Origin of the sequence: Actinokineospora diospyrosa (assembly GCF_024171925.1) — a bacterium.
GTDB lineage: Bacteria > Actinomycetota > Actinomycetes > Mycobacteriales > Pseudonocardiaceae > Actinokineospora > Actinokineospora diospyrosa.
In genome coordinates, this window is the sequence record NZ_JAMTCO010000008.1 from 343,585 (window position 1) to 401,255 (window position 57,671).

Consider the following 57,671-nt stretch of genomic DNA (forward strand, 5'->3'; position numbering starts at 1 on the left):
ACGAACCCGATCCGGTCCCGGCGCAGGTCGGTCAGCTCGTCGTCGGACAGCCCGGTGATCTTCGTGTCGCCGACCCAGATGGTGCCGCCGGTCGGCGCGTCGAGCCCGGCGAGGCAGTGCAGGAGAGTGGACTTGCCCGACCCGGACGGGCCCATGATCGCGGTGAACGCCCCACGCCGGACCCGCACCTCGATGCCGTCCAGCGCGATCACCCGGGCGGCGCCCGAGCCGTACACCTTGCTCAGCCCGGTGGCCCGGATGGCGGCGGTGGTTGTTGTCATGGCACCGAATCGTGGCCCGCGAGCACCTCGGTCGCGTCGGCCGAAGGGCGTCGCGCGCCCGCTACTTAAGTGACAACGGGCGCCGACTTTAGTGCAATTCACCTGCCGCGGGCCGCCGATAGGCTGGCGGCGTGCCGGAACAATCGCGGGCGCCCGGCACACGACCGCCGTGGCCGGGCAGCCTGGAATCGTGGGTCGTGGGCGCCGTCCTGGTGGCGGGTTCGTTCCTGCCCATTCGACGGGGCCTGCCGATGTGGTTCTCGCAACGGTGGCTGGATCTCACCGGCGCGCCGCCCGCCCTGCACGGCGCGGTGTGCGCGGCATCGTCCCTGGTGGCCGTCGCACTGGTGCCGCGGCGGGTGTGGCCGTTGCTGGCGGTGGCGGCGCTGGCGTGGTTGTCGCGCGGGGTGTGGACGCCCCTGGGGGTGGCGTCCTACTTGATCGCGACGCGCCCGCGCCGCCCGGCGGTGTTGGCCGCGTACGGGGGTGGCGCCTCGGTGTTGGTCGTGCTGCCGGACTTCGCCACCGCCGCGGCGGGCGCCCTGCCCTGGTCGGACGCGGTGGGCGCGGTCGGCGGCGCGGCGCTGTTCGTGTGGCTGCCGTTCGCGGTCGGGCTGTGGGTCGGCGCGCGGAGGCAGGTGCTCGACGGCCTGCGCGACAGCGCCCGGGAACGGGACCGCCGCGAGCGGGCGCGCGCCGAGGAGGTGCGGGTCAAGGAGCGGGCCCGCATCGCCCGCGACATGCACGACGTGGTGGCGCACCGGGTGTCGCTGATGGTGCTGCACGCGGGCGCGCTGGAGGTCAACACCACCGACGAGAAGGCGGCGGCCGCCGCCGCGCTCATCCGCACCACGGGCCGGGAGGCGCTGGCCCAACTGCGGGACGTGCTGGGCGTGTTGCGCTCGGGCGAGCAGGTCGCGCTCGAGCAGTTGCGGCCGTCGGCGACCCTCGCCGGGATCGACGCGCTGCTCGAGCAGTCCAGGGCCGCGGGCATCCCGGTCCGCCGCGTGGACGAGGGCGACCCGCGTGACCTGCCGGTCCTCGTCCAGCACGCCGCGTACCGGGTGGTCCAGGAGGCGTTGACCAACGTGCACAAGCACGCGGGCCAGGTGCCGACCGAGGTCGTCGTGCGCTACCTGCCCGCCGCGCTCGAGGTGATCGTGTCCAACGAGGTCATCGGCCGGCCGCCGCCGCGGTTGCCCGGCGGCGGGCTCGGCCTGGTCGGCCTGCGGGAGCGGGTCGAGGTCCTCGGTGGCCGCTTCACCGCCCGGCGCGGGCCCGCGGGTTTCTCGGTGAACGCCCTGCTCCCGTCGACAAGCCCCGGGGAGCGGCCGTGATCCGGGTCCTGATCGTCGACGACGAGGCGCTCGTGCGCACCGGCCTGGCCATGATCCTCGCACCGGCCACCGACCTGGAGGTCGTCGCCGAGGCCGTCGACGGCGCGGGTGCCCTCGACGCGGTGACCCGGCACCGGGTCGACGTGGTGCTGATGGACGTGCGGATGCCGGGCGTGGACGGGCTGAGCGCGCTCGAGCGGATCGCCGAGCGGCCGGACCCGCCGAAGGTCATCATGCTCACCACGTTCGACCTCGACGACTACGTCCACCGCGCCCTGCGCGCGGGCGCGTCGGGTTTCCTGCTCAAGGACACCCCGCCCCGAGACCTGGTGACCGCGGTCCGCCTCGTCGCGGGTGGCGACGCGATGCTCGCCCCGAGCGTCACCAAGCGGCTGATCACCGCCTTCGCCGAGCGGCGACCCGCGCGGGCCGCGGCGGCGCGCGAGCGGCTGCAGGTGCTCACCACGCGTGAACAGGACGTCGTCAAGGCTGTGGCCCGCGGGTTGTCCAATGCCGACATCGGTCGCGAACTCGCGATGAGCGAAGCGACCGTCAAAGCGCACGTGAGCCGCGCACTGGCCAAACTCGGACTCACCAACCGCGTCCAGGCCGCGATTCTCGTGCACGACACCGGGTTGGCCACCTGATCAGCTCGAATCCATTCTCTCGCCGGTCGAAATAACGCAGCGGAAATACCGGGAATCACAGGTACCGAACCTGAGAATCCGGTAAATCTACGTCGGCGTCCGATAACCGCGAGCATCGGACAAGTGGCGGATTGCGCGCGACTCTGTTCCCTGGATAGCTTGCCGCACCATCGGCCGGGGGATTTCCGTGGCGGCCGGTGGGAATTCAGGAGATGGGAGCGGGAAATGCGAAAACGGACCGTAGTTGCGGTTTTACTGCTCGCGGCGGGCCTTCCGGTGGCGACCGCCGAGTCGGCGGTGGCCGACACCGGCGGCGACCACGCGCGAACGGTCACGCTGATCACCGGGGACCGGGTGCTGGTGCCCGAGGGCGGCCGCCCGCCCACCATCCTGCCCGCTGCGGGTCGCGAGGGCATCGCCGTGCACACCCACACCGTGGACGGCCACGTGCACGTGATCCCGGTGGACGCGCTCCCGCTGGTCACCGCGAAACGCCTGGACCCGCGGCTGTTCGACATCACCGGGCTCCTCGCGGCCGGCTACGACGACCGGCGAGGCGACCTGCCCCTGATCCACTCCGGACCGGCCACCCGCGCGCCGGGGACCCGGGTGGTCCGCGACCTGCCCGCCCTGCACGCGCGGGCGCTGCAAGCCGACAAGGCGACCCTGCCCACCTCGTGGCGGGCCCTCACCGCCGCGGGCGCGACAGTCTGGCTCGACGGGCGGCGCCAACTGACGCTGGACCGCAGCACCGCGCAGATCGGGGCGCCCGAGGCCTGGCGCAGCGGGCTGACCGGCGCGGGCGTCACCGTGGCGGTCCTCGACACCGGCGTCGACCAGACCCACCCCGACCTCGCGGGCCGCGAGGTCGCCGAACGCAACTTCACCCCCGCCCCGGACGCGGTGGACCGGATCGGGCACGGCACGCACGTCGCCTCGATCATCGCCGGGGGCGGCGGGAAGTACCGGGGCGTGGCCAACGGCGCGCGGCTGCTCGACGCCAAGGTGCTCGACGACACCGGCTTCGGCCAGGACTCCTGGATCATCGCCGGGATGGAGTGGGCGATCGGGCAGGGCGCCACCATCGTCAACCTGAGCCTGGGCGGGCAGGACACCCCGCTGCTGGACCCGCTGGAAGAGGCGGTGAACCGGCTCTCCGCCGAGCACGGGACCCTCTTCGTGGTCGCCGCGGGCAACAACGGCATCCCGGGCACGATCGGCTCGCCCGCCAGCGCGGACGCCGCGCTCGCCGTGGGCGCGGTCGAGCGCGACGACTCGATCGCGCAGTTCTCCAGCCGCGGCCCCCGGGTCGGCGACGGGGCGATCAAACCGGACATCACCGGACCCGGGGTGGGCATCATCGCCGCGAAGGCTGCCGAGGGCCGCATCGGCGACCCTGCCGAGCCCGGCTACGTGCGGCTCTCGGGCACCTCGATGGCCACCCCGCACGTCGCGGGCGCCGCGGCGCTGCTGGCCCAACTGCACCCGAGGTGGACCGGGGCGCAACTCAAGGCCGCGCTCACCTCCTCGGCCAAGGCGACGCCCGGGGAGAACGTGTTCGCCCAGGGCTCGGGCCGCGTCGACGTGGCCGCGGCGATCGCGCTGACGGTGACCAGCGATCCCGTCTCGGTCAACCTCGGCACCCAGTTGTGGCCGCACGGCGACGACGTGCCGGTCACCAAGGAGATCACCTACCGCAACAACAGCACCGAGCCCGCCACGCTCGACCTCGCCGCGGAGGCCATCGGCCCGGACGGCAAACCCGCCCCACCCGGCCTGATCACGGTGGCGCCCGCGCGGGTCGTGCTGCCCGGCGGCGGGTCGGCGACGGCGCGGATCACCGCCGACACCCGGATCGGCACGCTGGACGGGCAGTACACCGGCGCCGTCGTGGCCCGCGGCGGCGGGCAGTCGGTGCGCACCACCCTGCTGCTCGACCGCGAGGTGGAGAGCTACGACGTGACCGTGCGCTACCTCGGCCTGGACGGCAAGCCCACGCCGAACTTCACCGCGTTCATCCTCGCACTGACCCCCGGCGCGACCTCCTTCCGGTTCGACGGCAGCCCGGAGGGGATGCTCGAGGCCCGGCTGGCCAAGGGCCGCTACGTCGTCGGCCACACCTACATCGAGCAGGACACCGGGCAGTCCAGGCTGCTGACCCAGCCCGGCTTCGACGTCACCCGGGCGACCGAGTTGGTGGTGGACGCCAGGAAGGCCAAGCCGGTCAAGGTGGCGGTGCCCGATCCCGCGGTCCCGCTGCTGTTCTCCTACACCGGCGTGGAGTTCACCCTCAACGGCGGCCCGTTCGGGTTCGGCCTGGTCACCCGCGACCTCGACCGGCTGGGCATCGGGCAGGTCGGCCCGACCCCGACCGACGGTGACCTCACCTGGTCGCTGAACGCCACCTTCCTGAACCAGAAGGACATCTACAGCCTCGCCTGGTACCGGCAACGGTCGGTGCCCGACGGCTTCGTCCGAACGCTCGGCAAGCGCGACCTCGCGACGATCCGGACCGACATCGCGACGGTGCTGCCCGACACCCGGCTGACCCGCACGCTGTACCCCTCGCCGCCGTGGGGCAGCAGCGGAATCACCCTCGTGGTCGGCAAACCCGTCCAAGCGGCGGCGACCGAGTACGTCAGCACCGAGAACGTGGTGTGGTACTCCAGGACCGACATCGCCGCGGAAAGCCCACTCACCACGCAGTTCATCAGCGAACCGTTCACCCCCAAGGCCGGGCAGACCTACCGGCAGCGGGTGAACGTCGGCGCGTTCGGGCCCGCGCTCCCCCGCGCCATCGTGCCGTGGATGGAACGCCTCAAGGGCAACCGCATCCGCTTCGACCTTCCACTGTGGAGCGACCAGGTCGGCAACGCGGGCTACTCGGAGACGACCAGCGGCCGGACCCGCATCTACATCAACGGCGAACTGTTCCAGGACAACGAACTCCCCGCCGGCGGCAACGTCCCCGTCCCCGCGACCGCCGCCGACCTCAAGTTCATCGCCGAGAGCACCCGCGACGCCCGGTTCGGCCTGGCCACCAAGGTCACCGCGACCTGGACCACCCGGTCCGAGCCGGGGCAGCGCTACGTGCCGCTCGCCGCGGTCCGCTTCTTCCCGCTGCTCGACGCCGCGAACTCCGCACCCAAGGGCCCCGCCATCGTGCCGGTCTCGCTGCAACTGGAGGACGGAACCCTCACCCAAGCCCGCGAGCTCACCATCGACGTCTCCTACGACGAGGGCGCGACCTGGCGCCGGGCCCCGCTGCTGGCCCGGTCGCTGCTCTTGCTCAACCACCCGCAGGGCGCGACGTCGGTGTCCCTGAGGGCAGCCGCGAAGGACTCCCGAGGGATCACTGTGGACCAGACGGTCATCCGCGCGTACAAGCTGCGCTGACCGACGGGGAGGGTCGCTGCACAGCGGCCCTCCCCGGCATCACCCGCGCCAGAGGCGTTCCGCACGGCGCGCCGGTGGGGTGACCCAGATCGGCGATCTGGAGGCCGCTGTTGATGACGGCGCGTCTCCGACAGCCCGGCAGGCGGCCACGATGTCACCCCGGGCGCACTCCAACGGGTGGACTCGTTGACGCTGTGTTGCCGAGTTCGCGGGTGGTCGGCAGGCTGGGGTCGTTCGATGGCGAACCGATCACCGCCCCGGGTAGTCGGGGCCGAGGAGAATTGTGATCACCGGAGTGGGCCTGTGGGTGTGCGGGACGAGACCCGCCAGACCTGGAGCCTCGTCGTCGACGTCGTGATCGCGCGGGGGATAGCTCGACGCGGGTGAACTCTTGGAGTCACGGGCATCGTGCCGCCCCCCTGTTCCTCCCACAGCGGCAGCACGGGTAGCCATCTGCGGCTCGCATCTGGCCGGGATCCGCCACTGGTCCGCACTGGAATCGAAGGAGATCTGTCATGCGGCAAACCTGGAAGCACCGATTCCGGCGAATCGGACTCGTGGCGGGCTGCGTGCTCGTGCTGCCAGGGGTGATCGCCCCGGCCAGCCAGGCGAGTACCTCAGCCGGGGAATGCCGCACCCGCGCCGCGTTCCCCGCGGACCGGCCCGCGCGCGGCAACGGCGCACTCCCGGCGGCCGAAGCGGCCGCGCGGGAACACGACTTCCAGGAGCGCCTGGCCGCCCGCGGGTCGGCCCCTCGTGGCCGGGCCACCGATCCCATCAAGGTCTACGTCCACGTCATCTCGCAGGACGAGACCCCGGGCGGCGGCAACGTCTCCGACGAGCAGATCGGCAAGCAACTCGAGGTGCTCAACGCCGATTTCGGCAACACGGGTTTCAGCTTCCAGTTGGCGAACACCACCCGCACCGTCAACGAGGACTGGTTCACCGGCGCGAGCGGCGCGAACCGGGAGAAGTTCACCCGAGAGCTGCGTGAAGGCGGCGCCGCCGATCTCAACCTCTACACCGCGAGCACCATCCCTTCCCCCGAGGGCGGGGTGGCCCTGGGCTGGTCCACCGCGCCGCACGAGGAAGCGGACAACCCCACGGCGGACGGGGTCGGGGTGAAGTTCTCCACGTTGCCCGGCGGCACCGAGGCTCCTTTCAACTTGGGTCGGACGGCCACCCACGGGGTCGGGGCGTGGATGGGGCTGTACAACACCTTCCAGGGCGGCTGCGACGCTCCCGGCGACTACGTCGACGACACCCCCTACGAGGCATCAGCGGCCTATGGCTGCCCAGAAGCCCGGGACACCTGCCCCGCGCCGGGAACAGACCCGATCCACAACTTCATGGACCACGGGGACGATGCCTGCATGAGCGAGTTCACCGCAGGCCAGGCCGAGCGGATGCGTCAGCAGGTGTCGACCTACCGCGGCATCAACTAGCGGGATCGGTGGCGACGGCGGTGGGGGTTGGGGTCCGGAACGCCCCAACCCCCACCTGTCGGGCTAGTAGCGCGACCCAGAACGTCGACCGTGTCTCGACCCGCCCACGACGTGCCTGGCGGCGTTGCCGGAAGTGCCCAAGTACATCCAGTACGAGGACGTTTCGGCGCCTTGCCGGCCACGCCGTGGACCCGCCGATACACGGCCAACGCCCTGAGTCGAGCCACTAGGACACCGTCGCCCGTTTCCAGTCCCAGCTGCCCGCGGCGCTGAACCACACGCGGTAGGGCAGCTCACCCCCGGCTATCGCGCTCGGGAAGGTCCAGAGCCCGGTCGTGGCGCTTCCGTAGTCGTACAGGGCCAGGATGTCGGCCTTGCGGTCCCCGGTGAAGTCACCCGCGGTGATCTTCGTGTTGGACCAGGTGAAGCCGCCGGTGCCGCTGATCCAGCTGCGGCGCGGCACGCTCGCCGAGTCGCCCGCGGCACCGGTTCCCGTGGCGATGAACAGGCCCGATGTCGAGGCGCCGTAGTCGTAGAAGAGGGCCACGTCCGACCTGTTGTCCCCGGTGAAGTCACCCGCCGAGATCTTCGTGTTGGACCAGGTGAACCCGCCCGCGCCGCTGATCCACACCCGGTAGGGGATGGAGGCCGTGTCACCGCTCGCGGTGGTGCCGGGGGCGATGAACAGCCCTGATGTGGAGGACCCGTAGTCGTAGAGCGCGGCCACGTCGGCTTTGCCGTCACCGGTGAAGTCGCCGGTCGCGATCTTCGTGTTGGACCAGGTGAAAGCACCCGGGGCGCTGAGCCAGGTGCGGCGCGGCACACTCGCGGAGTCGCCTACGGCCGCGGTTCCGGGGAACACGATCAAGCCGGTCGTCGAGGAGCCGTAGTCGTAGAACGCGGTCACGTCGGCCCTGCCGTCGCCGGTGTAGTCACCCGCCGAGATCTTGGTGTTGGACCAGGTGAACCCGCCCGTTCCGCTGACCCACGCGCGGTAGGGCACCGAGGCCGAATCGCCGCGCGCGGCGGTGCCGGGGAACACGAACAGGCCGGTGGTGGAGTTGCCGTAGTCGTAGAGGGCGAGGACGTCGGTTCTGCCGTCCCCGGTGAAGTCACCCGCGGTGATCTTGGTGCGGGACGCCGTCCACGCGCCCGCCCCGCTGAGCCACACCCGGTACGGGGCAGTGGCCGCGTCGCCACTAGCCGTGGTGCCGGGGAACACCCACAGCGCGGTCGTGGAGTTGCCGTAGTCGTAGAGCGACAGCACGTCGGCCTTGCCGTCGCCGGTGAAATCGCCCGTGACGCTGCTGTCGCCGGTGGTGGGCGGCTGGGGCGGGGTGTCGACCACGAGGGTCAGCCCGTAGCGCTGGAGGATCTCGTTGACCGGCTGGAAGTAGGTGATGCCACCAGTGGTGCAGTTGCCCGACCCGCCGGAGGTGACACCCTGGGCCTGGTCGCCCGCCAACCACGAGCCGCCCGAGTCACCCAGGTCGGCGCAGGCGTTGGTCCTGGTGAGGCCGTCGACCTTGCCGAGTGCGCCGTAGTTGACCGTCTCGTTCTTGGACAGGATGGTCCCGCACCGCCAGCCCGTGGTGGAGCCCGAGCGGCACACCGACGCGCCGATCGCCGCCTCGGTGGACCCGCGAACGGGGACCGTGCCGCCCACGTAGTTGTTCACCACCGGTTGGGGCGTCCAGTTCGCGTTGGTGCGCACCCAGGCCATGTCGTCGACCGGGAAGTTCGACCGTTCGAAGGTCCCCTGCGCGACCCCGTTGCCACCGGTGGTCGTCCACCCGGCCGTGCCGCAGTGACCGGCGCTGACGAACCCGCCCTGCACCGCGAACCCGATGGAGCAACGCCCGTTGTCGAAGTTGTTGTAGTACGCGTCACCGCCGCGCACGTCGTGCAAGACCCGCGGCCGCTGCGCCGCCCGCACGACCCGGACCTGCGGCGCCGTCCCGGCGAACGCGCGCACGCTCGCGGCCCCAGGGTCGGTCGCGGTCACCACGACGCTGTTGCTCGGCTCGTCCACGTACCACCCGGTGACCGCGTCCGGCACCGAGGGCTTCGCGTCCAGCTCGCGTTTGGCCCCCGCCAGGCGGTCGGCACCCCACCGCACAACCGACGCCTTCGCCCCGGCCTGCCGCGCGGTGCGCGCCGCGGCCTCGTCGGTGACCGCGACCACCAGCTCCGCGCCCGCGTCGAGCCAGGCACCGGCGAACGCCGCCCCCGTCTCCACCCGCACGCGGTGCTCGAGCCTGCCCCCGGCGGCCTCTTTCGCCCACCGCGGCGCCACCTGCTCCGGCGAGAGGCCCAGGTCGCGCACCATGGCCGCGACCACGGGATCGGGCACCACCGGCGCACCGTCCGTGGCGGCCACCGCGGGCACCCCAGCGGCGACCGTGCCCAGGACCACCAGCACCGGCATGATTCTTCGCAGTCTCACAGAGGATTCCTCCCAGAATTCTCCAGGCGACACAGAAGGGATCGCCGTTCGCCGCCCCGCGGGCGAACAACTCGCCAATTGTCAACACCGCCCGCCCCCGGCAACAGCGCTATCCAGGCCCCTACGACCGGGTCGGGCCACCCAGCCCAGGTCGCCTGTCCTTACCCACACAGCGCAACCGTGGACTCCCGTGTCCGAAGTGGACTTAGTGTGGGAGGGCGGCGCGGCTGGCGTTGAGGTGCTCGAGGGCCAGGGCCGGGTCCACGGAGAGGTGGGTCCTGGTGTCGGCCAGGTCGGAGATCGGGGCCGCCGCGCTACCGCGGAGAGCGGTGATGAGCCGGGGCAGGTTGTCGGTGAAGGCCCGCAGGAGGGTCGCGGTGTAGTGCAGGTACACCGAGGTCTGCTGGGCCAGGTGGAGCAGGTCGTCGTGGTGGGGGTTGGCCGGGTCCGGCAGGGGGACCGCGTTGGCGTGGGTGGTGAGGGCGGCCGGGGTGCGGTCGACGGTGAGGGCGCGGGAGAGCCACTGCACCAACGCGCCGGTGCCCGGGTCGACGCGGCCGCTGACGCGGGTGAGCTGGCCGCGGACGACCGTGCGCAGGTCGAGGTCCACCAGGGCGGTCGCCAGGTGCGGCAACTGGTCCTGGTTCGCGGTCGACCGCAGGTCGTAGAGCTGGCGGACCGTGCGGTTGAGGTCTCGCGGGAGGCCACCGGAGAGGGCGTGGCACAACCAAACGTAGGGCTCCGGCAGGCGCAGGACCCGTTGCACGAGAAGACGTCTGGTGAAGTCCAGGGTGAACCGGTCGACGCGGATCACGGTCTCGAACGCCGAGTCGAACGTGGTGCGCACCGCGAGGGCACGGCGGTCGAACGAGGCCAGGGCGTCCTCGGAGACAGCCACCAGGAAGAAGCAGCCGTGCACTCCGAACACTGTCTTGAGGTCGTTGATGAACCGCTCCGCGTCGACAGCGGTCGCGATCTTGTCGAGTTCGTCCACACAGATCACGATGCGGCTGTCCGCGCCATCCGGGCCACTGCGCAAGCGCAGACCGACGTCGCCGAGGAACAAGCGGAAGTCCGCGACCAACTCCGGGTAGGTCTTGGCCTGCGCAGCACGCTGGCGGGTGTTCGCGCGACTCATCTCGACCCACGCGGGCGGCTTGACCGCCGCGGTGCGCGCGGTCGACTTGGTTTCCAGGTAACGCAAGCCTTCCAAGTGCTCCCGCGCCCGCTCCACAACGTCAAGTGGCCGCTTCGCGCGCACCCACCGCCTACGCACCACAGCGAGATACACCAGCGGCGCCAACGCGACCACAGCCCCCGCAGCGATCACCAGGATCCGCAAGTTACTGCCGACGAACAGGACCCAGTCCACCGGCTTCGGCCACAACACGGCGCCAGCGATCACCGCCCCACCGAGCAGAACCACCGCCAACGCCCACAACACCTGCCGCCGCCCAGGCCGAGGCCGCGGCTTGTCGCGGTCGGACTTGATCACCTCCTCACAGACCCGGGTGAACAGGTGCACCAGGAAGTCACGGCTCTGATAGCTGGTCGGGGCATCCACCCACACCGACAACGCGAGTGGATCGGTCAGCCTGCGCTCCCCCAACATCCGCAGCAGCGTGCTCTTCCCGACACCGCGAGCACCACTGATGCCGATGGCACCACTGGACATCGACGCCAGCATCCGCTCCAGCCGCGCACTGGTCTCGGTCGGCACGAACTGCGTGCGCTCGGTGAGGTCGCCGAGGTTGGCCACGGAGGCAGGCGGAAGCGTGCTGTCGTAGGACGGTTCGGACAGTTGCGCCAGCCGGGTCTTCATCAGCGGCAACACGCCCTGATCGATCAGCGCCCGCTGCCACTCCTCATACGCCAACACAGCGTCCCGCCGCGCCTGCGCACTCGACTGCGACGTGCTTTCCGCCGGCCAGTCGGCAGGCAAATCCGAGCGCAGCGCGAACCACCGCGCCCGCTGCGACCACGTCGCCCACCAACCTGACGCGGCCAGCACAGCGACTCCGCCCGCGATCAGAGCCGTCTGCCGCCACATAGCCGTGAACATCGCGGGCCACAACGCCAACACAGCACTAGACGCCAACAGCACGAGGCTGGCGAGCAGCACCGCCACTGCGGTCCACCCCACCGGACTCAATCGGGGATAGTGTGGCAACTCCCGTAGCCCACGTAGCGACGACATCACCTGCCGCGGCACCGGCGATCGGTGGACCAACGCGGCGAACACCCTGCCCACGGCGGTGGACCGCCTCCCCAGCCGCGTGATCCCGACCAGTCGTTCGCCCAACAAGGCAAGCGTGCCGAGCACAAGCCCCCACGAGCCGACCTGTGCGAACGGGTACTCCACGCCCAGCCACGGTGTCAACAGCGCCACCGTCGCCACGGCGAGACCGATAGGCACAAGAATCGAGAGCAAACCAGAGAGGGCGACCGCGGTGGGGTGCACGACCTGCTCCACGTAGCGCCGCTTCGCCTCGGTGAACCTGGCACGAGGCGCGGCCGCCGAGGACGCGATGGTGTCGCGGTAGGTGGTGACGAGTGCCACCACCTCCTCTTCCAACGCCGCGACACCAGCGGTGTCCACCACTGCACGCACACCGGCACGCTCGAAGGCCTGCGCGGTCAACTGTTTCGTTTGGTCAGCGATGACATCCAAGACCGCGGTGTCCGTACGTCGGGCGGGCAACGGACTGTCCGCGTGTTGCGCTGCCGCACGTTCCCGCAGTTCCGGGTAGCGGAACCAGTAGCGAGCGCCGCGGCGGCGGAGCAGCCCTCGCTCGGCGAGGTCGTCGAGGAACTCGACGGGGTTCCACGGCAACGCGCTGCGCAACCCCAGCACGAATCCAGCGACCGAGTAGCGAAATACTGCGGTGCCCGCGGAAGCAGCCATCGCGATGGTCAGGAACAGCACCAACCAGACCCATCTCTCTACGTGTTCGCCCCACAACACGTAGACGACCGATGACGACGCCGCAGTAGCTGCCATGACGCGCGTGAACGTGTAGTCACCATCGCGCTGCATCACCTCAGCCGCATCGCTATCGACTGGGACATGGGGCTTGAACAAGCTGGCGCCCCACATGAGCGCGAGTACCAGAACGCCCGTAGCCGGGATGACGTAGTCCAGGTACGCCGTGGATCCCTCGGCGTCGAAGACGTACAGGTATCCGCAGCACACCAACTGCACGATGCCGAGCAGCTCGATGGCTTTCGAGAGCCCGTCGTGCCCGTCCACCGGTCGTGTCACGGGTTTCCAGGACCGTGCCGCGGTCGCCATGGCGCCGCCCATCGCTGCGGCGGCCACCACCGCGAGCAGGACACGACCGGCCCCGCCTGCCCCCGTGGTCGAGAAGGTGATGACGGAACCAACGATCGCCGCCAAGACCACGGCGATCACGTCGAACACCCAATGGGAGATCGCCTCCGGGAGACGCCACCAGGTCAGTTCTCGATGTCCCCGCGCGGCCAACCACCTGACCCAGCGCAGCGCGAACTCATCGGGTACCAACGGGTTGTCCGGTTGCCCGGGTGTCGCGGCGAGGATGGTCTCGTCGAGCAGGTGCCGCAGCACCGCGGCCGAAGTGGGGAACCGCGTGGTGTCGAGCAACTCCGCGGGCAAGGTGCCCGGTGTCGAATAGTGGTCGATTGCCAGGTCCATGCCGATCGGGGTGCGCAACACCGCCCCAGCCGGGGCAAACTCCAGGGCCGCGCGCACCTCGTGCCACCGCGGGTCTTCTGATGTGCGCTTGGCGATGTACCAGTCAGCGGTCGAGGCGGGGGCGGGAACCAGGAGCAGCGCGTGCGTTTCCGCCTGGTCAACGGTGGTCGGGTACTCGGCGGGCCCCGCGGTCACGACGGCGCGGAAGGAGCCGTGGCTCAACGCCAAGGCCAGCGCGGCATGGTGCTCGACCGGCACGTCATACAGCAGGGGGAGCACCTCGTTCTCGAAGACGAGTCGGCGCGCCATCGAGTTCGTCAGCCCGGGCACGGCCTCGGTGAGTTCTCCCTGCAGCCAGGTCCACAGGCCGCTGCGGTCGGGCACCCACCCGTCGGCGGAGACCGGGAAGGGCACCGGGTCGGTGTCCGCGCGCGACCGCACCAAGGCGTCGGCGATGCGGTCCGCCGCCGAGGTCGCCTCCAGGCGTGAGGAGGTGGACACGACCACCAGCCGGTAGGTCGGGTCCGCCAGCACCTCGGCGAGCAGCTTCGTGCGGGGCACCTCGTTGTCGTGGTCGACGTAGTGCTGGAGGAACGCGTTCTCAGGCAGGCGCCCGCGCAGCGACTCGGCCACCAGTTCCCTCGCGGCCTCGAGGGTGATGTCAGGTGACTCGTCTGCCGCTGTGGCCCGAGTGCGCAGGCGCCGCAGCAGGACGGCCGCGGCGGTGATCGCCACCACGGCGAGCAGCACGCCGAGCGCAGGTGTGCCGCCGCGCATGAGCACGGGCATGGTGAGGCCGCCGCCGAGTAGGAGCAGGCCACCGATTACTACCGCCGTCACCGTTACGGCGAAAAGCCAGACTCGCATCCTGCCGGGGGTTCCTCTCGCTGGTCTCCCGAGTCGTATCCGATCTTCGGGTCCCGGCGTTTCAGGTGGCGGGCGGTCAGCGGTTCGGGGCGACCAGGTCCAGGCGGGACAGTCGGGTGGGGTCGGCGAGGATGTCGAGCCGGACGATCCGCCCGCCGGTGGTGGTGAAGCTCATGATCGAGATGAGGTCGCCGCCCGCGCGGTTGACCAGGCCCGCGGTGCCGTTGACCAGGGCGGGGTGGCTGGTCGTGGTGGTGGCCATGCGGTGGAAGGTGGCGAGCTGCCCGGCGACGGCGTCGGCTCCACGCAGGACCTTGAGGCCCGCTCCGGCGTCGGCGCGCAGGGTGACGTCGGGGTCGAGGATGGCGATGAGCGCCGTGAGGTCGCCACCGCGGGCGGCGGTCAGAAAGGCGTCGACGACGCGGCGTTGGGTGGTCGGGTCGGTGGCGGTGGTGGCCGCGCCCTGGACGCGGTGGCGGGCGCGGCTGGCGAGTTTCCTGGCCGTGGCCGGGGTGCGGTCCATGATCGGGGCGATCTGCTCGAACGGCAGGCGGAACAGGTCGTGCAGCACGAAGGCCAGCCGCTCGGCCGGGGTCAACGACTCCAGCACCACCAACAGCGCCAGCCCGACCGAGTCGGCCACCAGCGCGTGGTGTTCGGGATCGCTGACGACCGGGTCCGGCAGGTGGGTGTCGAGCGGGTCCTCCCGGCGCCGCTTGCGGGAGCGCAGCATGTCCAGGCACACCCGGCCGACGACGGTGGTCAACCAGCCGCCGAGGTTGTCGACACCAGCGGTCTCGGTGCGGGCCAGCCGCAACCATGCCTCCTGGACAGCGTCGTCGGCGTCGGTCAGCGAGCCGAGCAACCGGTAGGCCACCGCTGTGAGGTGCGCGCGGTGGTCCTCGAACCGGCGGGCCAGGACGTCGTGCTCGGTCATCGGGCTGTCCTTCGCTGCGGGGATCGAACCCTTGACGACACCGACGTCCGCGATGTGACGGCCAGCGGTCACATCCACCGCGCGCGACACGTCAGGGCAGTAACCATCGAGAGAGGAAGCCTTCGTGAGTACCACTCCCCCGCGGGCCGAGCCGCGCCTGCCCGACCCCGCCACGCTCGTTCCCGAGTTGGGGCAGGTCGTCGGGGCCCTGTTCAAGGCCACCGGGAACGGCTCCATCCCCCGGACCACCATCAGCCTGGTGCAGCTGCGCGCCGGGCAGATCGTCGACAACGCCTACCTGACCACCATGCACACCGACAACCTCCGCAAAGCCGGAGTGCAGCAGGAGCACATCACCGCTGTGGCGTCCTGGCAGGACTCCCCCGATTTCACGGCCGCCGAACGGGCCGCGCTCGCGCTCGTGGAAGCCGTCCTCACCCCGAACCCCCACGGCGAGCGAGTCCCCGACCAGCTCTACACCGAGGCGTCCGCCCACTACGGGGACAAGGCGCTCACGACCCTCGCCACCGCGATCGGCCAGGTCTGCTTCTTCATCCCCCTCGCCCTCATCGGCAAACCGGTCCCCGGGGTGTCCCCCGCGCGGCAGTGGAGGGACTGACCGGTCACTACGACGAGCGGCAGCAGGCACGGTCGCCTGGCCGGACGATCCACCGGGCTCCGTCCGAGATCAGTGGCCCGGCTCGGTCAAGGCGCGATCGAGCGCGGCTCGGCCTGCCGGTTCCCAGGTTGGCTTGCCCCCGGGCAGGCCGAGCCTGCCGTTGCGGCCGATGCTGATCAGGTGCAGGGCGCGCAGGACGGCCCACCCGCGGGCGCGCGCGATGGTGGCCTCGTCCGCGTCCCCGTAGCTGTCGAAGAACCGGTCGGCAGTGCCCGGGGGCAGCAGGATCCAGGCCGCGGACAGGTCGGTCGCGGGGTCGCCCGCGCACATGTCACCGAAGTCGATCACGCCCGCCAAGGTTCCGTCCCGCACGACCACGTTGGCGGGGTGCAGGTCGCCGTGCAGCCACGTCGGCGGCCCGTGCCACGCGGGCGCCGCGACGGCCCGCTCCCAGGTCTCCCGGGCGGCATCGGCGTTCTCGTCGTCGGCGATGCCCGTCAACGCGCTGGTGAACCCGTTGCGCAGCCCGGCCAGCGCGACGCCGCGGTCCGGACTGGCCGGGGCTTGGGTGGGCGCCGGCTGGTGCAGCGCGCGGAGGAAACCCGCGAGGGTCTCGGCCGCGTCGAGACGGGTGATCGGCGCGCGGTCCGCGGGTTCGCCCTCGACCCAGCGCGTGATCGTCCAGGTGTGGTCGAACAGGGTGGACGGTTCGCCGACGCGCACCGGGACCGGGGTCGGCAGCGGGAGGCGCTCGGCGAGGACGGGCAGCCACCTCTGCTCGGTGCGCAGCAGGTGGGGGGCGCGTTCGGTGCGGGGCAACCGCACCGCCCACTCCGCCCCGAGGCGCCACATCTGGTTGTCCCACCCGCCCGCGACCGCGCGGAGTTCGAGGTCGGCGAGGTCCGGGTGCTGTTCTCGCACCAGCGCCCGCACCACGTCCTGCTCGAACCTCAACCCACCCTCCGACCACTGGCGTCCACGGCAAGCTAGCACCGGCCCTAGGTCGCGAGCGGGGCCCGCCTGCCGCTGCGGAAGACGTACACGGCGGTGACCAGGAACCAGACCTGGACCGTCGCGCTGCCCACGCTGATCAGCGCGCCCGCGTCCACACCGAGCAACTCGACCAGCGGCAGGGCGAGGGCGGCGGCGGTGAGGGCGGTGAAACCCTTGAGCCACACCGGGATGTCCGCGATCTTGGCCAGGCACAGCAGCCAGCCCGCGGCGAACAGCGACACCCCGAGCAGCTCACCCACGCCGCCCGCGAACGAGTTCAGCGCGTCGTACTGCACCTCGACCGCCTCCCGGTGCACGCCCGACTGCCAGTCCTGCGCGAGGTCGGGCATGGTGGTGAGCCACCGGACGATGCCGACGCAGCGCGCCAGCGTGGACAGGGCGGCGAACGCCATGCCGAGCCGGGCCAGCCTGGAGTCCTGCCGGTCGGGTGCGAGGGTCGCCGTGGTCCACAGCGCCACGGGCAGGAACAACGCCGAGTAGGCGAGGTACAGGACGTACCCGAGCCGCAGGGCCGTCTCGTTCTCGGCCACCTGCGGCAGCACGGTCGCGGCGGGTTCGCCCAGGCTGGCGGGCCAGTCCACGGCGGCCCCGAGCACCACCAGCGGGACGAACAGCAGGAGCCCCTCCACCAGCAACAACACCGCGGCCGCCGAGACGCGTCCACCACTTGCTTTGCGATCAATAACTGCACTGCGATCAGTGTTCACACTTTGACGGTAGCGTACTGCGAACACCGATCGCAACGCGCTACCCTCACGCACCATGGCGACCAGGCGGGAACGACTCCGGGAGCAGACCTCAGCCGAGATCAAGGCGGCCGCACTCGCCCACCTGCGCGAAGGCGGCGGCGCCGCGCTGTCCCTGCGCGCGGTGGCGGTATCCATCGGGATGAGCCCCGCAGGCCTCTACCGCTACTACCCGAACCGCGACGCCCTCTTGACCGACCTGATCACCGACGGCTTCGCGGCGCTGGCACACGAGGTGGCGCAGGCACGGGACGCGGCACAGGGCGACGCCTTCGTGGCCGCCGCCCTCGCCTACCGGCAGTGGGCCCTAGCCCACCCACACGAGTTCGCCCTGCTGTACGGGACACCGATCCCCGACTACCAAGCCCCAGAAGCCGGCCCCACATCCTCCGCCAGCCGCCAAGTAGGCGCCGCCTTCGTCCCCCCCATCGCCGCCGCCTGGCACCGCGGAACCCTGAAACCCCAAGAGGTCCCACCACACCTCACCGCCCTGAACACCTTCGCCGCAGCCTTCGACCTCCCCCCAGCCGTAGCCGCCCTCGCCTTCACCGCCTGGACCACAATCCACGGCCTGGTCGTCCTGGAAACCTTCGGCCACCTGGCCTGGCTAGGCGAAAACCCGGCCCCCCTCGCCGAAACCCGCTTCCGCGCCCTTTCCCGAGACCTCGGCATCGCCCCCTGACGCCGTCCTCACCTGCGCGATTTCCCCGAGCGAGGCCGCCGAACACGTTCGGGTGGTAGACGCGGGCCGAGTTGGCACGTGAATGGAACTCAGGTCGAATGACGAGGACGGTGACAGATCGCCACGTTCCGTGGCAGGGCTCACCGAGGCGATGGAAGGTGCCCGGTGGATCCCATCGATGAGCGCGGGTTGCGCGAGCTGCTGGTCGAGTCCGATGACCTCCAGTCCGACGCGATGCGCACCGCTACGAGGGGCCTCGACGACTACGTCGAGGCCGTGCTGGACACCCGGGAGCGCAGCGGCTCACGCGATCCGGGCGGGCAGTGGCCGGGCTGGAGCCGGGTCGCGGCCGTCACCGGGCTGGCGGGCGCGGGCGCGGTACTCGCCGCCTGGCCCGCCGCCGCCGACCCCGCCCGAGACGTCCAAGCGCTGCAGACCGCGGCAAGCTTGGAGAACCTGGCGGTCGCGACCTACAAGACCGCGTTGACGCTGCCGTTCATCGGGGGCGCGGACGCCAACGCCGTGGTGAAGGCGTTCGCCGAGAAGACGATGGCGCAGCACATCGAGCACGGGCAGGCCTTCAACGGCGCGGTGGCCAAGCTCGGCGGCAAGGCGCAGAACGACCCGAACGCCAAGTACGCCGCCGTGGTGAAGCAGACCGTGCCGACGATCAAGGGCGCGGGTGACGTCGTCGCCCTGGCCATCGCGCTGGAGGACGTGGCAGCGCAGACCTACACCAAGAACGTCAGCCAGGTCTCCACCCCGGAACTGCGCCAGCTCTTCGCCAGCGTCGCCGGGGTCGAGTCCCAGCACAAGGCGATCCTGCTCGCGGTCAAGGCCCTGATCGACGGCGGCGCGCCGCAGCTGATCGCCCTGCCCCCGGACGCGGCGAAACTCCCGGACGCCGCGGGCGGTGTCGGGTTCCCGGACGCGTTCTTCCCCACCGAGAAGGCCTCGCCCGTCGAGGAAGGAGCGGTCAAGTGAGCACCGACAAGCGCCCCGAGATGCAGATCAGCGAACGCGAACTGACCGCGATGACCCGCGACCTCGACGAGTTGCACGAGTCCACCTTCCCGGGCGTGCGCACGCTGCTCGACGAGTTCTCAGCCAACCTCGCCCACATCACCCGCGGCCACCCGACCGGCCGCCGCGGCTTCCTGCTCGGCGTCGGCGGCGTCACCACACTGGGCATGGCAGCGGCCTGCTCCAGCAACGACACCGGCTCCTCCACCACCGCCGCCCCCGCCGCCCCCGCGAGCACCACCGCCGCGGCGACCTACGAGGGCGACCTCAAGGTCGTCGCGCTGGCCGCGGCCCTGGAGAACCTCGCCGTGACCGCCTACACCGGCGCGCTCGACGCCGCGGGCAAGGGCACCCTCGGCACCGTCCCACCCGCAATCGGCGTCTTCGTGCAGACGGCGATGAAGCAACACCAAGACCACGCGGCCGCCTGGAACGCCGTGCTGTCCAAAGCGGGCAAACCCACCATCAGCGACGCGCCGCTGTCCATCACCGCCGACCAGGTCAAGGCCCTCGGCGCGGCCAAGTCCGTGCCCGACGTGGCCAAGCTGGCACTGGACCTGGAGAACGCCGCCGCCCAGACCTACACCTTCGCCGCGGCCAACGTGACCGACACCGGCGGCATCATGACCGCCGCGACCATCCAACCGGTGGAAGCCATGCACGCCGCGATCCTCAACTTCGTCCTCGGCCAGTACCCGGTCCCGGACGCCTTCATCGGCGTCGACAAGGCCGTCAAGCCCGACGCCCTCCTGCCGAAGTAGATGCGCGTCCCCCTCATCACCGCCGCCGTGCTGCTGGCGCTGACGGGGTGCGGCACGGACTCCACGTCCACCGCAACCTCGTCAGCGCCTGCCACGACCGGCCCGGTCGCGGCAGGCGGGACGACCGTCGAGATCAAGAACTTCACCTTCACCCCGCAACAGCTCACCGTCGCCGTCGGCACCACCGTCACCTGGACATTCGCCGACACCGCCAAACACAACGTCAAAGCCACCGACAGATCCTTCAGCTCCAACGACCTCAGCGACGGCGCCACCTTCACCCACACCTTCGACAAGCCGGGCGAGTTCCCCTACATCTGCTCCCTCCACCAGTACATGACCGGCACCATCACCGTGCGGTAACCCGCAACCCGCTCCACAGCGAACGCCCCCCTGACCCGGTTCGACTACACGCGGACCAGGACTTGGTCGAGATCCTTGCGAACAAGGTCGGGCACCGTGGCGTCGGCGGCGGGGTAGCCGATCGGGATGACGGCGAACGCCTTCTCGTTAGACGCGGGTGAGCGTCGCGTCCACGGTCTTGAGGCTGACGTAGAGGCGCAGCGCGATCTCGCGATTCGCCGTCTCGTTCAGGTCTGGAGGAAGCCGCGATCCATCGCAAGCACGGTGATCGCGGTTGCGGCGATGCGATCGAAGACGGCGACATCGTGGTGGGCCCTGGCCACGAAGATGGCGCCTTCGAGGGTGGCGAGGAAGGTGGCGGCGAGGTCTTCGGGGGTTTGCCCCGGGGTCTCCCGGTTGCCGATGAGGGCGGCCAACCAGATCCGGTTGACGCGGAAGAACTCCGCCACACCGGCGGCGACCGCGGCAGGCACGGCGGCGATCTCGGCGGCGATCACCCCGCACAGGCACGCCTCACCGTCGGTCAGACCCTCGCGGTAGAGCGCCGCATACCGCTCAAGCGCGTCGACCGGGCCCGTCGCGAGCGTGTCGATCTCGGCGAGCCGGGCCTGGAACCGGTCGGTGTAGCGGGCCACCAGTTCGACGCCGAGCTGCTCCTTGGTCGCGAAGTGGTGGTGGACGCTGGCCTTGCGGATACCGACGGCCGTCGCGAGGTCGGCGTAGCTGAACGCGGAATACCCCCGGGTGCGGACCAGCCGCGTCGCATGGTCGAGCAAGGCGCCTCGGGTGTCCACACGGTCCATGACGACCACCCTACCTGTCGATAGGTAGGCGTGACGACGATCTCGGCGGCTTGACGACCGCCACCGGGATCGACAGCCTATCTACTAGTAGGTAGAGCGACTCAAGGAGCACCCATGGCCCGCCCCCAGCGGATCCTCATCACCCTGTCCTCGCACGCCGACCTCGGTGTCAGCGGCAAGAAGACCGGCACCTGGTTCGAGGAGGTCGCCACCCCGTACTACGCCTTCACCGAAGCGGGCCACCAGGTCGTCTTCGCCTCACCCCGCGGCGGGGAGGCACCCCTGGACCACCTCAGCCTGCGCGCACCGTTCACCACGGCCAACACCGACCGCTTCCTCGAGGACCCGGCCGGGATGCGCGCCGTCCAGGACACCGCCCGGCTGGCCGACGTCGACCACCGCGACTTCGACGCCCTGTTCTTCCCCGGCGGCTACGGCCTGCTGTGGGACCTGGCCGCCGACTCCCGGGTGATCCGCATGGTCGAACGGGCCCTGGCCGCGAACACCCCCGTGGCCATGATCTGCCACGCCCCCGCCATCCTCCGCGACGTCAAGTCCCCCAACGGAACCCCGTACGTGTCCGGCCGCACCGTCACCGGCTTCGCCAACACCGAGGACGACGAACTGGACCTGTCCCGCCACCTGCTCTTCTCGCTGGAGAACGACCTCATCCTGCGCGGCGCGAACTTCACCAAGGCCGCCACCAACTGGCAGCCCAACGTCGTGCAGGACGGCCCGCTCATCACCGGCCAGAACCCCGCCAGCGCCCCCGTGATCGCCAAGGCCCTCATCGACCTCCTCGCCTGACCCGACACCCACGGCAGTACCCCCTCAACGCGCTGACCTGGAGAAACCAGCAACTCTCCAGGTCAGCGCGAGTACGACCAGACCACAGGACCCGATCCAGCGCGGCGCACCACTCCCCCGCCAGCGTCGCCGAGCATCCCCAGTCGTGGCGGCTTTTGTTCTTGGTTTGTCGACTGAGACCATTATTGAATAACTTGATAGTGAATAGTGGATAATGAGTTCATGGGGGATGCGGGCGGGCAGCCGGGGCCGACCACCGGCCTATTTGGACAGTCGGAGGCGGGTGCGACCTGGGCCGGAGAGGGCCGCCAGGCCAGCGGGGCGACCGGTGGCCAGCAGGAGGAGGTCGCTGATGGGGCCGCGGATCTCGGTGCCGGGAGGCGGGTTGGGGGTCGAGGTCCAGTCCCGGTCGGTGGCGGTGAGAGTGGCGCCGTTGAGGCGATGACGGGCGCCGTAGAAGGGGCTGGACAGGACGCGGGCTAGGGCGGTTTCGGCTTGGGGGCCGGGCATCGCGCGGGGGCGCCCCAAGGGACGGGCGATGTCTTGGCCATGGACCAAGGCGTCGACGAGGGGATCTTGGGGAGCCGATAGCGGAGATCGGCGTGGGGAGTGGGCGGTCTCGCGGAGTTGGGCGATCAGTTCCGCGGGGGTGAAGCGGGCCGCGCGGGCGCGGGCGGCGTCGGCTTCCATGCGGTCGAAGTTGCCGCGGGCGCGGAGAATCCCCTTGAGGAACCCGGAAAGGCTGGTGCGGGTGGACAGCGTGAGGTGGGCTGCCAGGTCGTGCATGGTCCAGGCCGGGCATAGCGAGCGCGTTCGCCATTCGGCTTCGGACAGGTCTTCCAGCAGGTCGGCGAGGCTGAGGCGTTCGGCGGCGGTCCAGGACAGCAACGTGGCTTTGGAGACGGTGGGCATGTCAGTCCTTGAGGGCGTTCAGGCGAGCCCGCAGCAGGGCGCGGTCGGGGTCGGTGGCCGCGTGGGTGAGGGCCGATTCGTAGGCCGCGATGGCTTCGGGGGTCCGGCCCAGGCGGGCCAGGAGGTCGGCTCGCGCAGCCAGATACGGGTGGTGGTGGCGCAGGCGGGGGTCGTTGGCGAGGCCCTCGAGGAGGGCCAAGCCTTCGGCGGGACCGTCGCGCATGGCTATAGCCGCGGCGCGGTTCATGGCGACGATCGGGGACGGGGTGAGGGCTTGGAGCACGTCGTACAAGGCGACGATCTGCGGCCAGTCGGTGGTGGTGATGTCGGCTGCTTCGTCGTGGAGGGCGGCGATTGCGGCTTGGACGGCGTAAGGGCCGGGTGGGCCGGACAGCGCGGCCCGCACCAGCGGGAGACCCTCTTCGATCATGGCGCGGTCCCACGCACCCCGGTCCTGTTGGTCGAGCAGCACCGGCAGGCCGTCGGGGTCGGTGCGGGCGGCCCGCCTGGCGTGCACCAGGAGCATCAACGCCCGGAGACCAACCACCTCCCGCTCCCCCGGCAGCAGGCGGGCCAGGATCGTGGTCAGCCGGATGGCCTCTTCGGCCAAGTCCAGCCGCTGCAGGTGTGGGCCGGAGCTGGCGGCGTAGCCCTCGGTGAAGATCGAGTACAGCACCTGCAGGACGCCGGGTAGCCGTTGCGGCAGCTCGTGGGCCTCGGGTACCCGGAACGGGATGCGGGCGTCGCGGATCTTGCGCTTGGCGCGGGTGATCCGCTTGGCCATCGTCTCCACCGGCACCAGGTACGCCCGCGCCACCTCCGGCGTGGTCAGCCCGGCCAGGCAGCGCAGCGTCAGCGCACCCCGGTCCTCCTCCGCGAGCGCGGGGTGCGCGCAGGTGAAGAACAGCTGCAGCCGGTCATCGGGCAACCCGCCGTCGGCCGCGGCCGAGTACGGCTCGGCGCGTTCGGCCTCGACCCGCAGCTCGGCCAGCCGGGCGGTGTAGGTGCGGTCGCGGCGCAACCGGTCGACCGCCTTGCGCCTGGCGGTGGTCATCAGCCACGCACCCGGGTTCGGCGGCACCCCGTCGGTCGGCCAGTGCGCCAGCGCCGCCTCGACGGCCTCGGACGCGGCCTCCTCGGCCAGGTCCAGGTCTCCGAAGCGGCGGGCGAGCGCGGCGAGCAGGCGGCCGTGCTCCTCGCGGAACACGGCCGCCACCTGCCCCTTCTCGTCGACCACCTCAGAAGTCGGCGATCGGGCGGACCACCACCGAGCCGCTGCCCAGCGCCCCGGGGCACCGCGCGGCCCAGTCCAGCGCCACGTCCAGGTCGGGCACGTCGATGACGTAGAACCCGCCCAGGACCTCCCGGGTCTCGGCGAACGGGCCGTCGGTGACCGTGCGAGCGCCGTCCGCGGCGACCCGCACCGTGGTCGCGGTGACGAGATCGGCCAGCGACTCCCCCGACACGAAGATGCCCGCGTCCTTGACCTGCTTGTCGTAGGCCATCCAGTCCTCGACCGTGCACTCGGCGGCCCCGCCGTTCGCACCGACCGCGCCCGCGTTGATCAGCAGCATGTACTTCACCTGAGCACTCCTCGTCCCACCGTGTTCCCACCCGGCAGTATCGCCGGATGACACCACTACGAGCGGGACGCCGCCAGATGGACAGCCGGGCCGAACTTTTCTCAATCCACTTCCACGACGTCGTCACCGACCCGCGGCCCGGGTCGTCCGCGCTCGCGGAGACAAGAAGTGCTGTGGTGGCAAGTGGTTGCACGCGAAGATGGGCCAGAAGTCGACCGTGTCGCGGTCGAGCTCGTCGAGGTAGAGCGGGCGCACCGAGGCGGACAACCCGCTAGATGTGTCTGCCGAGGAGGAAGATGGCACCCGGTCGCAGCATCGGCTGCGACCATCCGGCGACCTTCCGCCGGAGTGGACCTTGCCATCTCCGCGTGGCGCCCCTCGCCCAGTTGGCCACTCAATGCCTAGCGGATTCAAGGCGCTGCGCAGCCCCACTAGGACGCGACGACGACCACGACCTTGCCGCGGACCAGGCCGTCCTGCATGTACTGCACCGCGTCGGCCGCGTGTTCCAGTGGGAAGGTGCGGTCGACCGGGGCGTCGATCGTGCCCGCTGCGGCGAGGGCGGCGAGTTCGAGCAGGTCGGCTTGCTTCTCGGCGCTGATCAGGCCGGAGAACTTCTGGCTGCCGAACAGCGACATCAGCGGTGCCCACAGCGCGCGTTGGAACCCGCCCAGCACCCGGCCGCCGGTCTCGCTGCCGACGATCACGGCGTGGCCGCGCGGGGTCAGTGCCCGGCGCAGGTGGCGCAGCGAGCGGTGGCCGCCCGTGTCGATGATCGCGTCGTAGCGGTGCCCGCCCTCGGTGATGTCCTGCTTGGTGTAGTCGAGGACCTCGTCGGCGCCGAGGTCGCGGACGAAGTCGACCTTGCCGGTGCCGCACACGCCGGTCACCTGGGCACCGCGGGCCTTGGCGATCTGCACCGCGTAGCTGCCCACACCGCCGGACGCCCCGATGACCAGGACGTCCTGCCCCGGCTGGACCGCCGCGCTGTCGCGGACGGCCTGCAGCGCGGTCAGCGCCGAGATCGAGATCGCGGCCGCCCGCACCGGGGTCAGGTTCTCCGGTCGGGGCACGAGCTTCGACGCCTTGGCGCGGGCGAACTCGGCGAAGGAGCCCTCGCAGATGCCGAACACCTCGTCCCCCGGGCTCAGCGCGGACACCTGCGCGCCGACCGCCTCGACCCGGCCGGACACCTCGCGCCCGCGCACCGGGGTTTTCGGCTTGCCCAGCCCGGTCGCCATCCGGACCGGGTAGGGCACCCCCGCCATCAGGTGCCAGGCGCCGCGCTCCACCCCGGCCGCGTGCACCCGGAGCAGCACCTCGTCGGCGGCGATGGTGGGCGGTTCGATCTCGGCGACCCGCAGGACGTCGTGGGCCTCGCCGTACTCGTCCTGGACGACCGCGCGCATGACTGCTCCCTCTCCTTGTAAACTTACGTTGTAAGAGTCTGACTTACGACGTAAGGATGTCAAGTCGTGGCTGAGAAGCGCATCAGGATCACCCGCGACCAGGTGCTCGCCGCGGCCATCGGGCTGGCCGACACCGACGGTATCGAGGGCCTCACCATGCGCAAGCTCGGCCGCGCGATCGGCGTCGAGGCGATGTCGCTCTACCACCACGTGGCCAACAAGGACCGACTCCTCGACGCCATGACCGACCTGGTGTTCGCCGAGATCGACCTGCCGACCGACACCGACTGGCGCACCTGCATGCGGACCAGGGCCTACTCGGTGCGCGCCGTCATGGGCCGCCACCCCTGGGCGCTGCGGCTGGTGGGCTCGCGCACCTCCCCCGGCCTGGCCACCGTCGCCCACCACGACGCCGTCCTGGGCGTCCTGCGCCGGGACGGCTTCTCCGTGGCGCTGGCCGCGCACGCGTTCTCGGTGCTCGACGCCTTCATCTACGGGTTCGCCGTGCAGGAGCAGAGCCTGCCGTTCGACACCGAGGAGCCGCCGACCGAGTTGGCCCAGGAGATCCTCAGCCAGTTCCCCACCGACCAGTTCCCCCACCTCGCTGAGATGACCGCCCGCTACCTCGAGGACAACGAGTACAACTACGCCCAAGAGTTCACCTACGGCCTCGACCTCATCCTCGACGGCCTCGAACGCGCCCTGGCTGTCGGTGGGCCTACCTATACTCCCGAGCGCGGAGCAAGGGAGTAGGCATGTCGGTGCAGAGCAAGGACTTCTTCAAATTCGTGGGTGGACTCCCCGACGTGACGCGGGGCGAGGGGTCCACCTACAGCTCGTTCAGCGTGGCCGGGCGCAAGTTCGGCTACCACTGGCCGCAGACGCAGACGGTCGGCCTCAAGCAGACTCTGTCCGAGCAGCTGGCACTGGTCGCCGAGCGGCCGGAGGTGTTCGAGGTCCAGTTCACCGCAGGTGGGTTCGGCTGGGTCGTGGTCGACCTCGCCGGGATCGAGTTGGCCGAGCTGAAGGAGCTGGTGTTCGAGGCGTGGCGGCTCAGCGCCCCGGAGGACCTGGTCGCGACCACGCCCGATCCGGCGACCCGGCGCGGCCGAACGCCATCTCGCGGGTGATCGGCGTGCGGCGCATCGTGATCGTGTCCAGCACGTAGTTCATCGTCGGCCGCCACGGCAGCCGCGATCCCTGCCGGGGCAGCTCGTCGAGTCCCCGGCGGACGTACCCGGCGGTCAGGTTGTCGAACGGCTCCTCCGTCACCCCGGGCGGCGGCGCGGACGGGGTCGCGGTGGCGTAACCGTTGTCCGACATGTGCCGCAGCAACCGGACCAGGTAGTTGGCGACGAGGTCGAGCTTCAACGTCCAGGTGGCGTTGGTGTAGCCGAGGACGTAGACCATGTTCGGCACCCCGGCCAACATCATGCCCAGGTAGGTCATCGTCTCGGTGGTTCGGATGGGCCTGCCGTCGACAGATAGCTCTGCCCCGCCGAACAGGCCCAGGTTGAAACCGGTGGCGGTGACGAGGATGTCGGCGCGGACAGTGTCGCCGGAGGACAGCTGGATCTCGTCGCCGTCGAACCCGGTGATCGTGTCGGTCACGACCTCGGCGGTGCCCGAGCGCAGCGCCGCGAAGAAGTCCCCGTCGGGCACCATGCACATCCGCTGGTCCCACGGCCCGTAGCTCGGGTTGAAGTGCGTGTCGACCGGGTAGCCCGGCGGCAACGCGGCCACGGTCATCTTCCGCAAGACACGCCGCATGAGCCGCGGCTTGCGCTGGCTGAGCTGGTACAGCGCCATCGCCATCGCGATGTTGCGCCAGCGCACGACCCGGTGCCCCAAGTCACCGGGTAGCAACCGCGCCAGCCGGGGCGCAAGACGGTCCGCCGACGGCAACGAGATGACGTAGCTGGGCGAGCGCTGCACCATCGTGACCCGCTCCGCATCACGCGCCAGAGCGGGCACCAGGGTCACCGCCGTCGCACCGCTGCCGAGCACCACGACCCGCTTGCCCGTGTGGTCGAGGTCGCGCGGCCAGTCCTGCGGGTGCACGACCCGCCCGCTGAACTCCCCCAACCCCGGCAGCTCCGGCCGGTGACCGCCGTCGTAGCGGTAGTAGCCGCCGCACATCAGCAGGAACGCGCACTCCAGCTCGACCTCGGTGCCGTCGTGGTCCACCCGCAGCGCCCACCGGGCCCGCTCGGAATCCCAGTCCGCCGCGACCAGCCGGTGCCGCGGCCGCACCCGGTCGAGCACCCCGTACTCGGCGGCGGTCTCCCGCACGTACGCCAGGATCTCCGCGCCGCCCGGCATCGTCTCCGCCCTGGTCCAGGGCCGGAACCGGTACCCCAGGGTGTGCATGTCCGAATCCGAGCGCACCCCCGGGTAGCGGAACTGGCTCCAGGTGCCGCCGACCTCGTCGCGCGCCTCCAACACCGCGTACCGGGTCCCCGGCCGCTCCCGCTCCAGGTGGCAGGCCATCCCGATCCCGGACAGCCCTGCCCCGACGACCACCACATCCAGCTGCTCCACGGCGCAGTAGCTTGCCCGCGTCACCGGCCCGGGGCCAGTCGGGGTCGGCGGGCGGTGAGTTGCTCGCCAGTGCACCCTTCTTGTTCGGCGCGGCACGACGCGAGCGGGAGCGTTCACCGCGCGCGCGGCCGAGCCGAAACTGACCGGGAGTGGCGCCGCAGGGGTCGCCCGTCCGCGAGGTCACCGGGAGTGAGCGCGCCTTGACTGCTGATCTGATCCTCACCAACGCCACCGTCCACACCGTCGACGGCGCGCGGCCCACCGCGACCTCGTTGGCGATCAGCGGTGGCCGGGTCGTCGCGCTCGACGCCGAGGGGCAGGTCGGGCCGGGGACCGAGGTGCGGGACCTGGGCGGCGCGTTCGTCATGCCCGGGCTGATCGACGTGCACAACCACCACGCGCTGGCCGGTCGCGCCGAGCTGTTCGAGCTGACCTTCGGCGGCGAGCTCGGGTTCGACGGCGTCCTCGACGCGGTCCGCCGCTGGGCGCGCGGGCTGGGCCCTGACGAGTGGGTCGTGGGCGGGGCCTGGGCCTCGACGCTGGTGGACGCCCTGTCGCGGGAGTCGGCGCGGGCGGCGCTGGACGAGGCCGCAGGCGGGCGACCGGTGGCGCTGTCGGATGACAGCAGGCACAACAAGTGGGTCAACACCCGCGCGCTGGAGCTGGCCGGGGTGACCGCGGCGACGCCGGACCCGGCCGGGGGCGTGATCGTGCGGGACCCGGCGACCGGCGAGCCGACCGGGGTGCTGCTGGAGGCCGCCGGGGTGCTGGTCGAGCACGCCATGCGCGAGACCCGGACGCTCACCGGTGAGCAGCACGCGCGCGCGTCGCGGCACGGCATCGGGATCCTGCACTCCTACGGCATCACCGCGTTCCAGGACGCCGGGGTGTCGGTCGACATCCTCACCGCACTCAAGACCCTCGATGACACCGGGCAGCTCGACGCCTGGGTCGTGTCGTCACTGCTGATCAACGACCCGATCTTCGGGTTCGACCCGATCGGGCTGCCGCTGATCGAGCTCGGCGAGCGCTACCGCACCGAGCACCACCGCCCGGACTTCGTGAAGATCTTCCTCGACGGCGTGCCGCCCACCAGGACCGCGGCGTTCCTCGAGCCGTACCTGCCCGACGAGGCGCACGGCGCCTGCTTCCACGGCAAGACCACCATGCCGCCGGACGAGCTGGAGGGCTGGCTGCGCCGCGCCGCCGAGGCGGGCCTGTCCGCCAAGATCCACTGCACCGGGGACGCCGCCGTGCGCGCCACCCTGGACGCGGTCGCCGCGCTGCGCGCCGCCGGGTTCGCCGACACGAAGTTCCAGGTCGCGCACGGGCAGTTCGTGCACCCCGACGACCTGGCCCGCTTCGCCGCGCTCGGCGTGTCCGCCGACATCTCGCCGTTCCTGTGGGTGCCCGGGGTCATCCCGACCGCGATCGCCAACGTGCTGCCCGCCGAGCGCGCCGCCCGGATGCAGCCCAACCGGGCACTGCTCGACAGCGGCGCCCTGGTCGCGGGCGGTTCGGACTGGCCGGTCAGCGAGTCGCCGAACGCGTGGGAGGGCATCCAGGGCCTGATCACCCGCCAGGACCCGACCGGCGCGTTCCCCGGTGAGCTGTGGCCGGAGCAGGCCATCACCCTCACCGAGGCGATCGCCGCGTTCACCCTCTCCAGCGCCCGCGCCATGGGCCTCGACGACGTCACCGGCTCCCTCACCCCGGGCAAGTCGGCCGACTTCATCATCCTCGACCGAGACCCGTTCCAGTCCGCACACACCGACCTCGCCGCCACCACAGTCACCGAAACCTGGTTCGCCGGACGGCAGGTCTACGCCAAGTAGCACCTACCCCGCTGCCGCCGTGCTGGTGCTGGCCGGGCCGCGCGCGGCGAGCCCGACCAGGACCAGCACGGCCCCGCCGAGGGAGACCCAGTCCCCCGCCCGAGCCCGGTGCCCGGGCAGGCCGTTCGTCCGCCAGCCCCGCTGCCTTGGCATTCACGCGCCTGCCCCGGTACTCACGCGCTGGCCTTGGTGCTCGCGCGCCGGCTTTGGCGTTCAGGCGCTGGCCTCGGAGTTCCTGCGCCAGCCCCGCTGTCTTGGCGTTCGTGCGCCTGCCCTGGTGCTCACACACGCTGGTCTCGGCGTTCCGGCGCGGGTCTCGTTCGCGCACGGGCCTTGACGTTCGCGCACACCGGTCTTGGCGTTCCTGCGCCGATCTCGGCGTTCTGACGCGAGCCTTGGCGTTCGCGCGGGCCTTGCGGTTCACGCTTCTGGGCGACAGAAGTTATCCACATGTGGATCTTCGCGGGAGTGCTTTCAAGATCCTTTGTCAGTGGGGCCTAGTAGACTGGCCCTGGGGCCGCCCCCCGGAGAGGGTGGGGGCTGCGCCCCCGACCCGCGCGTGTGGGGAGCGGGCTGGAGGCGGCTCTTGGGCTACCGAGATGGTGGCGGGGGTCGTTCTGGGGTGTGCCCGCCCGGTGGATCGGTGTCGTCCGGGCTGAGTTGATCACTCGCCGGGGATGTTGCTCGCCAGCGCCGTCCACCGACGGCCACTCATGCGTTCCCGCAGGTCGAGACCGTCAGGCCGCCGAGATGTTCACCCGGTCCAGCTACAGAAGTTATCCACATGTCGATCTTCGGCGCCGTCTGTGAAGATCGACTGTCGGTGGGGGCCGGTAGACTGGCACCGGGGCCGCCCCCCGGAGAGGGTGGGGGCTGCGCCCCGGACCTGCGCGTGGGGGAGCTTTGTGGGGCTGGGGGCGCGGAGCGGGGTTGGGGTGGTTCTTGGGCTGCCGGAGAGGTTAGCGAGCCGGGGCGCACCTATGGGGCAGGCGCCTGTTGGGTCTATCAGACGGCGTCAAGGTACTAAGTCGAGCGCGGCGGTTATAACGACCGTTGCCACCCCATGGCGTGGGGTGGCAACGGCTCAGGTGTCCAAACCCTGGCTAGTGGTTGCGGGTCGGTGGGGGTATCGGCGGCCCGATCAGTTGTCGCCCTGCTTGGGCTCCGGCTTGGTGTCGTCCTGCTGAGAGGTGTCCTGCTGGGTGCCGCCGCGCTGGCCGCGCCTGCTCTGGGGGCCGCCGCCCTGGGGTGCGGTGTCCGGGCGGGCGTCGTCCTGGTCGGGCAGGCCCTGGCCACCCGGGCCCCGCTGGCCATCGGGACCCTGCTGGTCACCGGGGGCCTGCTGGTGCTGGCCGTTGGCCACCCGGGGGCCGTCCGCGGTGCCGTGGCCGAGGGCGAATCCGGCGACTCCGCCGAGGGCGAGCATTCCGGCGGCGACCGCGGAGACGACGACCCGGCGGGCGCGGTACCACGGGGTGGTCGCGGGCACCGGGGTCGACACGTACTGGGCGGGGGCCTGCGGGGTCGGGGTCTCGGGGGTCTGCGACATGGGTGGTCCTTCCGGCTCGGGGTGACACCCGGACTGTCGGCGCCGAGCCGGGGGCGAACAGAAGAGGGACCTGGGCGTTGGCTGTGCGTTCGCTGTGCCGCTTACCCGGTGCAGCGCACGTAGTCCGGCACCAGCCGAGCCACCACGCGGCTGCCTTCGGCCGGGTCGTGCGGGTAGGTGTCCTCGTCGAGGTACTTGCGGGCCAGCGCGTCGACCAGTTCGTGGCCGGTGTCGGGCGAGAACTCGACGTGGCCGCGGAACTCGATGTAGCGGTAGGGGTTCTCGCCGTCCAGCACGCAGGCGGCCACCCGCGGTTCGCGGACCAGGTTGCGGTACTTCTGCCGTTGATCGGTGAGGCTGATCAGCAGGTGCCCGCGTTCCTCGTCCCACAGGTACCAGGTCGGGCTCACGTTGGGCTGCCGGTCGCGGACCGTGGCGAGGAACGCGAGGCCCTTCGCCTGGAGCAGGTCGGCGTGGCTGTCGGGCACCCGGGCGGTCACGACGTCCTCCCGCTCGGCGTGGGCAGCCGGTCGAGGGTGATGCCGAAGTGCTCGGCGTAGGCGGCGGTGATCTGGGCGTCGGTGTCGAACACGACCGCCTCCCGCTGTTCGCCGTCGGTCCAGGTCAGCCGGTCGCCGCGCAGGGTGACCCGGCCGTCGTCGGTGAGCCGGGTGCAGAACAGGTTCTGCCGGAACGGGGAGTCCGGCGAGGTCTCGAACCACCACAGCGCGGGCCGGAAGTCCTCGAGGGTGCGCGGACGCGGGTCGAGGCGCAGCAGCGGTTGGCCGTCGCGCAGCAGGTCGGTGTCGCCGTGCGGGCCGTCGACGAACTCGTAGACGCCGTTCGGGTCGGCCTGCGGACCGCGCACGTCCAGCCGCAGCGGGAACCGGGGCGCGTCGCGGCCGAAGCCGACGTCGACCAGCCACGGGTCGGGGCAGTGCACCCTGATCACGGTGTGCGCCAGCGGGAAGCCGAACGCGCCGTCGAGGAAGACCTGGCTGCCCAGCAGGGTCACGTGGTAGCCGAGGGCGGCCAGCAGCGCGGGCATCGCCGACCCGTTGAGCTCGCGGCAGGTGCCGCCCCGGTTGCCGTGCACGACCTTGGCCACCGCAGCCGAGCCGACCCGGATCGGCACCCCCAGGTGCACGTCGATGTTCTCGAACGGGACCGAGAGCAGGTGCTGCTCCTGCAACTCGTGCAGGAACGCCGCGTCCGGCGCTCGCTCGGCGGCCACCCCGATCCGCCGCAGGTAGGCCGCGACGGTCTCGGCGTCCAGCAGATCGTCCACTGTAGAATCCCTGGATCCCATGCCCATCCCCCAGTGTTCCGTGGTGCGACCACGCAGGTTAGCACGGTGTCCACCAGGTGAACTCGGGAGAACACCGGAAGTTCCGCATGGTCCACTGTGGATTCCGATACGGTGGTCCGAGGTGAATTCCCCCCGAGAGGAACGGGTTGTGCGGTATGTGATCATCGGCGCGGGAGCGGTCGGCTGCGCCATCGGCGGCACGCTGCACGCGGCGGGGCACGACGTGGTCCTGGTCGCCAGGGGCGCGCACGGGGCCGCGCTGCGCGAGCGCGGGCTGACCTTGATCACCCCGCGTGAGCGGCGACTGCTGCCGGTCCCGGCGGTCGGCGGGCCGGACGAGGTCGACCTGCGCGCCGATGACGTGCTCGTATTGACCGTCAAGACCCAGGACACCGTGGCCGCGCTCGACGCCTGGCGCGATCGGCCGGTCGCGGGCGGTGGCACCGCCGGCAGCCGGTTACCGCTGCTGTGCGCGCAGAACGGGGTCACCAGCGAACACATGGCGCTGCGCCGATTCCGCGACGTCTACGGGGTGTGCGTGCTGTTGCCGTCGACGTTCCTGACCCCGGGTGAGGTCATCGCCGCGGGCACCCCCTACACCGCGCTGCTGGCCATCGGCCGCTTCCCGAACGGCAGCGACCCGACAGCCGAGCGGGTCGCGGCGGATCTCGAAGGGGCCGGGCTGCTCGCCCCGGTGATGACCGAGGTGATGCGGTGGAAGTACGCGAAGCTGCGGCACAACCTCGCCGACGCGATCGACGCGGTCTGCGGCAAACCCTCCGACGAGCTACGACGACGGGCGATGACCGAGGCGTCAACCGTCCTCGCCGCGGCGGGCATCGACAACGCCACCGACGCCGAGTTCCGCGATCTGCGCGCCGACCGCGTCCGCCCGAGCCCCGACCTGGACCGGGGCGGCAGTTCGACGTGGCAGAGCATCGTGCGCGGCACCGGCACCACCGAGGTCGACTACCTCAACGGGGAGGTCGTGCGACTCGGGCGCCTGCACGGGGTGCCGACGCCGGTGAACGAGGTGCTGCTGGACGCGGCGCGGGAGTCCGCCAGGCTCGGCCGCGCCCCGGGTGGGGTCACGGCCGAGGACCTGTTGGCACTGCTGGAGTGAGGCCCACCAGGAGAGGGCCGGGGCTAGTTTCGTTTCAGGAAGTGAAGGAAGCCCTGGCATGGCCTGGCGGGTGAGGGAAGAGCACGGACTAAAGGGGACAGGTGGAGGAAGTCCGCGCATGGCCTCGTTGTGCTCCAGTCTACTCGCCGCCGCCATTCGGCGGAACCGCTTTAACGCGGCACCAGCTCGGTCAACCGGTCCAGCGTGATCACCGTCGACCCCTCGGGCAGGCCCTCGGGGCGGTGCAGACCCACGAACGCCACCGGCTCGGTGAACCGCAGGCCCGGCTCCCACGCGGTGACCGAACCCGCCTCCGCGGCGAGCAGGTCGACCAGGTGGGACACGGTCATGGCGCGGCGGTTCGCGATCACACCGGTCAGCTTGCCGGTGGTGGCCCGCTGGGTCTCCACCTGGTTGAACTGGGGCGATCCCGTCAGGTACAGGTGCAGCCAGGTCGCCGTCCAGCCGTCCGCGCCCCGGCTGAACATCATCGGCAACGCCACCCGACCCGAACCGCGCAGGTCGGACCGGGTGCGCACGGTGCGCGGCTCGAACGGGGCGCCGTGCTGGGCCCGGTCGCGCACCATCCACCCGAAGATCGACTCGGCGACCTCGGTGAAGTCCTCCCCTGAGTAGACGCTGACCTGGGGCACCACGTGGGCGGCGGTGATCCGGTCGAGCGGGATGTCGATGAACTCCGTGGCGCCGTTGGGCGCCTCGGTGAGGTCGCCGGAGTACACGGCGCCGTCGTCCCGGTAGTTCGTCCACGACACGTGGCCCACGTAGCGGAAGTCCTCGTCCAACAGCAACGCGGACAGGTCGTGGTCCGTGCGCCGCTTGTCCTGCCGCCAGTAGGTGAAGAACCGCAGCAGGTCACCGCCTTCCACAGGCGTGCGGGTACCGCGCGGGAGGACGGCGAAACCACCTTCGCTGGCCTTGCCCGACAACGGCAGGGCCACCGACAGCACGTCGGGGTCGATCACCAGCCGCTCGTAGGACGGCATCCGGGAGGCCAGCTCCACGTCCACCATCCCGCACACCGCCTCCACGACAGCGGGCGAAAGCGGTACGCGTGTGTCCGGCGCGACCCAGGGGCGACCGGCGCGGTTGACGAACACCCGCGCGAGCGCGGTCCAGGACCGGTTGGCCAGGTGTTCGCGCACCGAACACAACACCCGGCCCGACACCGAGCCCAGCACCGAGTTCGTCGCCGACAACACCGCGTCGCTCTCCGCGCCCGCAGTCCGCAGCAACCGGTCCAGCGACCGCAGCAGCATGCCGGGCGACTCGGTCAGCAGCCACGCCGCCCGACCTACCTCACCCCGGGCGAGCGCCGCCTCCGCCTGACCCGCCAGCGAGGTCACGGTCCGCTCACCCCGGGCGACGGCGAAGACGTCCTGGGCGCGCGGGAAAGCCGGGTACTCGTGCGGGTGCAGCCGCTCGCCGAGTCGCTTGAAGCGGCCCGCGTAGCGGTTGACGTCGCCGAGCACGCCGGTGTCGGCCGCGACAGCCGCGTCGAGCGCCGCCATCAGGGCTCGGCGCTCCTGCCTGCGGAACCCGCGGAACCGGGTGGACTCGACCAAAGTCACGTCACCGCCGCTGAGCGCGTACGCCAGCCGCAGCACGTCCACGGCGGAGTCCACCGCGACCGGCTCGCGCCCCGCGCGCAGCCGGGCAGCGTTGACCACGGCCCGGTTCTCCCGGACCGGCATCGGGCCGGGCGGCACGTCGGGGCAGGCCACCGCGAGCTCGCCCAGGAGGGTGAGATCGGCGGCGTCCAGCGGCGTGGCGGAGCCCGCCAACGCGCGGTAGAGCGAGGTCAACTCCCGCTCGAGGGGACCACCCAGGTGCACCACGGTGACCCGGTCCTTGATGGAGTCGACCAGCGCGTCGTGCTCGGCGAGCATCTCGGCGAAGGTGTGCTGGAGGCGGCCGTAGCGGGCGAAGGCGAGCAGGTTCACAGCGCCCCTGCGCGGACTGAGGACGCCGTCCTCGGCCTCGGCGGCACGCACGAGCCGCATCCAGAACTGGACGGTGTCGGGCACGCCCGCGGGGAAGTCGCGGAAGTACGGGTTGTGGTCGACGTGGTCGCCGACCAGGCCGCGCACCGCGGTGACCACCTCGACGGCCAGGTCGAACGCCTCGCCGGGGGCCAGCCCGCCGACGTGCTCCAGCAGGTCCCTGCTCGCCTTGAACCCGACGCTGATCAGGGCGACGTCGAGTTGGCGGGCGACGGCGGAGCCGTCACCGCGGGGACCGCTCGCCAGCGGCACGCGCAGCGTGCGCTGGATGATCTGGGTGCGCATCGGACATTCCTCTTGATCGTTGGAGAGTGCTCCCACCAGGACTCGAACCTGGGACCTCCGCGTTCGTAGCGCGGCGCTCTCTCCACTGAGCTATGGGAGCGGACTGGGCGATTAGGAGCGGACTGGGCGGACTACCGGCCCAACAAAAAGCCACCGGTCGGTGTCCCGACGGGTGGCTCCTGGTGCGCTCGGCCGCGCTAGATCAGCGCGGTTCGCTCGAGCGACGGGAGTCCACCGGGACGCCGCCTGGGTCGTCGCGCGAACGCGGACACCGGGCGAATGCCGTGCTGGCGGTAACCGGAGCTCGCCATGGCCGACTCCTTCCCGGGTCCGTGCGCGGCGGTCGCTCCGTCGCGGGACACATGGTCACCCGGGGCCCCGGGCCCAGTCAACGGAGATTGGGCCGGTGTAGCGCAGACCTCACACCAGCGGGTTGTGACCGGGGTCGCACCCCTAACGGTCGTCACGGTGGGTGCGATGACACCCAGGCACCGGGCGGGCCGACGCGCGGGCGGCCGGAAAGGGAATGGTCATGGACTACACGTGCTTTTCCCGTGGAAATCCCTTTCACGATACCTATCGAAATCCCTACCGCGAGCGAGTCGGCTTGGGCCATTCAGCCGCGCTTGTCGTCGCGTTCGGCGGAATTGACACCCGGTGATGGCCCACCTAACATGGCCAATCGCCGCTTGGGCCAAGGCTTGCGGGTGACACCGACGGCGGCGGGTATTTCGGCCAGAACCGATGTTTCGGTCGATTTCCCCGACCCGAGTCATTCCGCCGACAGTCACTTTTCACACCGACGGGAGCATTGTGTCAGGGGGCGCTAAATCCGGGTTCGGCGCGTACCCGCGGCTGCTGCGGCAGCCCGGCGCGCTCACCCTGGGCCTGTGCGGGGTGCTCGGCCGGTTCCCGATCGCCATGCGGTCGCTGGGCTGCCTGATGCTGGTGGCCGCGGTCAGCGGCTCGCTCGGCGGCGCGGGGGTGGTGGCCGCGGCGATGCTGATCGCCCAGGGGCTGGCCAGCCCGGTGCTCGGCCGGTGGGCCGACCGGGTCGGGCAGCGGCGGGTCCTGCTGAGCACCTGCGTGGTGCACGCGGTCGCCCTGAGCAGCCTGATCGCGGCGATCCAACTCGGCGCGCCGCTGCCGCTGCTGCTGGTGGCCGCCGTGGCGACCGGGTGCGCGTCGGTGTCGTTCACCTCGTTCATGCGGGCGCGGTGGGCGGCGCTGGTCGAGCAGGGGTCGCTGCGCACCGCGTACGCGCTGGAGTCGGTGCTCGACGAGACGATCTTCCTGCTCGGGCCGCTGCTGGTCACCGTGCTGGCCACCGCGGTGCACCCGGCGGCAGGGCTGGTCGCCTGCGTCGCGTTCACCACCGTCGGGTCGATCGCGGTGGCGTTGCACCAGCGCTCGGAGCCGGTGGTCGTGGCGCCCGAGGCGGGCGGTGGCAAGCGGGCGATCTCGGTGCCCGGGGTGCGGGTGCTGATGGTCGCCTACGCGGGCATGGGGTTCCTGCTCGGCGCGGTCGACGTCACCATGGTGGCCTTCGCCCGCGAGCAGGGCAGCCCGGGATTCGGCGGGGTGCTGTTGTCGCTGACCGCGGTGGGCAGCCTCGCCGCGGGCGCGGTTTATGGGGCGGTGAACTGGCGGCAGCCGCAAGAACGGCTGCTCGTGGCCACGACCGGGCTGTTGTGCCTGGGCGCTGTGCCGCTGGCGTTCGCCGGGTCCGGCCTGGCGATGGCGGTGTTCGCGGTGCTGGCCGGGGTGGCGATCGCACCCGGACTGATCGCGGGCAGCACGGTGCTGGAGGCGTTGGCGCCCAAGGGTTCGCTGTCGGAGGGCTTCTCCTGGCTCTCCAGCGCGGGCGCGACGGGGATCGCGCTGGGCACCGCGGTGGGTGGACGGCTGGCGGACTCCGGTGGGTTCGCCGTCGCGGCGTGGGCCGCGGTCGGCGGCGGGGCGGTCGCGGTGGCGCTGAGCGTCCTCGGGCAGCCCGCGCTGCGCGGGCGGGAGCCGCACGCGGTCGGTGCGGTCGGCGCGGTCGAGCCGGACGCGGTCGAGCTGGACAGAGCGGCACGAGAACAGTGAGGGAAGCAGTGAGCACACACCCGGTCGAGCTCGGGGGCCTGCCGGTACCCCGGATGGACTTCGACGAGTTCCTCGCCTTCGGGCGGGAGGCGCTGATCCGCGCCGACGTCCCGGTGATCATCAACCTGCCGGAGAGCGTGCGCGGCCTCGGTCGCGACGGCGTCGCCGAGCGGCTCGGCGGGATGCGGGTGACGCTGTTCACCGAGCCGAGCAACAAGCAGAACTCCGAGCGCTGGACCACCAAGGAGATCCAGCTCAGCGAGTTCTTCGCCGACGAGAAGTACCTGACCGACCCGGGCACCTGGAACCGGATCGTGTCCAACATCCGCGACAGCCCCGCCGACGTCAACGCCATCCTCGGCTTCGATGCCGAGGAGCTGTTCGACTACCGGCGCTCGCTCAACGCGGCGAACCTGTGGATCAGCCACAAGGGCGTGTTCACCCAGAGCCACTTCGACGAGCTGGAGAACTTCAACATCGCCCTGCAGGGCCGCAAGCGGTTCGTGCTGGCCCCGCCCGGGTTCTGGGAGTACTACCCGCGCTCGGTGCGCCAGGGCTTCGGCGACAAGTCGCAGGCGTTCGACTTCGACAACTTCGACGCCAAGCGGTTCCCCCGGCTGGTCGGCAAGCTCGCCGAGCGCCGGGAGCTGATCTTGGAGCCCGGGCAGATGCTGTACCTGCCGCTCGGGTGGTGGCACCAGGCGGAGTCGCTGGAGGACATGAACATCAACATGAACTTCTGGCTCAAGGACACCAAGATCCTGCGCCGCCCGTACGTGCTCGGCGTCGCCCTGTACACGATGCTGTTCCGCAAGCTCAAGGGCGTCTACAACTACCAGCCCGCCGCCGGGGGCGCGTCATGACCTCCGAGCTGACCGAGCGCAAGGTCATCACCCCGCCGCACCGCTACCGCAACAACGACAAGGCCGTCGGGGTCGGCAACGCCTTCTGGGACCGCTCCGAGCAGGAGGGCGTCGCCGGGATCGTCGCGGAGCTCGACAACGGCATCCTGCGCACCGGCGACGGCCACGAGTTCGTCAACTTCACCTGCTGCTCCTACCTGGACCTCGATTCGCACCCGGAGGTCATCGAGGGCGCGATCACCGCGCTGCGCCGGTTCGGGGTGCTCGACCACTGCATCCCGCGCAGCCGCGTGCAGCTCCCGGCGCTGCTGGAACTGGAGTCCTCGCTGGGCGAGCTGTGGGGCGCGGACGTGATCACCGCGATCTCCGCCGGGGTGGCCAGCGCGGGCCTGCTGCCGCTGATCGCCTCCGGGCACCTGGGCAACGGCACGCGGCCGCTGATGGTGTTCGACAAGAACTGCCACGTGTCCATGGCGGGTGCCAAACCCGCGTGCGCCGACGAGACCGAGGTCGTCACCTCCGGGCACCACGACATGGACCAGCTGGAGGACTTCTGCCGCCAGTACCAACGGGTCTGCTACGTCGTCGACGGCGCCGACAGCCTCGGTGGGTACGCCCCGGTCGAGCAGTTGGCCGAGCTGCAGGAGAAGTACGGGCTGCTGGTCTACTACGACGACTCGCACTCGGTGTCGGCCTTCGGTGAGCGCGGCATGGGCTACATCCGGGCGAACAACCCGATCCGCGACGAGCGGACCATCACCATCGCGACGCTGAACAAGGCGTTCGGCACCAGTGGCGCGGCGATCGTGCTCGACGGGTACGGCAAGCACTCGCACCGGGTGATCGAGCGGTTCGCGGGCGCGCTGTCGTACTCGCAGCCGATGAACACCGCCGCGGTCGGGGCGTCGCTGGCCTCGGCGGAGATCCACCGCGGGCCGGAACTGGTGGCGCTGCAGGGTCGGCTCAACGCCAACATCGCGCTGTTCGACTCGCTGATCGACACCGAGCAGGCCGGGTCCAGCTACCCGATCCGGGTGGTGCCGATGAACGACGAGACGGTGATCGACGCCGGTCGACGGGTCTACCAGGCCGGGTTCTACGTCTCGCCGGTGTTCTTCCCGATCGTCGCGCGCGGCACCGCCGGGCTGCGGGTCATGCTGCGGGCAGGGCAGACGGTCGAGCAGATCCAGCGGTTGTGCACAGTGCTGACGGAGGTCGGCGCGCCCGCGGCGAAGGCGTCGCCGTGAGTGCGCGAGCGATCCCGCGCAGCATCCTGTACACGCCCGCGCTGTCGCTGGAGCGGGTCGTGAAGGCCTGGTCCTACGACGCGGACGTGCACCTGATCGACCTGGAGGACGCCGTCCCGCCGCAGGAGAAGGCGGCGGCACGGGTGGTGTGCCGGACGGCGCTGGAGCAGGCGCCGTGCCCGGAGAACATCGCGGTGCGGGTCAACCAGCTCGGGACGCTCGCGGCGGTGCACGACCTGGTCGCGCTCGCCGGATCGCCGGTCAAGCCGGGGTTCGTCGTGATGACGATGGTGGAGTCCGCCGTGGAGGTGGACCTGTTCCGGGCCACGCTGGCCGAGGCGGGCGCCCACCCGCAGATCTACGTGACCGTGGAGACCGTCGCGGCGATCCGGGAGATGGACGCGATCGCGGCGGCCGCCGACGGGCTGGTGCTCGGCTCGGCCGACCTGGCCGCCACGCTCGGGGTGGAGATCACCTGGGCCGGGATGCTCGCGGCGCGCCAGGCGATGGCGCTGGCGTGCGCGCGCCACGGCGGCGGCTGCGTGGACACGGCCAACTTCCGGCTCGGGGAGCCCGCGGTGCTGGCCGAAGAGGTCGAGCGGGTGCGGGAGCTGGGCTTCCACGGCAAGGCGACCGTGCACCCCAGCGAGCTGGGCGCGATCAACGCGGCGCTGCGGCCCGACCCGGAGCGCGTGCGGCAGGCCCGCCGGGTCACCGAGGCGGTGGGTTCAGCGAACGGGGGGATCGCGGTGCTCGACGGGAACATGGTGGGTCCGCCGTTCGCCCGCCTGGCCCGCGCGACCGTCGCCCAGGGCGACGCCTGGACCGAGCGGTTCGGCAACGGAGGCAGACCATGACCGCCACAACGGCCCCCCACTCCCCCGCCGTCGGCACGGCGCACCGGACCAGCGTCGCGGTGATCGGCACCGGCGCGATCGGGCAGGACCTGGTCAGCAAGGTCCACCGCTCGCCCGTGCTGGACTGCGCGCTGGTCGTGGGCCGCAACCCCGACTCGGCCGGTCTCGCGCACGCGGCCCGGCTGGGCTACCCGACCAGCGCGGGCGGCATCGAGGCGGTGCTCGCGGCGGACCGGCCGTTCGACGTGCTGCTGGACGCCACCAGTGCCGCGGCGCACGTCGAGCACTGGCGGCTGCTGGCGGACACGCCGACCCTGCTGGTGGACCTGACGCCGAGCAAGATCGGGCAGATGGTCGTGCCTACGGTGACCGGCACGCACGGCCCGACCGGGCGCGACGTGAGCCTGATCAGCTGCGGCGGGCAGGCGTCCATCCCGATCGCGCACGGGTTGGCCGAGCGGTTCGCGGTGGACTACATCGAGGTCGTCTCCACGGTCGCGAGCACGATCGCGGGCCGGGCGACCCGGCTCAACCTCGACGAGTACGTCGCCACGACGCAGCACGCGCTGACGACGTTCACCGATGTCCCCGAGACCAAGGCGATCCTCAACATCAGCCCGGCGGTACCGCCCGCGACGTTCCGCACCGCGGTGCACGCGGTGATCCCCGGCGCCGACGCCGACGCGGTGCGCTCGGTGGTCGACGCGGTGGCGGCGCGGGTGCGGGAGTTCGCGCCGGGGTACCGGGTGATCGCCTGCGCGGTGGCCGGGGACCGGGTGGTCGTGTCGGTGGAGGTCATCGCCGACAGCGACGTCCTGCCGCACTACGCGGGCAACCTCGACATCATCAACTCGGCCGCCATCCTGGTCGCCGAGCAGCACGCGGCCCGGCTGGGCCGGGCAGCGGGGACGGGGGCGCGGTCATGACCGATGTGGTGGTGCACGACCCGACCCTGCGCGACGGCCAGCACGCGGTGCGGCACCAGCTGGGTGTCGCCGCGCTGCGCGGGTACGCCGAGGCCGCCGACGCCGCCGGGGTCCCGGTGGTCGAGGTCGGCCACGGCAACGGCCTCGGCGCGTCCTCGCTGCAGGTCGGGCGGGCCGCGGTCAGCGACGACCTCATGCTGGCGACGGTGCGCGCGGCGTTGCGGCGCAGCAAGATGGGCGTGTTCATGTTGCCCGGTTGGGGCACTTCGGCCGACCTGCGCAAGGCCATCGCGCACGGCGCGGACGTGATCCGCATCGGTGTGCACTGCACCGAGCCGTCGCTGGCCGAGCGGCACCTGGGTTTCCTCGCCGAACAGGGCGCTGACGGGCATTGCGTGCTGATGATGAGCCACATGGCCACGGCAGCGCAGTTGGCCGAGCACGCGGCGACCGCCGTTGGCTACGGTGCGCGGGCGGTCGGCTTGATGGACTCCGCCGGGAACTTCCTGCCACAGGACGTGTCCGATCGCATCGGTGCGATCGCGGCCGCCGTGGACGTCCCGGTGATCTTCCACGGCCACAACAACCTGGGCATGGCGGTGGCGAACTCGGTCGCCGCGGCCCAGGCGGGGGCGACGATCATCGACGGGTGCGCGCGCGGGTTCGGCGCCGGGGCGGGCAACACGCAACTGGAAGTGCTGGTGCCGGTGTTGGAGCGCACCGGTTTCCGAACCGGTATCGACCTCTACGGCCTCTTGGACGCCGCCGACTTCGCCGAACGCGAACTGATGCCCGCACCACCGACGACCGACACGGTCAGCATCGTGAGCGGGTTGGCCGGGGTGTTCTCCGGGTTCAAGCACCAGGTCCTCGACGCCTCCCGCCGCTCCGGTGTGGACCCGCGCGACGTGTTCTTCGAGCTGGGTAGGCGCCAGGCGATCGCGGGCCAGGAGGACCTGATCGTCGACGTGGTCGCCGAGTTGGGCGAGGTGGCCAGTTGACCCGTGTTGTCGAGGCGGGTCACGACGATCCGCTCGTGGTCGTGGAACCGAGGACGGTGGCTGAGTGACCCGGTTCATCGGGGCGGACGAGATGGCGGGCACCGGGGTCGTGGTGCGCGTGATCGACGCGCTGGGCGAGGTGTTCGCCGATCTGGCGGCCGGGACCACGCGGTCGCCGTCGCGGACCGTCGTCGAACACGGGGCGGATCGGCAACTGCTGGCCGGGACCGCGATCTGGGAGCGGTACGGGGTGGGCAGCGTCAAGATCACCACGCTGACGCCGAGCAATCCCGAGCGGGGGTTGCCGCTGATCCACGGGGTCGTCGTGGTGACCGACCTGGAGACGGGACGGGTCAGCGCGTTGCTCGACGGCGCGGAGTTGACCGCGGTGCGCACCGGGGCGGTCGCCGGGCTGGCGACGCGGCTGTGCGCGCCCGCTGATGCCGCTGAGCTGGCCGTGATCGGTGCGGGCGTCCAGGCCCGCGCGTTGGTGCGGGCGGTGAGTGCGGTGCGGCCGATCCGGGTGGTGCGGGTGCATTCGCGGACGGCGGCGCGCACTGATGCGTTCGCCGAGTGGGTGCGGGCCGAGTTCGGGCACGAGGTGCGCATTTGCGCGTCGGCCCGCGCTGCGGTCGCCGACGCGCCCGTGATCTGCACGGCCACGTCCACCAGCGGCCCGGTGCCGGTCGTCGAGGCGGACTGGGTCGCGCCCGGCGCGCACGTCAACGTCATCGGCGGCACCGACGAGAACGCCGTCGAGGTCGACCCGGTGTTGCTGGGCGCGGCGTTCGTGCTGGTCGAGGAGCGCGATGCCGCGCTCGAGGACGCGGGCGAGGTGCGGGCCGCGGTCGGGGCGGCCCGCCTCGCGCCCGCGGACCTGCACGAGCTCGGCGCGGTGGTGACCGCCGGGTACACCCCCGACGGTCGCACCACCGTGTTCCGCGGTGTCGGCATGGCGATCGAGGACACCGCGGCCGCCGCGGCGCTGGTGCGCGGGTGACCCCGGCGCCCTCAGCGCTCCCCGCGGCAGCGGACCAGGAAGGACCGCTCGAAGGTGATCACGGTCTCGCCGGTGGACTTGGTGCCGGTGGTCTCGACGGTGATGATCCCGTTGCCCGGGCGCGACTTCGACAGCCGCTTGGCCAGGATCCGGCTGGTGGCGTAGAGGGTGTCGCCCACGAACACCGGGTCTTTCAAGCGCACCTTGTCCCAGCCCAGGTTGGCCACCGCGCGCGCGGACAGGGCCTGCACGGTCATCCCGCCGACCAGGCACAGGGTGATGCCGCTGTTCACCAGGACCCGGCCGTACTCGGCGTTCGCGCCGTACGCGGTGTCGAAGTGCAGCGGGTGCTGGTTCATGGTCAGCAGGGTCAGCCAGGTGTTGTCGGCCTCCGAGAGGGTGCGGCCCGGCCAGTGCCGGATCACCATGCCCGCGGTGAAGTCCTCGTAGTCCCCACCGTGCTCCTCGACGAACTCGTTGTCCCCGACCTGGCGCAGCGTCATCCACGTCCCCTTCGCTCGGTTGCCCGGTCCACAGTAGAAGGAACCCCCGATGTCCGGTAACCACCCCTGGTTCGGCGAACACGTGATCGCCCCCGCCGCCGCGCCCGCCACCATCCGCGACATGCTCCGGCACGAGATCCGCGACACCGGCTGGCCGCACCAGCCCATGCTGCCCGCCGCCCCGCTCGCCCTCCCCCGCGCGTCCTACGCCGAGCTCTACCGCGCCACGACCGCGCTGCTGGACCTGGTTCGCCGGGTCGCCCTGGAGACCGCGAGCACGACGGCGGGCCGGTTGGCCGCGTACGGGATGCCGGAGAGCGAGGACCAGCTGTTCGTGGCCGACCAGTTCATCGAGGAGCGCTACGCCGATTGTGTCGTGCGCCCCGACGTGGTGATCGGCCAGGACGGCCCGCGCTTCCTGGAGTTCAACGTCAGCGGGGCGTTGGGCGGGCCGGTGGAGACGCATTGTCGGCTGCTGGTGTGGCGGGCGCTGCACGGGGACGCCGACGGGCGGGTGCCGTTCGGGTTCCACTCGCCGTTCGCGGTGCGGGAGCGCATGTTCCGGGACTTGGCGGCCGAGTTGGGCGTGGCGCCACGGGTTGCCCTGGTCGGTAGCGCACGGGACCAAGGCGTGGCCTCGACCCGGTACTTCGACATCGAGGCCGAGTACTACGCGGCGCGGGGGCTGCACGCCCGGTTCTTCGAGCCGGAAGACCTGTCCGAGGCGTGGAACGGCCCGGTGCACTACCCGTTGGGGCTGCGCAACTTCACCATCCCGGACTGGGACGAGCTGGGGATCGACACCGCGCCGGTCCAGGAGGCCCTCGACAACGGCGTCCTGCTGGTGGGCACCCAGACCTCGACCTTCCTGGCCAGCAAGCTGACCATGGGCCTGCTGTCGGAGGGGCGGCCGTGGATGAGCGCGGCCGAACGGGCCCTCGTCGCCCGCTACCTGCCGTGGACCCGCGTGCTGTCCGCCCGCAAGACCACCTTCGCCGACGAGGGGGTCGACCTCCTCCAGTTCACTGTGGACAACCGCGAACGCCTGGTGCTCAAGGAGGGGCTGGGCATGAGCGGCAAGCAGGTGCTCATCGGCGAGCGCACCACCCCGGCCGAGTGGTCCGCCGCCGTGGACGCGGCCGCGCTCTCGGGCACCAGCATCGTCCAGGAGTTCGTCGCCCCGGCCAGCTGCCACCTACCCATGATCACCGAGGACTCCAGCACCCCGCACGACGTGGCCATCGCCCCCGTCCTGGGCCCCCTCCTCTTCGGCGGCCGCCCGGCCGGGATCTTCGCCCGCTTCTTCGGCGACGGACAAGCCGGGATCGTCAGCGTCATGGGCAACAACGCCGCCGACAACTGCGTGGTCTGGGTATAGGCACCTAGCCGTCCAAACCACGCGAATCCGCAACCCTCCACCGTTCCGCGGCACTTTCGCGGTCAACCACAGGGTGGTGGTGATCCGTCGTGGCCGTGATCCCGCACCGCCGCGGTCAGTGGTCTGGCGCACCGCGCGGGCGAGTCCGTTGTGGCGCCAGATCCCGGGATCGCTTGATCGGTCGGCGGAGTTGGCTAGTAGCCTTGCCTGGCGACGCACGGGCGCCGGGATGGAGTCGAGCCCGAACGCGGTGGCACCAGCGCTCAGCTGTCCGCCGCGCGACGCTTCAGCCGTGGAAGGGCGGGTCGCCGCATGGGCCGGGGCACGTTGACGCTCATCGAGTTCGCCGCCGAGGGCGCGACGGTGGTCGTGGCGGGCGGGGTGCTCGACCACACTACCTACGGCAGGCTGCGGACCCACCTGCTCAAGTGCGCGGCCGAGGCCCCGTCGGCCCTGGTCGTCGACGTGTCCGCGCTATCGGTGCCCAATCCGACGGTGCTGGCGGTCTTCGTGGCGGTCGACACCCAGATGTCGCACTGGCCGGGGGTGCCGGTCAGCGTCGTGTCGCCGCCGCACGAGGACAGCCCGGTGCCGCCCGACAGCCCGATCCGCCGGTTCGTCCCGGTGTACCCGACGGTGGCCGTGGCGCTCGCCGCCGCGGCGACGCCGATCCGGCGCGTGGTCAGCTCCGAGCTGCCCAACAACAACACCGCGATGCCGCTCGGCCGGGCGCTGGTGCGGGAGTTCTGCGCGGACTGGGGCGCCGACTGGGGCGAGGAGAGCGCCCTGCTGATCGCCACCGAGCTGGTGCAGAACACCATCCAGCACACCCTGTCCGCCCCCAAGCTGCGCCTGGAGCTGCGCCGGGGCCTGTTCACCATCGCGGTGCACGACGACCACCCGCGGTGCCCGCCGACCAGCCCGCCACCGCGGCCGGGCATCGGTGTGCACGGCCTGGAGATCATCGCCCAGCTCTGCCACACCTGGGGCGCCACGCCGACGCCGAGCGGCGGCAAGGTCGTGTGGGCGACGCTGCGCGAGAAGAACGCCTAGGCGCCACCCCTAGCCCGCCTGGATCTCCATCACCAGGATCGCCCCGCGCACCCGCTCGTCGTGGCTGCGCAGCGAGCCGCACATGACCCGCAGCGAGATCGACCTGCCCCGCCGGTTGATGGCCTCGAGGTGCAGGAACTCGGTGAAACCGGGGTCGGCCAACGCCCCGCGCAGCGCCTGCCGCAGCTCGGCGACCGGCAGCCCGATGTCCAGGTTGAGCAGGTGCCTGCCGGTGGTCTCCGCCGCGCGCAGCCCCCACAGCTCCTCGGCGGCGCGGTTCCAGGCGCGCACCCGCAGCTCGACGTCGACCACGACGATGCCCGACCGCAGCGAGGTCAGCACCGTCTCCAGGAAGTCGTTGGCCTCGTCGAGCTCGACGCCGCGGTCGCGGAGCATGTCGTTCATCGCCTGGAGCTCGTCGTTGGTGGACTGGAGCTCCTCGTTGATGGTCTCCAGTTCCTCGTTGGTCGACTGCAGCTCCTCGTTCGTCGTCTCCAACTCCTCGACGGTGGACTGGAGCTCCTCGTTGGTCGTCTCCAGTTCCTCGTTCGTCGACTGCAGCTCCTCGTAGGCCATCTCCAGCTGGCGGTTGGCGTGCGCGAGCTCGTCGAACAGCTGCCGGGTGGCGGTGACGTCGTGGAAGGCGACCGAGACCCCGATCCCGGTGTCGGCGAGCGGGTCGATGTGGATCTCGAACCAGGTGGTGGCGTCCGGCCTGCGCTGCCAGGACACGTCCTTGACCTGCACCGGGCGCTGGTCGAGCCGGGCCTGCTCGACGAAGGCGCGCAGCTCGACCGGACGGTAGGACACCTCCAGGTCCCGCAGCGGCCTGCCGATGTCGTCGTCGGTGAGGCCGAACAGCACCCTGGCCTGGTAGTTGGCCAACGCGAGCACGTCGTCCTCGGCGAGCACCAACTGGGCGACCGGCCCGGCGTCGAAGGCGTGCTCACGCAGCTCGTCGAGCCTGCCGACCGCACCCCGCCGGTCCTGCCCGTCGTGCGCCTTCACCGGCGGCCCCACCGGCGCGAGGACAGCCGGTGTCTTGCGGAACACCCGGCGCTTGAGGTCGACGGGCTCGAACAACCTGCCGTGCGAGAGCAGCATCTCGGCCTTGCCGAGGAACAGCAGCCCGTGCGGGGCGATCGCGAAGTGCAGCCGGGCAAGGATCTTGGCCTGGGTCTCGGCGTTGAAGTACATCAGCGTGTTGCGGCAGGTCAACAGGTCGATCCGGGAGATCGGCGCGTCCTGCACCAGGTCGTTGCGCCCGAAGATCACCGAGCGCCGCAGGTCCTTGCGGAAGGCGAAGTGGCCGTTGTGCCGCTCGAAGTAGCGCTCGAGCAGCGGCGCGGGCACCGACTCGACCTCACCACCGGTGTAGAGCGCCTGCCTGGCCTGGGTCAGCGCCTGCTCGTCGACATCGGTCGCGTAGATCTTCACCCGCTGCCGGAACTGCTCAACCCCCATCTCCTCGACGAATGCCATGGCCAGCGTGTACGCCTCCTGACCGGCCGCGCACCCGGCACACCAGATCCGAATCGGCGCCTGCGACGTACGCCTGCCCACCAACGCCGGAACCGTCACCGCCCGCAGGTAGTCCCACGCGTCGAGGTCGCGGAAGAAACTGGTCACGTTGATCAGGATGGTGTTGAACAACGCGTTGAACTCATCGGCGTTGGCCTGCAGGTGGTCGATGTAGTCGGCGTAGTCCTCGATCGCCACCTGGGTCATCCGCTGCCGCACCCGCCGAACCAAACTGGTGCGCTTGTAACCGGTGAAGTCGAACCCCCGAGCCTCCTTCAGGTACTCCAGCAGAGTCTCGAACTCAGCCCCAGCCCCGGTGTCGGCTTCCACCCGCGCAGCCTAGCGACCAAGCACCCACCCCACCGCGCCGCACCACCGGTCGACTCCACCACTCGGCCCAACCACCCCACGCCCCCTCCAAGCCCCGGCTGCCGTCCACTGCCCCTGGACGCGGCCAACCGCCCTACCCGCCCACTTGGACACTTCGGAAGCCGAGGCCCTCCCAGCCAGCCACCGGACACTCGGACCCAGCAGTGCCAACCCAGCCCCCATCAGGTCCGCCGCAACCCACCCACCTAGCCCCTGCACACTCGGACCCCGCGGTGCCAACCGAGCTTCCGTCAGGTCCGCCCAAGCCCACCTACTCAGCCCTTGGACACTCGAACCCAGCGGTGCCAGCTCAGCCCACGTCAGGGCCTGCCCAACGCACCAACCCAGCCCTCGGACACTCGGAAGCAGCGGTGCCAGCTCAGCTTCCGCCAGGTCCGCCCAAGCCCACCTACTCAGCGCCTGGACACTCGGAACGGCCGGTGCCATCCCAGCCCGCCCTCGTCAGCCCTGCCAACCCACCTGGACAGTCGGAGTCGCTGGTGCCAACTGCTCGATGGGGCGGACTTGTTTTGCGTGGGGGGACAACACCCGTAGCGTCGCCTCGCAGCAGGGCCATGCTTTTCGGCCCCTGCTGTGCGGTCCTGCCACGGGTGTCGTAGGGGCCCCGCGCAAAACAAGTTCGCCCCATCGAGCCGACCGCATTGCCGCGGATCGGGCCCGATGTCGCCGCCAGGCGACGAGGCGTCCGATCCCGGTCGCCGAGGTTGCCGCCAGGCAACGAGGCCGACCACCCCGGCTCGCCGAGGTCGACCCGCACGCAGCCGACCCCCACCACTCACACCTCCACAACCCTCTTCCTCAACAAGCAGAACTCATTACCCTCAGGATCCGCCAACACATGCCAACTCTCCTCACCACTCTGCCCCACATCAGCAAACCTCGCCCCCACCTCCAACAACCGCTCCAGCTCAGCCTCCTGATCCCGATCAGTCGGACTCACATCAATGTGCAACCGATACTTCCCACTCCGCACCTCAGCATTCGGACTGAGAACGATCGTCGGCTGCGCCCCACCGAACCCAACCCCCGCCGGGCCGATCTCAATCGCCCCATCCTCCCGGCCCAACTCCACATAGCCGAGCACCGCACACCAGAACCCAGCCAACAACTCGGGATCCCGCGCCTCAATGACCAACTCACTGATACGACAAGCCACGCCCACTCCCCCACTCGACCAACTCACGACAGCCGAGTGTACCGACGCACCGATCAGAGCGCCCCAAGGAAGGTGGTCTGTCCAATCGGGACAGACAGACTAGACAGACCACCCAGCGCACAACCGAGGTTGGGGTTGGCAACCCCAACAGTCTGCGACGTAGTCCCCACCAACGGCCCACTCGTCTGCGTGGTCATCAACGTCACCAAACCGTTGAGAGGATTGGTGTTCACAGTGAAATCAAAGGCAGTTCGTCCACCACCGAGCGACCAATCGATCGTGGCACGCCCGGTGATCGTGGCCAACAGGTTGCAGGGGACGCCACCGAGAGACGTGATCGTCCCCGTGGCGTCACTAACGGTCCCAGCTTGAAGCTGGCTGAAGTTCCCGCTAGGTGACAAGCAGTTGACCACGCTAGCGACACCAGTGACCTGCGCCGTCGACTGGGTAGCGGTCAGCGCTGGGCTGAACGCGAGCTGCACGTTGACGTTGCACGTGAGCTCCACGAGCGCGGCCTGAGCGGGCACGGCGACCGCAACCGGGGCCAAGAGCGCCAATGCGAAGATCGCCGCGCTCCATCTCCTGCGAACACGGGTCCGCGAACCGTCGCGCATGGTCGTTCCTCTCGTCGGGATCAACTACCTCGACAGAGGCTGGTCGCTGGTCACACGACAGGCAATCCCCCGTAACCCTGCCGCGAGCGAACTCCACCCGAGTTCCGGACCGTGCGAACGCAGCGTGGTCGCCGACTACGCCATCCCGGTCACGCGAAAGAGTGACAGTCCACTCCAGACTGCCGGCTCCCGGGAACACCACTAGCGTCGGGTGCGGCCGGTCTGCCAGGAGGAGAAGGTTTCATGGGCGCTCACGTGCTGAACGACGACGGGAAGCGGGTCAGCAGGCGCACGGTGGTCTTCGGCAGTCTCACCCTCGCCGGAGTGGTCGCGGCGTGCGGCGGCAAAGACTCGGGCACCACCGCCACGGCCACCACGGCGGCCGCCGGAGCGGACCCCGCCGCGTTGCTCGCGAGTGCCACCACCTGCATCCTCTCCCCGACCACCACCCAGGGCCCCTACTACTTCGACGCGGACAAGATCCGCGGCGACATCCGCGAAGACCGCCAAGGCACCCGTCTGGACCTGGCCCTCAAGGTCGTCGACAGCGAAGGCTGCACCCCCCTCAAGGACGTCGTCGTCGAGATCTGGCACTGCGACGCCGCAGGCCTCTACTCCGGCGCCGAATCCCAGTCCACCGGCGGCGGCGAAGGCATGCCCGGCGGCGCCCCCGCCCCCAGCGGCGCCCTAGCTCCCCCCGGCGGCGGTCCTGCTGACCCTCCCAGCGGCGCCCCACCCGGCTCCGGCGACATGGCCGACCTCGTCCCCACCGACGACAAGCGCTACCTACGCGGCGCCCAAGTGACCAACACCGACGGCGTGGTCCGCTTCACCACGATCTGGCCCGGCTGGTACCGCGGCCGCACCGTGCACATCCACGCCATGGTGCACCTCAACAACACCAAAGCCCTCATCACCCAACTAATGTTCGACGAGGCCCTCAACGACAAGGTCTACACAGCCGCCCCCTACGCCACCCACACTGGCCGAGACACCACCAACGCCAACGACACCATCTACAACGACTCCATGCTCCTCACCGTCCAAGCAGCCACCAACACCCACCTAGCCGCCAAAATCCTCGCCGTAGACACGGACAAACACGGCTCCTAGCCCCAATCCAACCCTCTCCCGCAGCAAGACCTAGGGCGCCGCGGCGAAGTAGGCGGTGCGTACTTTCTTGGTCGTGGGAGGCGGGAAGACCTCATCCGAAACGCCAAGTTTGCCCACCTGCACTGTCCATACTAGACCTTCCCGGTTAACAAAGGTCCGAGCATTGTTCGCTACCAGGACGAAGTCCGACTGGCCGCCGTCGCAGGAGTATGCGCCTACGTAGTCGTCGGCTCTGCCGCCCCAGGCGCCGCCGTTGCGTAGTAGGCATTTTGCGCCGGTTTCCAGTTCGAGGCCCCAGGGTTCGTTGGTGGCCGGGGCAACGATGTCGGGGACCGGGGTCGTGGAAATGACCTTGCGCAAGGTCTTCTCCCACGGGTAGCCGCCGCAGAGTAGGTCTCGGCGGTTCGGGGTCACCCAGCAGGCGAGTGCGCTCGCGGCTGAGGGGGCACACTCCACGACATCCTTGCCCACGGCAGCGGGCGAGGCCACGCATCCGTCAACCTCTTCGCTGTCCCCCTCCACAGACCACCCCGCAGCCGGGTTCCCCGACTTGTCCACCCCCACGACGTTCACAACCTTCGTGGCACCCTGCTCGACCTTGCCCAGCTCCGCCAGCGCCGCCTTGATCACCTCAGTAGCCTGGTTGACCGCGCTCTGGTCGGTAGGCAACCGCACATGCGAGCACGCGGCCGCGATCGTCACACCGCCGAGGTACGCCTGGACCGGCAGGCTGAAACGATCCTTCTGCAGGTCCTGCAAGGTGACATAGTCCAGCGCCATCGAAGCGGGCACGAACGACAACTCATGCGCTGCACGGTTGACGAATCCAAAGTCGACAGAGCACGTATCCCGCCGCGAATAGGACTTCCCACCGTCAACTGGCGGCACTCCCGTCGGACCGGAGATCGAGTAGCCGTGCGCGGACGACAGCGGCACCACGCCGTCGCTGGCCAGGGGGATGGAGTAGGCGGTCCACCCGAAGAACGTCCGGTTCACCGTCGCGTCGCCGCCGATCTGGGTGAGGTTGACGCCGGTGGGGAGCCATGGCGGCAGGTCACCACAGCCGCGCGGCAGCGACGAGCCCTTGCTGTGTTCGGCGAGGCACTTACCGCCGTCGCGGCCGTCGGCGGGCGGCAGCTTCTTGCCGAGCGCGTGCTGGAACACCTCCACCAGCCTGGCCGGACCACCCTCGCCGCCCCAGGGGGAGCCCAGCTGCGGGGTCCCGAGCGTGATCACGTACGGCACGACCTTCGCCAACTCCGGGGTGAGCGCGTACCGCACCGCCAGCCCACCCATGGAGTGGGCGACGACGATGAGCTTGCCGTCGCCGCCCGCCTTCTTGTAGGCGGCGGAGACCTGTCCGAGGTAGGTCGCCAAGCATGGCGCGATGTGCGGGTCGGAAGCCCAGTAGGACGACCACTTGCTGTAGTCGAACGTGTACGTGCTGATCTTCCCGCCGAGCTGGTCGGACAGCTTCCGCGCCGAGTCGGTCATCGGATCGCCGGTCCAACCGTGCACGAACACGACCGGTCGCTTGCCTTTGGCCTGACCCACTTCCGCCGCGGTCGACCTGGCATCCCCGCACTGCCCGGACGAAGACTGCGCCCGAGCAGGCACCGCGCACACCAGGGAGACCAGGCACAGCACCAGCACCACCACGCGCCGGGTCACTGGACGGCCTCCGTGGAGCTGATCAGCCACCGGCCTTCGACCGCGACCAGCCAGACAGTCCACCGCGCACCGCCCACCCGTGCCGAGACGTGGGCCGACCCGTCCGGCTCGACCTGGAAGGTGGCCGCGTCGAGCTCGACCGGTGCGGCGGCCAACGACGCCACGAACCCTGGGTCGAACGGCTGCTCGGGCGATACGGCGACCGCCCGCCGCACGCGCGACTCGTCCCCGCTGGTCAGGTCGGCGCCCAACCCCCGCGCTTGGTCGCTGGTCAACGGCGCGGCACTGACCGGCACCGCACTACCGCTCACCTGGCGTCCGTCGAGGAGCAACACTGCCACCGCCACGCCCGCCAGCACCACGGCCACCACTGCTATCAGCGCGACGCGCCCCACTCGACCCACGGTGGACTCATCGCGACCACACCATCGGCGTTACCCGCCGTCATGGTTTGCTACCCACCTAGCCACGTGAGGAGAGTGCGTAGTGGACAACTACGACGTCAAGAAGGACCGGTCCAGCTGCTACTCGGCGAAGCAAGCCAGGTTCGACGTCGTCGACATCCCCCGGATGTGGTTCCTCATGGCCGACGGCCACGGCGATCCCAACACCTCACCACGCTACGTCGACGTGGTCACGGCGCTCTATGCCACGTCCTACGCCGTGCGCGCCATCGCCAAGAAGGAGTTGGGACGCGTGCACACCGTCGGACCGCTGGAGGGGCTCTGGTCGGCGCCGGAGCTGGCCGTGTTCCACACCCGGGACAAGGACGCCTGGGACTGGACGCTGATGATCGTGCAGCCGGACTGGATCACCCCGGAGATCGTGGCCGTCGCCGCCGCGCAGGCCCTCGAGACCAAGAAGATCAGCGCGGTGGCAGACGTGCGCTTCGAGGCGCTGCACGAAGGCACCTGCGTCCAGACCCTCCACATCGGACCCTACGACGACGAGGCACCCACCATCGCCCGCATGCACGACGAGTTCATGCCCGCCGAGGGCCTCTCCCCGCGAGATCGCCACCACGAGATCTACCTCTCCGACGCCCGGCGCACTGATCCCAGCAAGCTCCGCACCATCCTCCGCCAACCTGTCCGCCCCGCGCACGCCACCTGACGGCTCCCTCACCCAGGACTGCGAGCGGACCCGATTGCCGCAGCCGGGTGTCGCGGGGAGCGCCTCCGCGCAAGAGTGCGCATGCCGCCAGCCGCCTACCCGCCACGCGCACCCCTGGGCGATCAGGTCCGCAGGTGAGCCACGGCCACACGGAGCACCCAACGTGGGTGGAATGTCGGATTAGTTCTCGGTGTCCGGGGTACTAGACCGGCATGGTCGAGCACGAACTCCGGTCCGCGGCGGCGGTCTTCCCCGAGTTGTCCGAGGAGATCAAGGTCCACTTCGTCGACGGCGAGGAGCCGGAGTTGCTCCGCCCGGACGGGTCGGTGGTCGACACGTGGCGGGAGAACTACCCGTTCACGCGCAGGCTGGGGCGTCAGGAGTACGCGCGGGCCAAGCGGCTGCTGCACATCGAGATGCTCAAGCTGCAGCGCTGGGTCCAGGACACCGGCCAGCGGGTGGTGATCGTGTTCGAGGGCCGCGACGCCGCGGGCAAGGGCGGGACGATCCGGCGGTTCACCGAGAACCTCGACCCGCGCGGGGCCCGGGTGGTCGCCCTCGGCAAGCCCACCGAGCGCGAACGCGGCCAGTGGTACTTCCAGCGCTACGTCAACCACCTGCCCACCGCCGGGGAGATGGTGCTGTTCGACCGGTCCTGGTACAACCGCGCGGGCGTCGAGCGGGTCATGGGCTTCTGCGACGACGAGCAGTACCAGCGGTTCCTGCGGCAGGCACCGGAGTTCGAGCGGATGCTGGTCGACGAGGGCGTGGTCCTGGTGAAGCTCTGGTTCTCCGTCTCACGCGCCGAGCAGCGGACCCGCTTCATCATCCGCCAAGTCGACCCCGTCCGGCGGTGGAAGCTCAGCGAGAACGACCTGGCAGCCCTGGACCGCTGGGACGACTACACCCAGGCCAAGGTCGCCATGTTCCGCGCCACCGACACCCCTCACGCCCCGTGGACAGTGGTCAAGAGCAACGACAAACGCCGAGCCCGCCTAGAAGCCATGCGCAGCGTCCTGTCCCGCCTCAACTACACCAACCAGGACCCCACCACCGTCGGCACCCCAGACCCCCGAATCGTCGGCGCCGCCAACACCCTCCTAGAAACAGGCGAAGACGACACCTCGCTGAGCCCCACCCCTCTGGCCCCACACCTGACCGACGAGCCCGGCCTGCACCCGGACTAGGTCATCGGTGGCCACCCGGAACATCGGGGAGATCGTGACTAGATTCGACCAACTTGGATCGTCATCCCGAAATGATCAGCGACTGGAAGATCGTTCGCGGAATCCCTCCGGGGCGCTGCCTCGTCGCGGTAGAGCGAGTCAGACTCCATAAGAACTCGCACTAAGGAAGTGCTTTGTTTCCAGCTCGGTCCGATTGTTGACCGCTATCCGACCAATGCGACGAACTACCCGTAGGAAATGATCTCGCACCGACGCCGCGCGGCGCGGTTGCGCAGGTCAGGACAAGACCGGCCATTCTGGCTTTTCGGACATATTGGCCGTTGCGGCCATCTGGTCGATCTTCCTGGGTGCCGCGCCGCGGGCGGGGGCCGGCTCTTTTCCGCGAGCCGTCGATCTGGTTTAGTCACTTCAGGTTGGCCAAGACATGGCTCTCGCACTGGGGTGGGGTAAATGTCCAACGGGTTGTTGCTGAGTGCTGCCCATTTCCGCCGGATCGCGCGGCGCGCGCGGTGGGTGGTGGTGGCGGTGTTGCTCGCGCTGGTGTCGACCACCATCGCCACGATCGACCCGCCGGAGTCGAGTGCCGCGCCATCGCGGCTGCCCGCGGCGCCCCGGGACCGGGTGATCCCGCACACGGACTTCCCGCTGACGACCAAGGCAGCAGCTGCTCCGGCAGGCGGCGCGGCGCGGGCGGCGACGAGGTGGCCTGCGGCCGGATCGGCCGAAGTGGTGCTCGGCGCGCGACCGCTCGCTGAGCGGGGCAACGCCAGCGAACGGGGGCTCGGCGCGGCCGCGCACCAGGCCGGGGACCTGCCGGTGCGGGTGGCGGCCGGTGCGGCTAGCCGCTCGGGCGAGTCCACCGTGCGGGTGCGGGTGGCCGAGCGATCGATCGCCGAGCGGTCCGGTGTCGCCGGGGTGGTCCTCGCGCTGGCGTCCGCCAAGGGGACGACCGACTCGGCCGCGGTGACCGTCGACTACTCCTCGTTCCGCCACGCGGGCGGCGGCGACTTCGGTGGCCGGGCCCGCCTGGTGCGGCTGCCGGACTGCGTGCTCACCACGCCCGAGGTGCCCGCCTGCCAGGTGCAGACCCCGATCGACTCGCGCAACGACCCCGCGAGCCAGTCGGTGACCGCCGCCGGTCTGCCGTTGGCCAAGCCCGCCGTGCTCGCGCTCACCGCGGCCGCGCAGGGTGCGAACGGCCAGTTCACCGCCAGCTCGCTGGAACCGTCGGGCTCCTGGGGTGTGACCGGGAGCACCGGGGCGTTCACCTGGTCGTACCCGATCACCGTGCCACCGGTCGCCGCGGGAACGGCGCCCACTCCCAAGATCGGGTTGTCCTACAACTCGGCCAGTGTGGACGGTCGCACGGCCGCGACCAACAACCAGAGCTCGTGGATCGGCCAGGGCTGGGAGTACTCACCCGGCTTCATCGAGCGCAGCTACCGCTCCTGCTCGGACGACACGACCCTGCCGCAGGCGCAACAGACCGGGGACCTGTGCTGGGCCGGTCAGATCGTCACCATGAGCCTCAGCGGGCACTCCACCTCCCTGATCCGCAACGACGCCGACGGCACCT

General features: G+C 70.7%; 50 protein-coding genes, 1 tRNA gene and 1 pseudogene (2 of these 52 only partly in view). 27 read left to right on the forward strand and 25 right to left on the reverse strand.

The window, feature by feature from the left end:
* Positions 1-281 carry the beginning of an ABC transporter ATP-binding protein gene (locus tag LV75_RS17630; protein WP_253888011.1) on the reverse strand. Its footprint begins 463 nt before the window's first position, so 281 of the gene's 744 nt are visible here — the first part of the coding sequence; its start codon is at positions 279-281; its stop codon lies off the left edge, out of view.
* Positions 282-412: 131 nt separating this feature from the next.
* Here LV75_RS17630 and LV75_RS17635 point away from each other — a divergent pair, with 131 nt between their 5' ends.
* The 4 genes from LV75_RS17635 to LV75_RS17650 all read left to right on the forward strand — a co-directional run bounded on the left by LV75_RS17635 (position 413) and on the right by LV75_RS17650 (position 7,106).
* Positions 413-1,618, forward strand: coding sequence for a sensor histidine kinase (locus tag LV75_RS17635; protein WP_253888012.1), 1,206 nt, complete (start codon positions 413-415; stop codon positions 1,616-1,618).
* Entirely contained in the window at positions 1,615-2,265 is a 651-nt protein-coding gene (locus LV75_RS17640; RefSeq protein WP_253888013.1) for a response regulator, read from the forward strand. Before LV75_RS17635 ends, LV75_RS17640 begins: the two co-directional genes overlap by 4 nt.
* Before the next feature lie 225 nt (positions 2,266-2,490).
* Positions 2,491-5,661: a S8 family serine peptidase gene (locus tag LV75_RS17645; protein WP_253888014.1), complete on the forward strand. Its 3,171-nt coding sequence runs from the start codon at positions 2,491-2,493 to the stop codon at positions 5,659-5,661.
* Between the two features lie 515 nt (positions 5,662-6,176).
* Positions 6,177-7,106, forward strand: coding sequence for a zinc metalloprotease (locus LV75_RS17650; RefSeq protein ID WP_253888015.1), 930 nt, complete (start codon positions 6,177-6,179; stop codon positions 7,104-7,106).
* Positions 7,107-7,332: 226 nt separating this feature from the next.
* Here LV75_RS17650 and LV75_RS17655 read toward each other — a convergent pair whose 3' ends face one another.
* The 3 genes from LV75_RS17655 to LV75_RS17665 form a co-directional block, all read right to left on the reverse strand.
* The gene (locus LV75_RS17655) at positions 7,333-9,552 is read right to left on the reverse strand and encodes an FG-GAP-like repeat-containing protein (protein WP_253888016.1); all 2,220 of its coding nucleotides are present in this window, start codon (positions 9,550-9,552) and stop codon (positions 7,333-7,335) included.
* A gap of 205 nt (positions 9,553-9,757) precedes the next feature.
* Entirely contained in the window at positions 9,758-14,092 is a 4,335-nt protein-coding gene (locus LV75_RS17660) for a hypothetical protein (RefSeq protein ID WP_253888017.1), read from the reverse strand.
* A 76-nt stretch (positions 14,093-14,168) separates the two neighbouring features.
* Complete coding sequence (locus tag LV75_RS17665) at positions 14,169-15,029, reverse strand: sigma-70 family RNA polymerase sigma factor (protein ID WP_253888018.1); 861 nt, start codon at positions 15,027-15,029, stop codon at positions 14,169-14,171.
* A gap of 124 nt (positions 15,030-15,153) precedes the next feature.
* Between LV75_RS17665 and LV75_RS17670 the strand changes: the two genes are divergently transcribed.
* Positions 15,154-15,648, forward strand: a complete 495-nt coding sequence (locus LV75_RS17670; protein ID WP_253888019.1) for a carboxymuconolactone decarboxylase family protein — start codon at positions 15,154-15,156, stop codon at positions 15,646-15,648.
* Between the two features lie 69 nt (positions 15,649-15,717).
* Here the strand turns inward: LV75_RS17670 and LV75_RS17675 are convergent, their stop codons facing one another.
* Positions 15,718-16,602: an aminoglycoside phosphotransferase family protein gene (locus tag LV75_RS17675; RefSeq protein ID WP_253888020.1), complete on the reverse strand. Its 885-nt coding sequence runs from the start codon at positions 16,600-16,602 to the stop codon at positions 15,718-15,720.
* A 44-nt stretch (positions 16,603-16,646) separates the two neighbouring features.
* Positions 16,647-17,369, reverse strand: a complete 723-nt coding sequence (locus tag LV75_RS17680; RefSeq protein WP_253888021.1) for a DUF4386 family protein — start codon at positions 17,367-17,369, stop codon at positions 16,647-16,649.
* A 55-nt stretch (positions 17,370-17,424) separates the two neighbouring features.
* Between LV75_RS17680 and LV75_RS17685 the strand changes: the two genes are divergently transcribed.
* The 4 genes from LV75_RS17685 (at position 17,425) to LV75_RS17700 (ending at position 20,237) form a co-directional block, all read left to right on the forward strand.
* Positions 17,425-18,090 (forward strand): TetR/AcrR family transcriptional regulator, encoded by a 666-nt coding sequence (locus LV75_RS17685; RefSeq protein ID WP_253888022.1) that lies wholly within the window; start codon positions 17,425-17,427, stop codon positions 18,088-18,090.
* A 165-nt stretch (positions 18,091-18,255) separates the two neighbouring features.
* A complete protein-coding gene (locus LV75_RS17690) occupies positions 18,256-19,074 on the forward strand; it encodes a ferritin-like domain-containing protein (RefSeq protein WP_253888023.1) in 819 nt (272 codons plus the stop codon).
* Positions 19,071-19,874, forward strand: a complete 804-nt coding sequence (locus LV75_RS17695; RefSeq protein WP_253888024.1) for a ferritin-like domain-containing protein — start codon at positions 19,071-19,073, stop codon at positions 19,872-19,874. Before LV75_RS17690 ends, LV75_RS17695 begins: the two co-directional genes overlap by 4 nt.
* Positions 19,875-20,237 (forward strand): cupredoxin domain-containing protein, encoded by a 363-nt coding sequence (locus tag LV75_RS17700; protein ID WP_253888025.1) that lies wholly within the window; start codon positions 19,875-19,877, stop codon positions 20,235-20,237.
* Between the two features lie 44 nt (positions 20,238-20,281).
* Here LV75_RS17700 and LV75_RS17705 read toward each other — a convergent pair.
* Together LV75_RS17705 and LV75_RS17710 are read right to left on the reverse strand one after the other, a co-directional pair.
* Positions 20,282-20,386, reverse strand: a pseudogene (locus LV75_RS17705) (nitroreductase family protein); the annotation flags it as partial.
* Between the two features lie 78 nt (positions 20,387-20,464).
* A complete protein-coding gene (locus LV75_RS17710; protein ID WP_253888026.1) occupies positions 20,465-21,040 on the reverse strand; it encodes a TetR/AcrR family transcriptional regulator in 576 nt (191 codons plus the stop codon).
* Positions 21,041-21,154: 114 nt separating this feature from the next.
* On the opposite strand from LV75_RS17710, the gene LV75_RS17715 reads away from it, so the two are divergent.
* Entirely contained in the window at positions 21,155-21,847 is a 693-nt protein-coding gene (locus tag LV75_RS17715; protein WP_253888027.1) for a type 1 glutamine amidotransferase domain-containing protein, read from the forward strand.
* Positions 21,848-22,108: 261 nt separating this feature from the next.
* On the opposite strand, the gene LV75_RS17720 is transcribed toward LV75_RS17715, so the two are convergent.
* From LV75_RS17720 to LV75_RS17735, 4 genes are all read right to left on the reverse strand, one after another.
* Entirely contained in the window at positions 22,109-22,759 is a 651-nt protein-coding gene (locus LV75_RS17720; RefSeq protein WP_253888028.1) for a maleylpyruvate isomerase family mycothiol-dependent enzyme, read from the reverse strand.
* 1 nt (position 22,760) lies between these two features.
* Positions 22,761-23,996, reverse strand: coding sequence for an RNA polymerase sigma factor (locus LV75_RS17725; protein ID WP_253888029.1), 1,236 nt, complete (start codon positions 23,994-23,996; stop codon positions 22,761-22,763).
* 1 nt (position 23,997) lies between these two features.
* A complete protein-coding gene (locus tag LV75_RS17730; protein ID WP_253888030.1) occupies positions 23,998-24,342 on the reverse strand; it encodes a YciI family protein in 345 nt (114 codons plus the stop codon).
* A 431-nt stretch (positions 24,343-24,773) separates the two neighbouring features.
* A complete protein-coding gene (locus LV75_RS17735; protein WP_253888031.1) occupies positions 24,774-25,751 on the reverse strand; it encodes an NAD(P)-dependent alcohol dehydrogenase in 978 nt (325 codons plus the stop codon).
* 66 nt (positions 25,752-25,817) lie between these two features.
* Between LV75_RS17735 and LV75_RS17740 the strand changes: the two genes are divergently transcribed.
* Together LV75_RS17740 and LV75_RS17745 are read left to right on the forward strand one after the other, a co-directional pair.
* A complete protein-coding gene (locus LV75_RS17740; RefSeq protein WP_253888032.1) occupies positions 25,818-26,504 on the forward strand; it encodes a TetR/AcrR family transcriptional regulator in 687 nt (228 codons plus the stop codon).
* 2 nt (positions 26,505-26,506) lie between these two features.
* Positions 26,507-26,881 carry an MmcQ/YjbR family DNA-binding protein gene (locus LV75_RS17745; RefSeq protein ID WP_253888033.1) on the forward strand — a complete coding sequence of 125 codons (375 nt, stop codon included), beginning with the start codon at positions 26,507-26,509 and terminating at the stop codon, positions 26,879-26,881.
* Here the strand turns inward: LV75_RS17745 and LV75_RS17750 are convergent.
* Complete coding sequence (locus tag LV75_RS17750) at positions 26,805-28,292, reverse strand: flavin-containing monooxygenase (protein WP_308211002.1); 1,488 nt, start codon at positions 28,290-28,292, stop codon at positions 26,805-26,807. The two genes, LV75_RS17745 and LV75_RS17750, sit on opposite strands and share 77 nt — an antisense overlap.
* A gap of 200 nt (positions 28,293-28,492) precedes the next feature.
* Here LV75_RS17750 and LV75_RS17755 point away from each other — a divergent pair, with 200 nt between their 5' ends.
* Positions 28,493-30,127, forward strand: a complete 1,635-nt coding sequence (locus LV75_RS17755; protein WP_253888034.1) for an amidohydrolase — start codon at positions 28,493-28,495, stop codon at positions 30,125-30,127.
* Between the two features lie 3 nt (positions 30,128-30,130).
* On the opposite strand, the gene LV75_RS17760 is transcribed toward LV75_RS17755, so the two are convergent.
* The 4 genes from LV75_RS17760 to LV75_RS17775 form a co-directional block, all read right to left on the reverse strand.
* Positions 30,131-30,280, reverse strand: coding sequence for a hypothetical protein (locus LV75_RS17760; protein WP_253888035.1), 150 nt, complete (start codon positions 30,278-30,280; stop codon positions 30,131-30,133).
* Positions 30,281-31,268: 988 nt separating this feature from the next.
* Positions 31,269-31,676: a hypothetical protein gene (locus LV75_RS17765; RefSeq protein ID WP_253888036.1), complete on the reverse strand. Its 408-nt coding sequence runs from the start codon at positions 31,674-31,676 to the stop codon at positions 31,269-31,271.
* 101 nt (positions 31,677-31,777) lie between these two features.
* On the reverse strand, positions 31,778-32,176 hold the full coding sequence (locus LV75_RS17770; protein ID WP_253888037.1) for a PPOX class F420-dependent oxidoreductase: 399 nt from the start codon (positions 32,174-32,176) through the stop codon (positions 31,778-31,780).
* A complete protein-coding gene (locus LV75_RS17775; protein WP_253888038.1) occupies positions 32,173-32,964 on the reverse strand; it encodes an arylamine N-acetyltransferase family protein in 792 nt (263 codons plus the stop codon). Before LV75_RS17775 ends, LV75_RS17770 begins: the two co-directional genes overlap by 4 nt.
* Positions 32,965-33,106: 142 nt before the next feature.
* Between LV75_RS17775 and LV75_RS17780 the strand changes: the two genes are divergently transcribed.
* Entirely contained in the window at positions 33,107-34,108 is a 1,002-nt protein-coding gene (locus LV75_RS17780) for a ketopantoate reductase family protein (protein ID WP_253888039.1), read from the forward strand.
* 170 nt (positions 34,109-34,278) lie between these two features.
* Here the strand turns inward: LV75_RS17780 and LV75_RS17785 are convergent, their stop codons facing one another.
* Together LV75_RS17785 and LV75_RS17790 are read right to left on the reverse strand one after the other, a co-directional pair.
* Positions 34,279-36,414, reverse strand: coding sequence for a TerD family protein (locus tag LV75_RS17785; RefSeq protein ID WP_253888040.1), 2,136 nt, complete (start codon positions 36,412-36,414; stop codon positions 34,279-34,281).
* A gap of 27 nt (positions 36,415-36,441) precedes the next feature.
* A tRNA-Arg gene (locus LV75_RS17790) sits at positions 36,442-36,514 on the reverse strand.
* A gap of 713 nt (positions 36,515-37,227) precedes the next feature.
* Between LV75_RS17790 and LV75_RS35525 the strand changes: the two genes are divergently transcribed.
* From LV75_RS35525 to LV75_RS17825, 7 genes are all read left to right on the forward strand, one after another.
* A complete protein-coding gene (locus tag LV75_RS35525; RefSeq protein ID WP_253888041.1) occupies positions 37,228-38,502 on the forward strand; it encodes an MFS transporter in 1,275 nt (424 codons plus the stop codon).
* 8 nt (positions 38,503-38,510) lie between these two features.
* Entirely contained in the window at positions 38,511-39,365 is an 855-nt protein-coding gene (locus LV75_RS17800; RefSeq protein WP_253888042.1) for a cupin-like domain-containing protein, read from the forward strand.
* Positions 39,362-40,612, forward strand: a complete 1,251-nt coding sequence (locus tag LV75_RS17805; protein WP_253888043.1) for an 8-amino-7-oxononanoate synthase family protein — start codon at positions 39,362-39,364, stop codon at positions 40,610-40,612. Before LV75_RS17800 ends, LV75_RS17805 begins: the two co-directional genes overlap by 4 nt.
* Positions 40,609-41,469 (forward strand): HpcH/HpaI aldolase/citrate lyase family protein, encoded by an 861-nt coding sequence (locus tag LV75_RS17810; protein WP_253888044.1) that lies wholly within the window; start codon positions 40,609-40,611, stop codon positions 41,467-41,469. Before LV75_RS17805 ends, LV75_RS17810 begins: the two co-directional genes overlap by 4 nt.
* Complete coding sequence (locus LV75_RS17815) at positions 41,466-42,395, forward strand: acetaldehyde dehydrogenase (acetylating) (RefSeq protein ID WP_253888045.1); 930 nt, start codon at positions 41,466-41,468, stop codon at positions 42,393-42,395. Before LV75_RS17810 ends, LV75_RS17815 begins: the two co-directional genes overlap by 4 nt.
* Positions 42,392-43,396 carry a 4-hydroxy-2-oxovalerate aldolase gene (gene dmpG, locus LV75_RS17820; RefSeq protein ID WP_253888046.1) on the forward strand — a complete coding sequence of 335 codons (1,005 nt, stop codon included), beginning with the start codon at positions 42,392-42,394 and terminating at the stop codon, positions 43,394-43,396. The genes LV75_RS17815 and dmpG overlap by 4 nt, the downstream gene beginning before the upstream one ends.
* Before the next feature lie 64 nt (positions 43,397-43,460).
* A complete protein-coding gene (locus tag LV75_RS17825) occupies positions 43,461-44,396 on the forward strand; it encodes an ornithine cyclodeaminase family protein (RefSeq protein ID WP_253888047.1) in 936 nt (311 codons plus the stop codon).
* 11 nt (positions 44,397-44,407) lie between these two features.
* On the opposite strand, the gene LV75_RS17830 is transcribed toward LV75_RS17825, so the two are convergent.
* Positions 44,408-44,899 carry a MaoC family dehydratase gene (locus LV75_RS17830; protein ID WP_253888048.1) on the reverse strand — a complete coding sequence of 164 codons (492 nt, stop codon included), beginning with the start codon at positions 44,897-44,899 and terminating at the stop codon, positions 44,408-44,410.
* Positions 44,900-44,948: 49 nt separating this feature from the next.
* On the opposite strand from LV75_RS17830, the gene LV75_RS17835 reads away from it, so the two are divergent.
* Together LV75_RS17835 and LV75_RS17840 are read left to right on the forward strand one after the other, a co-directional pair.
* Complete coding sequence (locus LV75_RS17835; RefSeq protein WP_253888049.1) at positions 44,949-46,277, forward strand: hypothetical protein; 1,329 nt, start codon at positions 44,949-44,951, stop codon at positions 46,275-46,277.
* 312 nt (positions 46,278-46,589) lie between these two features.
* Complete coding sequence (locus LV75_RS17840; RefSeq protein ID WP_253888050.1) at positions 46,590-47,330, forward strand: ATP-binding protein; 741 nt, start codon at positions 46,590-46,592, stop codon at positions 47,328-47,330.
* A gap of 9 nt (positions 47,331-47,339) precedes the next feature.
* Here the strand turns inward: LV75_RS17840 and LV75_RS17845 are convergent, their stop codons facing one another.
* The 3 genes from LV75_RS17845 to LV75_RS17855 all read right to left on the reverse strand — a co-directional run bounded on the left by LV75_RS17845 (position 47,340) and on the right by LV75_RS17855 (position 51,011).
* Positions 47,340-49,181, reverse strand: coding sequence for a CheR family methyltransferase (locus tag LV75_RS17845; protein WP_253888051.1), 1,842 nt, complete (start codon positions 49,179-49,181; stop codon positions 47,340-47,342).
* Positions 49,182-50,016: 835 nt separating this feature from the next.
* The gene (locus LV75_RS17850; protein WP_253888052.1) at positions 50,017-50,397 is read right to left on the reverse strand and encodes a VOC family protein; all 381 of its coding nucleotides are present in this window, start codon (positions 50,395-50,397) and stop codon (positions 50,017-50,019) included.
* Between the two features lie 53 nt (positions 50,398-50,450).
* Complete coding sequence (locus LV75_RS17855) at positions 50,451-51,011, reverse strand: hypothetical protein (protein WP_253888053.1); 561 nt, start codon at positions 51,009-51,011, stop codon at positions 50,451-50,453.
* Between the two features lie 243 nt (positions 51,012-51,254).
* Here LV75_RS17855 and LV75_RS17860 point away from each other — a divergent pair, with 243 nt between their 5' ends.
* Positions 51,255-52,124 carry an intradiol ring-cleavage dioxygenase gene (locus LV75_RS17860; protein WP_253888054.1) on the forward strand — a complete coding sequence of 290 codons (870 nt, stop codon included), beginning with the start codon at positions 51,255-51,257 and terminating at the stop codon, positions 52,122-52,124.
* A 30-nt stretch (positions 52,125-52,154) separates the two neighbouring features.
* On the opposite strand, the gene LV75_RS17865 is transcribed toward LV75_RS17860, so the two are convergent.
* Both LV75_RS17865 and LV75_RS17870 read right to left on the reverse strand, forming a co-directional pair.
* On the reverse strand, positions 52,155-53,795 hold the full coding sequence (locus LV75_RS17865; protein ID WP_253888055.1) for an esterase/lipase family protein: 1,641 nt from the start codon (positions 53,793-53,795) through the stop codon (positions 52,155-52,157).
* Complete coding sequence (locus LV75_RS17870; RefSeq protein WP_253888056.1) at positions 53,792-54,199, reverse strand: hypothetical protein; 408 nt, start codon at positions 54,197-54,199, stop codon at positions 53,792-53,794. The genes LV75_RS17865 and LV75_RS17870 overlap by 4 nt, the downstream gene beginning before the upstream one ends.
* 82 nt (positions 54,200-54,281) lie before the next feature.
* On the opposite strand from LV75_RS17870, the gene LV75_RS17875 reads away from it, so the two are divergent.
* The 3 genes from LV75_RS17875 to LV75_RS17885 form a co-directional block, all read left to right on the forward strand.
* The gene (locus LV75_RS17875) at positions 54,282-54,908 is read left to right on the forward strand and encodes a GyrI-like domain-containing protein (RefSeq protein WP_253888057.1); all 627 of its coding nucleotides are present in this window, start codon (positions 54,282-54,284) and stop codon (positions 54,906-54,908) included.
* A 212-nt stretch (positions 54,909-55,120) separates the two neighbouring features.
* Positions 55,121-56,095 carry a polyphosphate kinase 2 gene (gene ppk2, locus LV75_RS17880; RefSeq protein WP_253888058.1) on the forward strand — a complete coding sequence of 325 codons (975 nt, stop codon included), beginning with the start codon at positions 55,121-55,123 and terminating at the stop codon, positions 56,093-56,095.
* A gap of 450 nt (positions 56,096-56,545) precedes the next feature.
* Positions 56,546-57,671, forward strand: partial view of a polymorphic toxin-type HINT domain-containing protein gene (locus LV75_RS17885; RefSeq protein ID WP_253888059.1) — the 5' end (the start) only. The gene runs 5,771 nt beyond the window's last position; 1,126 of the gene's 6,897 nt are visible here — the first part of the coding sequence; its start codon is at positions 56,546-56,548; the stop codon falls past the right edge of the window.

What these genes read in the sequence shown, in the direction of transcription:
- LV75_RS17645 (WP_253888014.1), top strand. Translation starts at nt 2,491, where the DNA reads ATGCGAAAACGGACCGTAGTTGCGGTTTTACTGCTCGCGGCGGGCCTT.
- LV75_RS17650 (WP_253888015.1), top strand. Translation starts at nt 6,177, where the DNA reads ATGCGGCAAACCTGGAAGCACCGATTCCGGCGAATCGGACTCGTGGCG.
- LV75_RS17660 (WP_253888017.1), bottom strand. Translation starts at nt 14,092, where the DNA reads ATGCGAGTCTGGCTTTTCGCCGTAACGGTGACGGCGGTAGTAATCGGT.
- LV75_RS17665 (WP_253888018.1), bottom strand. Translation starts at nt 15,029, where the DNA reads ATGACCGAGCACGACGTCCTGGCCCGCCGGTTCGAGGACCACCGCGCG.
- LV75_RS17685 (WP_253888022.1), top strand. Translation starts at nt 17,425, where the DNA reads ATGGCGACCAGGCGGGAACGACTCCGGGAGCAGACCTCAGCCGAGATC.
- LV75_RS17700 (WP_253888025.1), top strand. Translation starts at nt 19,875, where the DNA reads ATGCGCGTCCCCCTCATCACCGCCGCCGTGCTGCTGGCGCTGACGGGG.
- LV75_RS17710 (WP_253888026.1), bottom strand. Translation starts at nt 21,040, where the DNA reads ATGGACCGTGTGGACACCCGAGGCGCCTTGCTCGACCATGCGACGCGG.
- LV75_RS17715 (WP_253888027.1), top strand. Translation starts at nt 21,155, where the DNA reads ATGGCCCGCCCCCAGCGGATCCTCATCACCCTGTCCTCGCACGCCGAC.
- LV75_RS17720 (WP_253888028.1), bottom strand. Translation starts at nt 22,759, where the DNA reads ATGCCCACCGTCTCCAAAGCCACGTTGCTGTCCTGGACCGCCGCCGAA.
- LV75_RS17735 (WP_253888031.1), bottom strand. Translation starts at nt 25,751, where the DNA reads ATGCGCGCGGTCGTCCAGGACGAGTACGGCGAGGCCCACGACGTCCTG.
- LV75_RS17745 (WP_253888033.1), top strand. Translation starts at nt 26,507, where the DNA reads ATGTCGGTGCAGAGCAAGGACTTCTTCAAATTCGTGGGTGGACTCCCC.
- LV75_RS17760 (WP_253888035.1), bottom strand. Translation starts at nt 30,280, where the DNA reads ATGCCAAGGCAGCGGGGCTGGCGGACGAACGGCCTGCCCGGGCACCGG.
- LV75_RS17765 (WP_253888036.1), bottom strand. Translation starts at nt 31,676, where the DNA reads ATGTCGCAGACCCCCGAGACCCCGACCCCGCAGGCCCCCGCCCAGTAC.
- LV75_RS17785 (WP_253888040.1), bottom strand. Translation starts at nt 36,414, where the DNA reads ATGCGCACCCAGATCATCCAGCGCACGCTGCGCGTGCCGCTGGCGAGC.
- LV75_RS17805 (WP_253888043.1), top strand. Translation starts at nt 39,362, where the DNA reads ATGACCTCCGAGCTGACCGAGCGCAAGGTCATCACCCCGCCGCACCGC.
- LV75_RS17815 (WP_253888045.1), top strand. Translation starts at nt 41,466, where the DNA reads ATGACCGCCACAACGGCCCCCCACTCCCCCGCCGTCGGCACGGCGCAC.
- dmpG (WP_253888046.1), top strand. Translation starts at nt 42,392, where the DNA reads ATGACCGATGTGGTGGTGCACGACCCGACCCTGCGCGACGGCCAGCAC.
- LV75_RS17830 (WP_253888048.1), bottom strand. Translation starts at nt 44,899, where the DNA reads ATGACGCTGCGCCAGGTCGGGGACAACGAGTTCGTCGAGGAGCACGGT.
- LV75_RS17835 (WP_253888049.1), top strand. Translation starts at nt 44,949, where the DNA reads ATGTCCGGTAACCACCCCTGGTTCGGCGAACACGTGATCGCCCCCGCC.
- LV75_RS17840 (WP_253888050.1), top strand. Translation starts at nt 46,590, where the DNA reads ATGGGCCGGGGCACGTTGACGCTCATCGAGTTCGCCGCCGAGGGCGCG.
- LV75_RS17855 (WP_253888053.1), bottom strand. Translation starts at nt 51,011, where the DNA reads ATGCGCGACGGTTCGCGGACCCGTGTTCGCAGGAGATGGAGCGCGGCG.
- LV75_RS17860 (WP_253888054.1), top strand. Translation starts at nt 51,255, where the DNA reads ATGGGCGCTCACGTGCTGAACGACGACGGGAAGCGGGTCAGCAGGCGC.
- ppk2 (WP_253888058.1), top strand. Translation starts at nt 55,121, where the DNA reads ATGGTCGAGCACGAACTCCGGTCCGCGGCGGCGGTCTTCCCCGAGTTG.